General features: G+C 44.2%; 42 protein-coding genes, 2 tRNA genes and 1 rRNA gene. 19 read left to right on the top strand and 26 right to left on the bottom strand.

Annotated features, from left to right (window positions below; translation table 11 throughout):
- The first annotated feature begins 675 nt into the window (after positions 1-675).
- Together QL919_RS07150 and ybeY are read left to right on the top strand one after the other, a co-directional pair.
- The gene (locus QL919_RS07150; RefSeq protein WP_290188899.1) at positions 676-1,764 is read left to right on the top strand and encodes a PhoH family protein; all 1,089 of its coding nucleotides are present in this window, start codon (positions 676-678) and stop codon (positions 1,762-1,764) included.
- A gap of 192 nt (positions 1,765-1,956) precedes the next feature.
- A complete protein-coding gene (gene ybeY / locus QL919_RS07145) occupies positions 1,957-2,601 on the top strand; it encodes an rRNA maturation RNase YbeY (RefSeq protein WP_290188868.1) in 645 nt (214 codons plus the stop codon).
- A 206-nt stretch (positions 2,602-2,807) separates the two neighbouring features.
- Here the strand turns inward: ybeY and QL919_RS07140 are convergent, their stop codons facing one another.
- Both QL919_RS07140 and QL919_RS07135 read right to left on the bottom strand, forming a co-directional pair.
- Complete coding sequence (locus tag QL919_RS07140; protein ID WP_290188867.1) at positions 2,808-3,683, bottom strand: mechanosensitive ion channel domain-containing protein; 876 nt, start codon at positions 3,681-3,683, stop codon at positions 2,808-2,810.
- A gap of 169 nt (positions 3,684-3,852) precedes the next feature.
- Positions 3,853-4,740 carry an energy transducer TonB gene (locus QL919_RS07135; protein WP_290188866.1) on the bottom strand — a complete coding sequence of 296 codons (888 nt, stop codon included), beginning with the start codon at positions 4,738-4,740 and terminating at the stop codon, positions 3,853-3,855.
- Positions 4,741-5,384: 644 nt separating this feature from the next.
- Here QL919_RS07135 and QL919_RS07130 point away from each other — a divergent pair.
- On the top strand, positions 5,385-6,164 hold the full coding sequence (locus QL919_RS07130) for a hypothetical protein (RefSeq protein ID WP_290188865.1): 780 nt from the start codon (positions 5,385-5,387) through the stop codon (positions 6,162-6,164).
- A 131-nt stretch (positions 6,165-6,295) separates the two neighbouring features.
- Here the strand turns inward: QL919_RS07130 and QL919_RS07125 are convergent, their stop codons facing one another.
- The 14 genes from QL919_RS07125 to ndhC form a co-directional block, all read right to left on the bottom strand.
- A complete protein-coding gene (locus QL919_RS07125) occupies positions 6,296-7,138 on the bottom strand; it encodes a ferredoxin--NADP reductase (RefSeq protein ID WP_290188864.1) in 843 nt (280 codons plus the stop codon).
- Positions 7,139-7,359: 221 nt separating this feature from the next.
- Positions 7,360-8,838, bottom strand: coding sequence for an NADH-quinone oxidoreductase subunit N (locus QL919_RS07120; protein WP_290188863.1), 1,479 nt, complete (start codon positions 8,836-8,838; stop codon positions 7,360-7,362).
- Between the two features lie 3 nt (positions 8,839-8,841).
- The gene (nuoM, locus tag QL919_RS07115) at positions 8,842-10,467 is read right to left on the bottom strand and encodes an NADH-quinone oxidoreductase subunit M (protein WP_101206258.1); all 1,626 of its coding nucleotides are present in this window, start codon (positions 10,465-10,467) and stop codon (positions 8,842-8,844) included.
- Between the two features lies 1 nt (position 10,468).
- Entirely contained in the window at positions 10,469-12,343 is a 1,875-nt protein-coding gene (nuoL, locus tag QL919_RS07110) for an NADH-quinone oxidoreductase subunit L (protein ID WP_290188862.1), read from the bottom strand.
- A gap of 4 nt (positions 12,344-12,347) precedes the next feature.
- A complete protein-coding gene (gene nuoK / locus QL919_RS07105; RefSeq protein ID WP_075101564.1) occupies positions 12,348-12,656 on the bottom strand; it encodes an NADH-quinone oxidoreductase subunit NuoK in 309 nt (102 codons plus the stop codon).
- Positions 12,657-12,754: 98 nt separating this feature from the next.
- Positions 12,755-13,483 carry an NADH-quinone oxidoreductase subunit J gene (gene nuoJ, locus QL919_RS07100; RefSeq protein ID WP_290188861.1) on the bottom strand — a complete coding sequence of 243 codons (729 nt, stop codon included), beginning with the start codon at positions 13,481-13,483 and terminating at the stop codon, positions 12,755-12,757.
- Positions 13,480-14,028 (bottom strand): NADH-quinone oxidoreductase subunit NuoI, encoded by a 549-nt coding sequence (gene nuoI / locus QL919_RS07095; protein ID WP_290188860.1) that lies wholly within the window; start codon positions 14,026-14,028, stop codon positions 13,480-13,482. Before nuoI ends, nuoJ begins: the two co-directional genes overlap by 4 nt.
- 55 nt (positions 14,029-14,083) lie before the next feature.
- The gene (gene nuoH, locus QL919_RS07090; protein WP_290188898.1) at positions 14,084-15,076 is read right to left on the bottom strand and encodes an NADH-quinone oxidoreductase subunit NuoH; all 993 of its coding nucleotides are present in this window, start codon (positions 15,074-15,076) and stop codon (positions 14,084-14,086) included.
- A 52-nt stretch (positions 15,077-15,128) separates the two neighbouring features.
- Positions 15,129-18,206, bottom strand: coding sequence for an NADH-quinone oxidoreductase subunit NuoG (gene nuoG / locus QL919_RS07085; protein WP_290188859.1), 3,078 nt, complete (start codon positions 18,204-18,206; stop codon positions 15,129-15,131).
- A 10-nt stretch (positions 18,207-18,216) separates the two neighbouring features.
- A complete protein-coding gene (gene nuoF / locus QL919_RS07080; protein ID WP_290188858.1) occupies positions 18,217-19,641 on the bottom strand; it encodes an NADH-quinone oxidoreductase subunit NuoF in 1,425 nt (474 codons plus the stop codon).
- Positions 19,638-20,147: an NADH-quinone oxidoreductase subunit NuoE gene (gene nuoE, locus QL919_RS07075; protein ID WP_290188857.1), complete on the bottom strand. Its 510-nt coding sequence runs from the start codon at positions 20,145-20,147 to the stop codon at positions 19,638-19,640. The genes nuoF and nuoE overlap by 4 nt, the downstream gene beginning before the upstream one ends.
- A 182-nt stretch (positions 20,148-20,329) precedes the next feature.
- Positions 20,330-22,105, bottom strand: coding sequence for an NADH-quinone oxidoreductase subunit C/D (gene nuoC / locus QL919_RS07070; protein ID WP_290188856.1), 1,776 nt, complete (start codon positions 22,103-22,105; stop codon positions 20,330-20,332).
- Positions 22,106-22,296: 191 nt separating this feature from the next.
- Positions 22,297-22,965 carry an NADH-quinone oxidoreductase subunit B gene (locus tag QL919_RS07065; RefSeq protein WP_290188855.1) on the bottom strand — a complete coding sequence of 223 codons (669 nt, stop codon included), beginning with the start codon at positions 22,963-22,965 and terminating at the stop codon, positions 22,297-22,299.
- A 120-nt stretch (positions 22,966-23,085) separates the two neighbouring features.
- Positions 23,086-23,709, bottom strand: a complete 624-nt coding sequence (ndhC, locus tag QL919_RS07060) for an NADH-quinone oxidoreductase subunit A (protein ID WP_290188854.1) — start codon at positions 23,707-23,709, stop codon at positions 23,086-23,088.
- 781 nt (positions 23,710-24,490) lie between these two features.
- Between ndhC and QL919_RS07055 the strand changes: the two genes are divergently transcribed.
- Both QL919_RS07055 and mgtE read left to right on the top strand, forming a co-directional pair.
- Positions 24,491-26,524, top strand: coding sequence for a UvrD-helicase domain-containing protein (locus QL919_RS07055; RefSeq protein ID WP_290188853.1), 2,034 nt, complete (start codon positions 24,491-24,493; stop codon positions 26,522-26,524).
- Between the two features lie 129 nt (positions 26,525-26,653).
- Positions 26,654-28,057 carry a magnesium transporter gene (gene mgtE / locus QL919_RS07050; protein WP_290188852.1) on the top strand — a complete coding sequence of 468 codons (1,404 nt, stop codon included), beginning with the start codon at positions 26,654-26,656 and terminating at the stop codon, positions 28,055-28,057.
- Positions 28,058-28,158: 101 nt separating this feature from the next.
- On the opposite strand, the gene tnpB (QL919_RS07045) is transcribed toward mgtE, so the two are convergent.
- Entirely contained in the window at positions 28,159-29,310 is a 1,152-nt protein-coding gene (tnpB, locus tag QL919_RS07045; protein WP_290188851.1) for an IS200/IS605 family element RNA-guided endonuclease TnpB, read from the bottom strand.
- A 252-nt stretch (positions 29,311-29,562) separates the two neighbouring features.
- Here tnpB (QL919_RS07045) and dut point away from each other — a divergent pair, with 252 nt between their 5' ends.
- The 3 genes from dut to argB all read left to right on the top strand — a co-directional run bounded on the left by dut (position 29,563) and on the right by argB (position 32,993).
- On the top strand, positions 29,563-30,027 hold the full coding sequence (dut, locus tag QL919_RS07040) for a dUTP diphosphatase (RefSeq protein WP_290188850.1): 465 nt from the start codon (positions 29,563-29,565) through the stop codon (positions 30,025-30,027).
- A 122-nt stretch (positions 30,028-30,149) separates the two neighbouring features.
- Entirely contained in the window at positions 30,150-31,997 is a 1,848-nt protein-coding gene (locus QL919_RS07035) for a phosphomannomutase (protein ID WP_290188849.1), read from the top strand.
- An 84-nt stretch (positions 31,998-32,081) separates the two neighbouring features.
- A complete protein-coding gene (argB, locus tag QL919_RS07030) occupies positions 32,082-32,993 on the top strand; it encodes an acetylglutamate kinase (RefSeq protein ID WP_290188848.1) in 912 nt (303 codons plus the stop codon).
- Between the two features lie 124 nt (positions 32,994-33,117).
- Here the strand turns inward: argB and QL919_RS07025 are convergent, their stop codons facing one another.
- Positions 33,118-33,477: a hypothetical protein gene (locus QL919_RS07025; RefSeq protein ID WP_290188847.1), complete on the bottom strand. Its 360-nt coding sequence runs from the start codon at positions 33,475-33,477 to the stop codon at positions 33,118-33,120.
- A 108-nt stretch (positions 33,478-33,585) separates the two neighbouring features.
- Positions 33,586-33,951: a Spx/MgsR family RNA polymerase-binding regulatory protein gene (locus tag QL919_RS07020; RefSeq protein WP_290188846.1), complete on the bottom strand. Its 366-nt coding sequence runs from the start codon at positions 33,949-33,951 to the stop codon at positions 33,586-33,588.
- Positions 33,952-34,196: 245 nt separating this feature from the next.
- Here QL919_RS07020 and leuS point away from each other — a divergent pair, with 245 nt between their 5' ends.
- The 5 genes from leuS to QL919_RS06995 all read left to right on the top strand — a co-directional run bounded on the left by leuS (position 34,197) and on the right by QL919_RS06995 (position 42,702).
- The gene (gene leuS, locus QL919_RS07015; protein ID WP_290188845.1) at positions 34,197-36,914 is read left to right on the top strand and encodes a leucine--tRNA ligase; all 2,718 of its coding nucleotides are present in this window, start codon (positions 34,197-34,199) and stop codon (positions 36,912-36,914) included.
- A 60-nt stretch (positions 36,915-36,974) separates the two neighbouring features.
- Positions 36,975-37,694: a hypothetical protein gene (locus QL919_RS07010; protein ID WP_290188844.1), complete on the top strand. Its 720-nt coding sequence runs from the start codon at positions 36,975-36,977 to the stop codon at positions 37,692-37,694.
- Positions 37,695-37,765: 71 nt separating this feature from the next.
- Positions 37,766-38,839 (top strand): DNA polymerase III subunit delta, encoded by a 1,074-nt coding sequence (locus QL919_RS07005; RefSeq protein WP_290188843.1) that lies wholly within the window; start codon positions 37,766-37,768, stop codon positions 38,837-38,839.
- Between the two features lie 246 nt (positions 38,840-39,085).
- Complete coding sequence (locus QL919_RS07000; RefSeq protein ID WP_290188842.1) at positions 39,086-40,411, top strand: efflux RND transporter periplasmic adaptor subunit; 1,326 nt, start codon at positions 39,086-39,088, stop codon at positions 40,409-40,411.
- A gap of 341 nt (positions 40,412-40,752) precedes the next feature.
- Positions 40,753-42,702 carry a MacB family efflux pump subunit gene (locus QL919_RS06995; RefSeq protein WP_290188897.1) on the top strand — a complete coding sequence of 650 codons (1,950 nt, stop codon included), beginning with the start codon at positions 40,753-40,755 and terminating at the stop codon, positions 42,700-42,702.
- A 146-nt stretch (positions 42,703-42,848) separates the two neighbouring features.
- On the opposite strand, the gene tnpB (QL919_RS06990) is transcribed toward QL919_RS06995, so the two are convergent.
- Positions 42,849-44,000, bottom strand: a complete 1,152-nt coding sequence (gene tnpB, locus QL919_RS06990; RefSeq protein WP_290188841.1) for an IS200/IS605 family element RNA-guided endonuclease TnpB — start codon at positions 43,998-44,000, stop codon at positions 42,849-42,851.
- A 328-nt stretch (positions 44,001-44,328) separates the two neighbouring features.
- Here tnpB (QL919_RS06990) and QL919_RS06985 point away from each other — a divergent pair.
- Together QL919_RS06985 and QL919_RS06980 are read left to right on the top strand one after the other, a co-directional pair.
- Positions 44,329-44,404 (top strand) — tRNA-Lys (locus QL919_RS06985).
- Between the two features lie 223 nt (positions 44,405-44,627).
- Positions 44,628-44,703, top strand: a tRNA-Lys gene (locus QL919_RS06980).
- 88 nt (positions 44,704-44,791) lie between these two features.
- Here QL919_RS06980 and QL919_RS06975 read toward each other — a convergent pair.
- Both QL919_RS06975 and QL919_RS06970 read right to left on the bottom strand, forming a co-directional pair.
- Entirely contained in the window at positions 44,792-45,559 is a 768-nt protein-coding gene (locus QL919_RS06975) for an MBL fold metallo-hydrolase (RefSeq protein WP_290188840.1), read from the bottom strand.
- Positions 45,560-45,840: 281 nt separating this feature from the next.
- The gene (locus tag QL919_RS06970) at positions 45,841-47,928 is read right to left on the bottom strand and encodes a catalase (RefSeq protein ID WP_290188839.1); all 2,088 of its coding nucleotides are present in this window, start codon (positions 47,926-47,928) and stop codon (positions 45,841-45,843) included.
- A gap of 407 nt (positions 47,929-48,335) precedes the next feature.
- Here QL919_RS06970 and QL919_RS06965 point away from each other — a divergent pair, with 407 nt between their 5' ends.
- Positions 48,336-49,163 carry a dienelactone hydrolase family protein gene (locus tag QL919_RS06965; protein WP_290188838.1) on the top strand — a complete coding sequence of 276 codons (828 nt, stop codon included), beginning with the start codon at positions 48,336-48,338 and terminating at the stop codon, positions 49,161-49,163.
- 73 nt (positions 49,164-49,236) lie between these two features.
- Complete coding sequence (gene ppc, locus QL919_RS06960; RefSeq protein ID WP_290188837.1) at positions 49,237-52,005, top strand: phosphoenolpyruvate carboxylase; 2,769 nt, start codon at positions 49,237-49,239, stop codon at positions 52,003-52,005.
- Positions 52,006-52,244: 239 nt separating this feature from the next.
- Here ppc and QL919_RS06955 read toward each other — a convergent pair whose 3' ends face one another.
- Genes QL919_RS06955 through QL919_RS06945 form a run of 3 tightly spaced genes read right to left on the bottom strand, consistent with a single transcriptional unit; the run spans position 52,245 to position 53,749 of the window.
- On the bottom strand, positions 52,245-52,868 hold the full coding sequence (locus tag QL919_RS06955) for a DUF938 domain-containing protein (protein ID WP_290188836.1): 624 nt from the start codon (positions 52,866-52,868) through the stop codon (positions 52,245-52,247).
- Between the two features lies 1 nt (position 52,869).
- A complete protein-coding gene (locus QL919_RS06950; protein WP_290188835.1) occupies positions 52,870-53,334 on the bottom strand; it encodes a flavodoxin family protein in 465 nt (154 codons plus the stop codon).
- A gap of 1 nt (position 53,335) precedes the next feature.
- Positions 53,336-53,749: an OsmC family protein gene (locus tag QL919_RS06945; protein WP_290188834.1), complete on the bottom strand. Its 414-nt coding sequence runs from the start codon at positions 53,747-53,749 to the stop codon at positions 53,336-53,338.
- A gap of 236 nt (positions 53,750-53,985) precedes the next feature.
- On the opposite strand from QL919_RS06945, the gene QL919_RS06940 reads away from it, so the two are divergent.
- The gene (locus QL919_RS06940; protein ID WP_290188833.1) at positions 53,986-55,731 is read left to right on the top strand and encodes a hypothetical protein; all 1,746 of its coding nucleotides are present in this window, start codon (positions 53,986-53,988) and stop codon (positions 55,729-55,731) included.
- Positions 55,732-56,171: 440 nt separating this feature from the next.
- Positions 56,172-57,323, top strand: coding sequence for a catalase family protein (locus QL919_RS06935; RefSeq protein WP_290188832.1), 1,152 nt, complete (start codon positions 56,172-56,174; stop codon positions 57,321-57,323).
- Between the two features lie 250 nt (positions 57,324-57,573).
- On the opposite strand, the gene rrf is transcribed toward QL919_RS06935, so the two are convergent.
- Positions 57,574-57,671: ribosomal RNA gene (gene rrf / locus QL919_RS06930) — 5S ribosomal RNA — on the bottom strand; the annotation flags it as partial.

Raw genomic sequence — 57,671 nt, 5'->3', positions numbered from 1 at the left:
ATTTGCTTCAGTATTTTGCATGGTTATTATTCCTAATATGATCCTTTTAACACGCGTTTAGACGTGATGAACACGCACTCAAAAATGTTATTTTTTTAGAAGATTTATCGTTTTTTGACACTTTTCAGCTTGGCTTTTATAGCTGTCTTATCTAAGCAATAGATTACCACAAATTACCGCGCATGCCGTGCTCTTGACAGTATCCTCAGCGAGTGTATAGGATTTCTGATTTTCACCTATTATCTAAAAACGGCTTGTATCTTAGAAAGCTCAAACCTACAAAACACTCGCTTTTAAAATGACTCAACATTGAGAACAGCAAAATATAGGTAGTAGTTGCAATCGCCATACAAAAACAAAGCACTACCTCCCTTATATCGCTTGAATTTTCAAATCTATCTACCATAATGAAGGCAGGAGAGTTACTTATTACCAGTCATTTTACGAATAACCATTTTTATCAGCCATTTACCGTCATTTTAATTTCTATCAGCCAAATAACCGTTATAAAAGCAACAAACGTTATAAAAATCATTTAAAAGCAATAACACACAATTAATTATTTTATCTCTGAAGCCCGTTAATCTATCGCCATTTATTAACCAAACCATAATAGAAGATTGGCCATAATAGCCGCGGGCAACCAAATACAAGGATAATCGCTTGACTGATTCCATGAGCCGCCGTATAAAGTTCGAATCATTAACGCCAGCACAGCTCAAAACCGTGCTCGGCGAATATAATAATCACATGAAATATATCCAAGATCGCCTCGACATCAAAATCATGCAGCGCCACGGTGACTTCTGTCTGAGCGGTGATGTGACGGCTGTCGAACGCGGCGAACGCATTATCTACAAGATGGTAGATGAAGCACAAAATACCAAAGACATCAGCGCAGAAGAGTTACATCTGATTATTCAATCGAGTATCTCTCGTGATGAAGATATAGCAGCCGATGAACAGCTCGCTGACGAGGAAGATGCCGATAACTTGGATGCAGCCGATGAGTTTACGCCCATTAGCTTGCGTACTCGCAATGGTAGAATTACGCCACGTGGCGGTAATCAACAACGTTACGTAAAAAACGTACTAAGCTCTGATGTGTCATTCGGTATTGGTCCTGCCGGTACTGGTAAGACCTACCTAGCAGTCGCTTGTGCAGTTGATATGTTAGAGCGCAATGAGATTGAGCGTATATTACTGGTGCGTCCAGCGGTAGAAGCTGGCGAAAAGTTAGGCTTCTTACCGGGTGATTTAACGCAAAAAATCGATCCCTATCTACGTCCGTTATACGATGCACTCTATGAGATGCTAGGTTTTGAAAAAGTTGGTAAATTGATTGAGCGTCAAATCATTGAGATTGCACCGCTTGCTTACATGCGCGGTCGTACATTAAACAACTCATTTGTCATCCTAGATGAAGCGCAAAATACCACACCTGAACAGATGAAAATGTTTTTGACACGTCTGGGCTTTGGCTCACGAGCGGTCATTACTGGTGACATCACTCAGGTTGATTTGCCGCGTGGACACAAATCAGGTTTGGCACAGGCAATGGAAATCCTCAGTAACATTGAAGAGATTCATATCACCAAGTTTGACTCAAAAGACGTGGTACGCCATCAACTGGTACAAAAAATCGTCGAAGCTTATGATGTGTTCGATGAAGAACAAGTCGCACTACAAGAAAAACGTAAGTTTGAGCGCATGAAAGAACAAGAGCGCAAACAAGCCGTTGCTGATGCGGCGGCGAAGCTATAATTGCAGCGGTTAACTTTCGCATTCTAAAGCATCAAACCGGATTACTGATTGTAGTCCGGTTTTTTACTGCTAAGTGTTGCGCAAACTTAGGGTGGATGTGGTTCGCGCTGCTACCATAGCCTGAATGAAACGACTAAAATATATGAGATGATGAGGCGTAAGCAGCCCACTATTTCTGAATAGGATAAAGCAATGACTCCCTCTAATAATAAAGTAATCGCTGATGTACAGGATGGCAGCATGAACAATAGCGTCGATATTAATACAAATAATTATGATGCCAGTTTCGCAGCCCTTGATATTAGCGCGACTGATAGCATCGACGACGCTACGCTTGATACGTTTTATCATCGCGAAAACTTACTAAAGGTCATGATGGCGACTTTGGATTATATCTCTGAGCGGGTTAAAAATGGTCTGACGCTGCCCTACTTTGACGATATCAATCCTGAATTGTGGCAAGAGAAATCCAAAGCATTAGACATCTATATTACTGATAGCGTTGAAGGGCGAGAGTTAAATCTGGAGGCGCGTGGTAAGGATTATGCGACCAACATTTTATCTTACCCAAGCGATCTGCCTGCCGCCATCATTGAGCTGATGCCAACGCTGCCCCTTGGTGAGCTTATTATTTGTCATGAGGTGATGGTGCGTGAAGCTGCAGAACAAGATAAAACGGTAGCGCAGCATATTAGCCATTTACTGGTACATGGCATGTTGCATCTACTGGGGTTCGATCATGAGCTTGGACAGGCTGAGCAGGATGAGATGGAAGGCTTTGAGATTGAGATTTTGGCAGATTTACATCTACCAAACCCTTATCTTCCCAATGCTTAATACCAAACCCAAAAAGTGCAATTAACGTTGTCAAACTTGCTCAGCCTACTAGGTGTAGTACTTGCGCAAGTTTTCCGCGTTACTCTAATTTTTGGAAATGGTATAAGTTTGAGGTGGTCATTTTTACCTAGCCAATCATTTAAGATAGCCAGCTTTTTTAAGATGGCTAGTTTTTTTGAGGTGATTCGTCTTTGGTCATTCTTTGGTTAATCTTTGGTCATAGGCAGTTTTTGTGATTGACCCATCTGATTAATCATCTGATCCAGCCCTTTAACATGGACGCTACGCTGCGGGAATGGAATCTCAATCTTCTCGTCATCCAGCGCATGTTTAAACTGCTCTAGCAAGTCGCACTGCATTGACCACCAATCATCGTTCGTTGTCCAAACGTTTAAGGTCAAATCTACCGAGTTATCACCCAGATTGGTCACACGTACCACAGGCTCAGGGTCGGTAAATGCCATCGGGTTATTTTTAGCCAAGCTCAGCATGACGTTTTTAGCAGTCTTAATATCAGCATCATAGCCAATACCAACGGTGATATCGACGCGGCGATTTGGCAGCGCCGTGTAGTTAGTCACCGCTGAGGTGGTGATATCACTATTAGGAATGATGATGTCGTGATTGTTAATCGTCGTCAGGTGGGTATTGATTAAAGTAATCTCGGTTACCGTGCCTGTGTAGCTACTGATTTGTACATAATCACCGCGTACAAACGGACGGAAAGTCACAATCATAATACCAGCGGCGAAGTTCGACAGCTGATCTTTTAATGACAGACCAATCGCTACCGCTGCACCACCCAATATGGCAACGACTGAGGTCGTTTGCACGCCAACCTTACTCAACGCCGCTAGAGCAACCACCACTAATAACACGCCATATAACAAGCGACCTAAAAAATTAGCAACAGTATCATCCAAATGGCTACGCAACATAATACCGTGAGCAAATGTGACTGCCTTTTTAGCAAGCCAACGCCCTACCACGAATATGATTATGGCTAACGCAATCTTAATGGCTAAGCTCAATGCGTTGCTAGTAAGGGATGCAATATCTACTGTAAAACCTAAAAATTCCATACTGACTCTTTATACTATAAAAATGTATTGGTAAATGTATTCTGTAAGAATATGCTAATAGTAATATTCTGATAAATTGTACTTAGCGACGTTAATGCTGCTCTTCTGAATGGCAGGCATCTTGAACGCTGTTTATTTGCTTAACCATATCGACAACCACCATTACCCATCAATAAGTGACATCTACTTTGTCACTGTAACGGTAGGTACGTATCAAGCGCAGCTCGACGATATCGCTCATGTCTTTGGTAAATTTACCGAAAGGCGCAGCTTGGCGAACGGACTGTTTTGCAGCTTCGTCCAATATCGTTGAGCCTGAGCTTTCTAACAGACGAATGGCTTTGATATTACCATCACTACTGATAATCACCATGAGGCGCACGTCACCGGTGATACCTTGTGCGCGCGCTTGTGCTGGATATTGTAAGTTACCAACCCGCTCGACATGTTCACGAAACGTATTGATATAGTCAGCAGCAGCCCCTTTCGTCGTCGAGTTACTATCAACTGTCACCACTTTTGATTTGGTGGCATAGACTTGCTGACGCTGAGACAACTGCGCCTCCAAGGTAGCGATTTGCTTACGCAGGCGCTCTTCTTGCGCCATGATATCGTCTTGTGGCTGCTTGCTGTCGTTGTCAGACTCTACACTTGCCTGACGCCAGCTTAAGGTGGTGCGCAGATAGCTCTCTTGATAACGCTGCTGGCGAACTTGGCGCTGCAAGGTAATCACATCCTGCGTCTCACTCATTTGCTCTGCTGATAGTGGACTGGTTTGGTCCGTCTCTTGCCTTAATTGCTCATGTACCGTGCCGCCACCCACTTGAGAGGCATTGGCAATAAACTGGGCATCTTCATTTGGCTGCATATTATCGGTCAATGCTTTTGCCACATCCTGCATCATCGCAGCAGGGTCTTGTCCCATAGAAAAACTGATACCAAATATAATCAGGGCATGTACGCCTACTGCAATAATGACGGCAACAGGCAAGCTTACGTCACGCTTGGGCGCTTGCGCTGAAAAATGGTAGCTTTGTGAGTCTTTGATATAGGTCACAGTAGGTCTCAAATTAGGGGTACAAGCTTATCATTAACGACAGTTATGTATCGTCGCCTTCGCTTTATGAATTTTTCTGATTTATATGGGATTGACTATATATGCAATGCCGGCGCTATCATAACATGACGTAGAATTGCGTCGCTAGCATAATCACTATTGCCGAGCGTCCACCTATCGTTCATCAATGGATGCCACTCAAGTAGACGATGCAACCTTTGGTCACTTTATCGACAAGGCAAGACACTAAAAATGCTATAAACCGGTGTGGTATATCACAGCTAACCAATAATTTAGCCATCGTCAAACAAATTATCAGCGCGAACAGTAGTAACTCATTTGCTACAAAACGCGTATGTGCATTTTGAAGGCATCATATTTGTTATATACTGTTTGATAAGTTTCACATTATTAAAGGGCTGGTTTTAGCCTATCCAGTCCAAAACATAACCACCCTATTGATGGTAAAATTCAAATAAATACAGCCATATATAGTGTTTTATGGTGGTGGTCCATGAGCGGACATTGGTTGAATCAAGTGCTTTATTGGCACTATGACCATATATTTCCATTCATTGCCTTTAAATCAGTAGCTTTATATTATCGATGCAGTAGCGACCCCTATAATTATAAGGATAATCAGTTTGAGTGATTTTGATAACGTGGATAGTTCAGACAGTTTTGATGAGTTTTTTGAAAATATCGGCTACCGTTTTGATGAGTCATTTAGCGGTGGTTGGGAGCGCCTGACCCAGTCTATCAAAAAAATGTACACCAAAACGACGGATAAGTTCGAGGATGAACTGTCGTTACCCGTCGCACAAAAATACGTCAATGACGCGCTGCAAAAGTTTGTGACGGACAATGTAAAAGCCATCTTAGAGCTGCGTGTTGAGATGCATGATGACTGGTTTCGCTTGTACTGTACCATCGATATTTCGGGGATTTATGTTGAAATCGCCAGTAACTTTAGTTTGATTCACGTTCAGCTTGATCGTAATGTACAGCGTTTTGTCTTTGGTCAGCAAACTTATACCGATGTCCTAAACCTACGCTGCGAGTCTTTTTTAAAGCGCCAAGGCATCAAACTCTTTATTTGGTTCTATCACAGCATCCTAAAAAAGGATCCATTGGGCTTTATACTGTCTTATATCAATATTGCGCGTGCAAAAGACGAAGTCATCTATCTTGATATCAATCGCTGGCTAAAAAAGAACAAAAAAATCATGAGTACTTTGCATAAGGTGCAAGTCAATTATGGCGAGCTTGAAGAAGAACAGATGATTTTAAAGACGCAGATTAATTATCGTGACTTGTTGGCGGCCAGCAGCAACGAAGACATCATCGGTGCTGATGACAAGCCCGAACTGATGCAAGGACCTATCAATCCGATCGATGATGCTACCGAACCAAGTCAGGTTTAATATCCAAGTATATGGGCTATCAATCGTCCGTAATAGCCCATCAAAACGCCGCTACTTTACTTCAGTAAAGTAGCGGCGTTTTTTTGTGGCCGTTTATATATGAGCGCTTATATAGAGTGGTTAGACTTGGTCTACCAGTAGTTCTCTACTGCGATATTGCCTTCACCGCGACGATTCATCACTAGACCTAAGGTCTTTAATGCTTCTTTGGTATCGTCGACCATCTCTGGGTTGCCACATAGCATGACGTGTGTAGTATCGATATCGAGCGCAATCCCTGCCCGCTCTTGCAATGTACCGTCCAATAGCAGTTTCGGTAGACGCTCTGTCAAGGCACCTTCGACAGGCTCACGAGTAACGATGGGTATAAAAATTAATTTGGCAGGATTATCAACCAACGAGCCAAAGTCTTCTTGTAAGCGCTCAATCAGTTCGATATAAGCCAACTCCTCTGTCGAGCGCGCGCTGTAGGCCAAGACGATATGCTCGTAGTCTTGCCATGTTTGCATATCTTGTAGCATAGACAAGAAGGGTGCCAATCCAGTACCTGTCGCTAGTAGCCATAAGTCTTTTGGCAATGGCTTTTGGTAACGTGCCAATGTCAAAAAGCCAAACGGCATGCTATTGAGCAGCAGCTCATCACCCACTTCTAGGTGTTGCAGCTGTGAGGTAAACGCACCTTCAGGAATGACAATAGAGAAAAACTCTAATATCTCATCAAAGGGTGAAGAGACAATTGAATAGGCACGATAGATATCTTCGTTAACTGCCTCATTCATCTCTTCACTAGCGGCATCATTACCTGCTGCACTTTGCTGCTGATAGTATTTTAATTGACTGGGATTGACACCTAAGCGTACAAATTGCCCTGCGGTAAATTTAAAGCTGTCTGGACGGCTGACCGTAAAACTAAATAGATTGGGCGTCCAAGTGGTCTTACTGAGTACCGTTACTTTTTGAATATTGTCACTCATAATAGTTAATCACTCTCGTTTTTATTAGTCGTTTTCTTTTAATACTTCTATTGATGGTTGTGTTTATTTGTTTTTAAAGGGGTCAAACCAAAAGATGCGCCAAGCTTATCATAAAGCTGGCGCATCTTGGCTTTCTAACCGTAGTCGCAGATAAGCCGTGGAATAAAAATGCAGCGACTTATCTTATGCTAATACTTACTTAATCCATATCTGTAACAGCATTACCAGATACGTGCCAAGCTTGCCCATTCAATCATACTGTTTGGCAAGATACCAAAGAACAGGATAATCGCTGTGACGGCGATGACCATAATACCACCGGTACGAATGCCCCACTGCCCAGCCACATCAAACTCGATGAATTGCTTAGGACGTTTGAACAATGTGAGCAACACACGTAAGTAATAGAACAGACCAATCGCACTACCTAGGATAATCATCGCAGCTAGGAACCAGTTGGTACCTTGTACCGCTGCCAATATCGCAAATAGCTTGGTGATAAAGCCGGCCGTCAGTGGAATACCTGCCAGTGACAACATCATAATGGTCATGACAGCAGTCAGTACTGGACGACGCCAGAACAATCCTTGGTAATGGGTCAGCTCATCGGCTTCACCAGCCAAACGATAAGGGCTCGACATCAACGTCACCACACCAAAGGCACCGATAGACGTAAAGGCATAAACCGCCATATACATACTAGAGATACTGTCCGCTGCCGTACCGATACTCACGATTACAATCAGCACATAACCCATATGAGCAATGGATGAATAACCCAATAGACGTTTGAGACTGGTCTGACGCACCGCCAGTAAGTTACCAACTAAAATAGACAAGGTTGCCATCACCATCAATAACATTTGTACCGATGGTAGTGCCAATAGCGCGGTATCGATTAAGAAACGAACGGCCAATGCCATCATCGCAACTTTTGATACCGATGCTAGGAAAGTCGCAATAGGTGCTGGTGCGCCTTCGTAAACGTCTGGTGTCCACATGTGAAAAGGAGCAGCCGACAGTTTAAAGGCAATACCAAACATCATCAGCGCCGCGCCAAGTATCAATAGTGGTGACTCAAACAGATTGCCTAATACCATGCTGATTGGTTTAAAGGCCAAGGAGCCTACTTCAGCGTAGATAAAGGCCATACCCATCAACAAGGTAGCCGATGCCGTCGCTGACAACACTAAGTACTTGAGTCCCGACTCTAGTGAACGGTTGCGCATATAGGTATAAGACAATAGACCATAGAGCGGCACTGAAAGCATCTCTAAGCTCATAAAGAACGACGCCATATGCTGAGCACTGACCATCAGTAGCGCACCAACCGTCGATAGCAACATGAGCAGATACAGCTCATCTTTATTGTCTTTTAGGTCAGCTAGGTACGCATAAGATAACGTACAGCAAGCCAAGGCACAGATTAAAATCACCACCATATTGAACTGAGCAAAGTTATCAATAATAAATAACTGCTCAGCGTTTGGTACCATCGTACCGCTTTCGATGACACCAGTCATCTGACCGATTAAGGTAAACAGGCCAATATTTAAACCGATTACCGTGACAGTACCGGTAACCATATGCGAGCGTTTAACGGTGATGGCAATCATTACCAGCAACACCGTAATCACCACGGCAATGATTGGTGCGTAAGGTAGCAATCCCATCAAATCATTTATCGTAATATCATTCATGACTTAACGTGCCTCCATTGCATCAAGCAGTTGCGACGCATCTACCTGTGTTACTTGACTGTATATATAAGCATTATTAATCCACTGCATCGCATGACTTGAGGTATCAAGGAACGGCTGTGGATATAATCCGAGCCATACCAAACCAGCAGCCAACATCAATAATAGCGACAGCTCACGTTTGCCCAAATCTTTTAGCTTACGGGGTGGTAAACCATGTGACTTGGTCTCATGCGCAGCCAATGCTTCGATGTTGTTTTTACCAAACAATGCACGATGAATTAAAATGAGCGAGTATAGGCCTGCGAGTACCAAGCTGAAAGTGGCAAATACCACAAACACTGGATACTGAGCAAATGAGCCAAATAAAATCATAAACTCGCCAATGAAGTTACCGGTCCCTGGAATACCAAGTAAAGCGGCACAAAAGAACATTAATATCGGCGCATAGTAGCGGAACTGACCCCACATACCGCCCATCAGCGTCAAATCACGCGTGTGCAGACGCTCATATAATTGCCCTGCCATGATGAACAATGCCGCTGAGCTAAGCCCGTGCGCGAGCATCTGAATCATCAACCCTTGCAAGCTGAGTAATGTTCCAGCATAAATGGCCAATACCACAAAGCCCATGTGCGAGATACTGGTATAAGCCAATAGACGCTTCATGTCGGTTTGCATAAAGGCTAGCCACGCACCATAGAAGATACCAATGGTACCCAAAGTCATGGCGATCGGCGCAAACTCTTGTGAGGCGGCTGGAAACAATGGCAAGACAAAACGAATCAAACCATAAGCAGCTGTTTTAATTAGAACACCGGCCAAATCCACCGAACCTGCGGTAGGTGCCTGTGCGTGCGCATCTGGCAACCAGCCATGGAAAGGAATGATTGGTAGCTTCACCGCAAAGCCAATAAAGAAGCACAGCATGATGGGATATTCCCAACCACCAAGTGAGGTGCCGAGTAAGTCATTATAATTAAAGCTCACCACCCCTTTTTGGGCATAGCTGATAATGACCAACACCAAGATACCGATGAGCATGATAAGCCCAGACGCTTGGGTATAAATAAAGAACTTGGTTGCTGCATACTCTTTGGTTTTGCCAACGACATCATGACCCCAGATAGCGATCAAGAAGTAGATAGGAACCAGCATCATCTCCCAAAAGAAGAAGAATAAGAACAGATCAATCGCTAAGAAAACACCGATGACACCGCCCAAACTCCACAGCAGGTTTAGATGGAAGAAACCAACACGACGCTGAATCTCATTCCACGAACAGGCAACCGCAGCTATACCGAGCAGTCCTGTCAATCCCACCATCAATAAAGACAAACCATCTAATGCCAAGTGAAAGCTGATACCGAAGCTTGGTATCCATGGCACACTGAACTCAGCGACCCATGGCACGTTTGCATCCGGCGCAATCACTTGCTTACTCATGCCGCTATAGTCGCCGTATTGCCACAGCACTAGTGACAATGCAAAGGTCAACGTCATACCAATTAAGGCAATCCAGCGCGGCAGACGTTTATTAAACCGCTCTACCAACCAACACAGCAACCCTGCAATAAAAGGAATTGCGATTAATGCTGGTAGCATCCACGTTTGTTGTAACTCAATCATCTTATACCACCGTCATCATTACCAGCACTAGCAATACAGCAACACCCAAGCCAAAGCTTGCGGCGTAGCCTCGAAGTGACCCTGTTTGCGTCGCAGACAATACTTTATTACCCGCTGAAGCCAGCTTAGGTAACAACAGCCACGTTTTATCGATAGGGTCGGCTTTAAATAAGCGGCCGATGAACAAAAAGGGTTTTACAAAAATTATATCGTATAGCGCATCGAAGCCTAGGCCATGGTAGCACCAGTGATACAACGCGCCGCCGATACGGGTACGCTTAAAGCTCGTTAGCAAACGACCTTTATTCACCACATATAATAATGCAGCCAATACCAAACCGGCGAGCATGGCGCCCATCGCTATGTATTCTGCTGTATGTTTCGCTTCTGCTTGACCGGCCACTTCTAATAGATGCCCAACACTCTCTGGCAACACACCTTGCAATGGCGGTGTAATCCACGCACCGACGGCAGTTGATAACACCAGTAGCACGGTAAGTGGTAGCCAATATGACACCCCTGATAGCTTGTGCGCAGGCGTTTTTTCTTCACCAAAGAAGATAATCCAAATCATACGGAAGGTATAAAGTGCGGTTAAGAAAGCGCCAAACACACCCATGTAGAACAATACCAGATGACCGGTGGCATAAGTCTCCCATAGAATCGCTTCTTTAGAGTAGAAACCAACGGTGACCCAAGGTATGGCAGCCAGTGCACCGCCACCAACGATATAACACCAAAATACCAAGGGTATCTTTTTACGTAAGCCGCCCATCTTAAAGATGTTTTGCTCATGGTGTACCGCTAGGATGACCGCACCTGATGATAAGAATAATAGTGCTTTAAAGAAAGCATGGGTCATCAAGTGGAAGATAGCCCCTTGCCATGCGCCAACGCCCAATGCTAAGAACATATAGCCAATCTGGCTCATGGTCGAATAAGCAAGGATACGCTTGATATCGGTTTGTGCGAGCGCACAGAATCCAGCAACGACCAGCGTCAGCGCCCCGACGCCACCAACCCAATACAATAAAATACCTGGGGTCAGCTCAAACAATGGATGCAGACGGGCGATTAAATAAACCCCTGCCGTGACCATCGTTGCGGCGTGAATCAATGCCGATACTGGCGTTGGGCCTGCCATTGCATCAGCAAGCCACGTATGTAATGGTAGCTGAGCTGATTTACCCATGGCACCGCCAACGAGCATCATGGTGGTCAGCATCATCGTTGGATTGTTGATATCAAAGACTTCTGGCGCGCGAGTGATAATCTCTTGAATATTCAGTGTACCGAACTCACGGAACAATAAGAACAAACCAAAGGCTAAGAACACATCACCCACGCGAGTCACGGTAAAGGCTTTCATTGCCGCAAGACCGTTGGCTCTGTCATGATAGTAATAACCAATCAGCAAGTACGAACAGATACCCACGCCTTCCCAACCGAGATAAAGCAAAAACAAGTTATCTGCTAGCACTAGCAACAACATACTGGCGACGAACAAGTTCATATAGCTAAAGAAACGGGCAAAGCCAGTATCGCCTTTCATGTACCAAGCGGCAAACATATGAATCAAAAAGCCGATACCAGTAATAACACCTGTCATGGTCAATGCCAAGCCATCAAAGCTGAGACCGAAGCTCGGTGCAAAATCACCGACCTGAAACCAAGTCCATAGCGGAATCTCTACTACCGTTCCAGCTGGATTACTGGTCAAAAAAGTATAGCTTACGACGAGCGTACAGAGGGCTGATAGCAACATGCTACCGACACCGACTATCATCGCCACTTGCTCTGTTAATTTATCGCGCATAAAGGCTAAAATCAAAAAGCCAATGAGCGGGAATATAAAGGTTAATGGTAATAAACTCATGACATCATCCTTTCATCTCATTGGCGCTATCGACATCGAGATGCCCACGCTTATGATAAAACCGCAATAATATTGCCAGACCGATTGAGGCTTCAGCAGCTGCCAAAGTCAAAATAAAGATAAACATGATTTGTCCATCCGGATCGACCCAGCGACTGCCTGCTACCACAAATGCTAATGCTGTCGCGTTCATCATGATCTCAAGACTCATCAGCATAAATAGAAAATTACGTCGTACCATGACGCCGCACAGACCGATGGCAAATAAAATACCTGCCAAAATCAATCCGTGACTCATGGGAATCATGCCCAGTACCTGTTGCGCCTCAGCAGCTGGCTGTACAAAGCCTGCTACCTCATGGGCAAACGGCACGTTTGACACATCTTGTGCCACGCTTGCTGCTAGTACCATCAGTCTGACTCCTTGCGCGTGACTCGTTGTACACCTACCTGCTTACCGACATAGTCATGCGGGTCAACATCTTTATATTCGTATGGTTTCGCCATTTTTACCGCATCACTATCTGGATAGCTGCTGTCTGTGTGGCGGTTATCATATTGTACGATGCTGCCGACATCTGCCTGAATGTCTTGACTATCGTTGCCGATAATCTCATCATCCTTTGTTTCTTTACCCAAATGATAAGCCGCAACCAATGCAGCCAATAGCAGCAATGCAGCCACTTCAACCAACATGACATACTTAGTAAATAACACCGTACCGACCGTTTTGGCAGAGATGGTCGTGCCACCAATCATCGCCGCATCGTCATGATTAAGACCAATCATCGCATACAGCACAACGGCGATAATAATCGTCAGCCCTGTCGGTAGCGCCCACGTACCCGCATCCAACCAACGCTCTTCACGCTCATCATTACTCATGCCCAAATTGAGCATCATAATGACAAAGACGAACAGCACCATAATGGCACCAGCGTAGACAACGATTTCTAGCGCACCAGCGAAGGGCGCACCCAATACAAAGAATATGCCCGATATGGCCAATAACGACACAATCATCGATAAAATAGCATGCACTGGATTGGCCTGAGTCACCACTCGCAAGCTGGCAAATATAGCCACAGCAGCGAGTGAGTAAAACCCTGCCAATTCAGGACTGTTTAAAATACTCATCATGGCAGCAAGCTCCTTAGATCAATCGGTGCAGCTTCGTTTTGTGATGCGCCTTTTGGTTTGTCCGCTACCGCCATACCCGTCACACGATAATAGTTATAATCAGGATACTTACCTGGTCCTGAAATGAGCAGGTGCTCTTTTTCGTAGACCAAATCTTGGCGCTTATATTCACCCAACTCAAAATCTGGGGTCATTTGAATGGCTGTCGTCGGACAGGCTTCCTCACACAATCCGCAAAAGATACAGCGCGAAAAGTTAATACGGAAGAACTCTGGATACCAACGTCCGTCTTCACGTTCTGCTTTTTGCAATGAGATACAACCCACTGGACATGCCACCGCACATAAGTTACAGGCAACACAGCGCTCATCACCATCAGGGTCACGAGACAAGATAATGCGTCCACGAAAACGCGGCGGTACGGGTACCGGCTCTTCAGGATACAAAATAGTGTCGCGTGGCCTGAGCGCATGACTATTGACCATCCACATGCTGCGGACAATGGTAAATATACCAATGACGGTCTTTTTTATGGTAGTAAACATGGGATTATTATCCTTATCAGCTTTACCCTAGTTCATCAATGATGGCTAGTAATGATTACAACGTTGGGGAAAAGATCAAAATGACCGCAGCAGTAACAATTAAATTAATCAGCGTTACTGGCAGGCAGACTTTCCAGCCAAAGTTCATCACCTGATCATAGCGCGGACGCATGAGTGAGCCTCGAGCCAAAATAAACATGGTCATAAAGAACAGCGTCTTAATCATGAACCAAAAAGCTGGTGGAATAAATGGAATATCTAAATTAAAGGGCGCCAGCCAACCGCCGAAGAACAGACAGGTCATCAATGCAGAAATCAGGACGACGTTGACATATTCTCCGATGAAGAACATACCGAACTTCATGCCAGAATATTCAACATGATAGCCTTCGGCCAATTCTTGCTCTGCCTCTGGCTGATCGAATGGGTGCCTATGAGTAACCGCAACACCAGCGACAACAAAGGTCAAAAAGCCAAAAAACTGCGGAATGATATACCAGCCGTCAATCTGTGACTCAACGATTTCGCGCAAGTTAAATGAGCCAGTCAATGCGACTACGCCCATTAATGATAAGCCTAAGAACACTTCGTAACTGATGGTTTGTGCTGCAGAACGAAGACCACCCAATAGTGAGAATTTGTTCGCAGACGCCCAACCGCCGAACATCACTGCATAGACTGCAATACCTGCCATGGCAAAAAAGAACAAAATACCGATATCCCAATCAGCCACCCCAAGGGTTGGCGAGATAGGAATAATGGCAAATGAGGCCAATGCGGTAAACATGGCGACCGCAGGTGCCAAAGTAAACATAAACTTATCGGTAAAGTTTGGCGTCCAATCTTCTTTAAAGAAGATTTTTAGCATATCAGCAACCAGTTGTAATGAACCAAATGGCCCGACACGGTTTGGACCATAGCGGTCTTGCCACAAGGCCAACATGCGGCGCTCATAGACAATCATCATCGCGGCAACCATGACCACCACTAAGAAAATAACCAGTGATTGCCCTACCATAAATAAAATGGACCAAGTATCAAAGCTCATACTGCCGGCCAAAAAGCTTGGCACATCAGGGATAATACGGGTAACTTGCATATTACACCTCCTGTGTGGTGGTCGGCGCGCTATTTACGGGCGCTGTATCGTTAGTATTCGCAGTTAAATCGCTGTCATTAGCCATGCTGCCCATCATCGTTACTGGTGCATCAATTTTGCGGACTGATGCTGGCATTGAGGGGTGAATGATACTCACCTGTCCAACGGGATAGCCGATACAGCCTTCCGCTAAATAGCCGACGAGCTGAACGGGCAAGGTAATTTGTTGCTTATCAATCTCGATGGCTAAGTAATCACCAGCCGCAATGTTCCAGTCTTTGGCATCGTCCATACCGATATGCCATGCCGCAACAGGCAGTTGCTCGGCAACAATTGGGCTACGTGATGCCATCATTGAGCTGGCATAAATATTATAGATAGGCACAAGCTTTGCTTGTCCCTGCTGCAAGTCAGTCGTGGTTGCAGACATGGCTTCTGGTGCCACATATTGACGCGTGGCCAGACGCTCTAGTTGATCGAACAAGCGCACGCCTGGGTCACCGTTTTTCAGACTGCCGCCGACTTTGTCTTGATACTTATTCCATGCTTGCGGTGAGTTCCAACCTGCCGCATTGGCAAAAGGAATCATCGAGCTTGGCGTTTGTTTACCACTATAGCCTTCCATTGAGAAAGTTAAGCCCGTATCCAAATCTTTTGGCTGCATCGGCTCATGTACTGAGATTGGAGCACGCATGGCGGTACGACCTGAATAGCGGCGCGGCTGACGAGCAATTTTTAGACCCGTGATACGGTAATCAGCATCAGGCGCAGCGCCTTTGATACCAGCAAGTTTAGGGTGTGTGGCAATCAACGCATTGATAACATCATCAAGCTGTGTCCAGTCAACATCACGACCTTCAATGCTGCTATGTACGGCATGTAACCAGCGCCAGCCTTCTTTGATGCTGCTCATCGGATGGTAGTATTCGTTATCATAAACTTGGAAGAAGCGCTGAGCACGACCTTCAGCAGAGATAAGCGTACCATCTGCTTCAGCGAAACTGGCGGCAGGTAAGACGATGTCGACGTCTTTGTGCCAATCAAGCAGTTGATGATCCAGTGCAATGACGGTCTTGTCTGCCAATAGTTGTGTTAGCTTATTGGCGTCGATGGCATCAGTCAGCTGATTTTCAGCGACGATAACCACATCAAAGTCAGTGGCTAATACTTCTTCAACTGACTGACCACCAAGCATACAGACACCCATGCTGTTGGCATCAGGCACCGTTAAGTAAATACCTGCTTGTGCATGATATTTTTTATTGACTTCTTTTAGCTCAAGTTTTTTCGCAGGCTCGCGCTCGACGTCATCTTGTGCTTCTGTATTCACGCCCGTTTCAGGTTTGTTTGGCTTAGCAGATAAGTCTTGGTCTTCTTCAGGCTGGTCATTAGCCGCTTTTGCTTGGGCTGCCTGTACTTTGGCATTATGTGCCTCAACCTGCTGTTGCTCAGTCGCTTTAATTGCTGTGCGTTTTTGCGTGAGTACCTGAGTGATTTGCGCGGCTGCTTCTATTAAAGCAGTCGATGACAAGCTGCTACCCGAGATGACTAGCGGCTTATCTGCTTGAACCAAGTCATAAGCAATTTGCTGAGCGAGTGCCTGCATCGCATCAGTATCGACACCTTGTTCAGTCGATTGTGGATCTGCTATTTCTGCCAAGTCATCAGCAAAGTTAGCAATCTCATCAGCCACTTTAAAACCCAGTTTAATGATATCTTCAGGTGTGGCAACCACGCTGACTTTACTGATGTCTTCTAGCTTGGTTTGGGTCACATCGATGACATAGACTGGACTTAACGCATCTTGCGCGATACGCTTAACCGGTTCAGCAAGCCAATGCTGCGTCTGTAATGCCGCCGCCATTTTTAGGCCTTCGTTCTTTGCCGCTTGGCGTACTGATAGCGCTACTCGTGATGAGGTTTGCGTGATATCTTCACCCAATACCAACACCGCATCATGACTTTCAATATCCGTCATACCTGGGTTATAAATACCCTCGGTGCTGAGTACTTCGATACATTTATTGACCAGTGCTTGCTGCTGATGATTAAGACCGGTTGAGAAACTATCAAAACCAACCAAATTCTTAAGGGCAAAGTTGGTCTCAAGGCTGGCGCGCGGCGAGCCAATGCCGATGACTTTTTTATCTTTGATGCGTTTGATGGTTTCATCCAATGCATAATCGATATTGATTTTGACATGCTTATCGTTGATACGCTCAAGCGCTTGAGTTGGACGATCGTCACGATTGACATAGCCGTAACCAAAACGGCCACGGTCACATAAGAAGTAACGGTTTACTTCGCCGTTATAGCGGTTTTCGATACGGCGCAATTCGCCATAACGCTCACCTGGAGAGATGTTACAACCTGCTGAGCAGCCATGACAGATACTTGGCGCATACTGCATGTCCCATTTACGGTTATAACGCTCAGAATGCGTTTTGTCAGTAAACACACCGGTTGGGCAAACTTCCGTTAAGTTGCCTGAAAATTCGCTTTCAAACTGACCATCTTTATCACGACCAAAATAAACGCGATTGTTTGAGCCATAAACACCCAAATCTTCGCCGCCTGCATAGTCCTTATAAAAACGTACACAGCGATAGCAAGCGATACAGCGGTTCATCTCATGCGCGATAAACGGACCAAGCTCTTGGTTATGATGGGTACGTTTGGTAAAGCGATAACGACGACGGCTATGACCTGACATATACGTCATGTCCTGCAAATGACAATGTCCACCCTCTTCACAGGTTGGACAGTCATGCGGATGGTTGGTCATCAGTAGCTCAACCATCGACTTGCGGAATGCTTTGGCTTCATCGTCAGTGACCGAGATATACATGTCGTCGCCAGGGGCAACCATACATGACATCACGAGGCGACCACGACCGGCTTCCATATCTTCTTTATTTTGGAATTGCTTGACCGCGCACTGACGGCAAGAACCGACTGAGCCAAGGGCTGGATGATAACAAAAATACGGCACATCAATGCCGAGTGATAAGCAGGCTTGTAGCAAGTTATCTGCGCTATCTACTTCGACAGTGGTCCCATCAATATGTATGACTGCCATGCCGCTCTCCTTATTTCACTTCTGGCTGTTGATTGGCTGCAGCATCAATGACATCTACACCAACCGCCTGCGCGATTTTTTGATCAAACTCTGGACGGAAATATTTAATCGCACTCATCAGTGGTTCCATCGCACCCGGAGCATGCGCACAGAATGTTTTACCAATCCATAAGTCACGCGTCAGACCTTCTAGTTTTTCCACATCGCCGACTTGCCCTTCACCATCATTGATGGCGGTAAGCAGTTTAACGCCCCAAGGCAATCCATCACGGCACGGGGTACAGAATCCGCAAGATTCGCGTTGAAAGAAAATCTCAAGGTTGCGCAGCAGTGGCACCATGTCCTGTGCTTCGTCAACGACCATAATCAACCCAGTACCCATACGGCTACCGGCTTCTTGAATGGTGTCGAAATCCATGACCACATCTAAGTGATTGGCAGTCAAAAAGTCAGTCGATGCACCGCCTGGTAGCCATGCTTTTAACGTCTTACCTTCTTTCATGCCGCCAGCCAACTCTTCGATAATCTCGCGAGCCGTATAACCAAATGGCAATTCCCACAGACCTGGGTCATTGACTAATCCTGAGCAACCAAACAGTTTGGTGCCTGGCGTTTTACTTTTACCTTTAATCTCGGATAGTGATTGATACCACTCTACGCCGTGATTCAAGATGGCTGGCATATTGCATAAGGTCTCAACGTTATTGACAACCGTTGGTCTGCCCCATGCACCAGAGATTTGCGGGAAAGGGGGTTTGGTACGTGGGTTAGCACGGCGACCTTCTAAGCAGTTAATCAATGCGGTTTCTTCACCGCAGATATAACGCCCAGCGCCAGTATGCACATGCAGATTGAAGCTAAAGTCTGAGCCAAGAATATTGTCGCCCATTAGATTATTGGCCAGACATTCTTCAATAGCCGCAACCAAACGCTCAGCAGCCAATATATATTCACCGCGGATAAAGATATAGCCGTCAGTCGCGCCGATAGCGTGCGCAGTAATGAGCATGCCTTCAATCAACTGAAACGGCAGACGCTCCATCAATAGACGGTCTTTAAAGGTACCCGGCTCCATTTCATCAGCATTACAGATGAGGTAGCGTGGCAAGCCGTCTGGTGGTGACATAAATGACCATTTAAGACCGGCGTTAAAACCTGCACCGCCACGACCTCTGACGTTGGCTGCTTTAATCATATTGCCGACGTCTTTAGGCGACTGAGACAATGCTTCTTTTAGGCCCGTAAAACCTTTTAGAGATTCATAAGTGGCTAAATCGAGTACAGCATCATGATGTGCCAAACGCCATGTCAGCGGTTTGGTTTCGCTAGTGGCTGTGGCCTTATCACCATAAATTGGAACACGCTGTGCGTTTAGCTGACTTGGCGCTTGGCCTTGACCGCGACGAGCAATCTGCTCTGAAATCGTTAAACTCATGCGTATAGCTCCAATAATTGCGCAACCTCTTCAGGCTGGACAGGACCATAAGTGTCTTCGTCTATCAGCACGGCAGGACCTTTGTCACAGTTACCCAAGCAGCAAATCGGTAATAGCGTAAAACGACCATCAGCAGTCGTCTGTCCATACTCGATACCCAACTGCGATCTAATCTCAGCCGATAGCGTCTCATAACCTGTTAGATAACACGCCACTGAATCACAAATAAGAATCACATGGCGACCAACAGGCTGACGATAGATACGGTTAAAGAACGTGGCAACACCGTCCATATCTGACATCGGAACATCTAAGATATTGGCAATGGCATTCACTTGCGCATCATCGACCCAACCGTTGCGCTTTTGCACGATTTTTAGCGCGTCTAGCGAGGCGGCGCGCGCCTGTGGGTAATGATGCATAAACTCGTGAATGGCAGCAATTTCCTCAGCAGTGAGGATACTTGCCACATCTACTTTTGGCATTTTGTCGGAAACAATTTTCATAATCTTCTATCTTTCCTCACTCATCACGCTTTATCACAATACCATAACTGTCTAAATACTGACTGTCATTGCACTGAAAAATTACAGCATTTTGGTGTGCCATCTGGCAGTAATATATTGATTAACTTATCTTTTTTCAAAACCATCATTTCTGATTAAAGCGCTACTCTCAAACCAAAGCACTAACGATCACAATCGGCCATCACAATATCAATCGATGCCAGATACATAATGGCATCAGATACCAAGGATCCATTAATCACTGATGGCATCTGCTGCAAATGCGCAAATGTTGGCGTACGAATACGAGTACGATAGCTCATCGTCGCTTTATCTGAGGTGATGTAATAACTGTTCAGACCTTTGGTCGCTTCCACAATCGTGGCGCACTCACCGGCTGGCATCACAGGACCCCAAGACACAGAGATAAAGTGGTTAATCAACGTCTCAATATCATTTAAGGTACGATCTTTTGGCGGCGGTACTGCTAGCGGATGATCAGCCTTGTATGGACCTTGTGGCATATTATCCATACATTGGCGGATGATGCGCAATGACTGACGCATCTCTTCAACTTTCACCATACAGCGGTCATAAGCATCACCGTTATAGCCAACCGGTACTTCAAAGTCGTAGTTCTCATAGCCCATGTACGGACGCGCTTTACGTAAATCAAAATCCAAACCTGTTGCACGTAAGCCTGCGCCTGTCACACCCCAAGCCAATGCTTGCTTGGTGTTATATTGTGCAACACCTTGAGTACGACCTTTTAGCACACTGTTTTGCAATGCCGCTTTGACGTATTCGTCCAAGCGTTTTGGCATCCACTCTAAGAACTCACGAACCAAACGCTGCCAGCCACGCGGCAGGTCAGCAGCAGTACCGCCGATACGGAACCACGCTGGGTGCATACGATAGCCAGTGACGGCTTCGATGACATCATAGGCTTTTTGGCGATCGGTAAACATATAGAATACCGGCGTCATACCACCCGCATCCTGAATAAAGGTACCGACGAACAGCAAGTTATTGGTGATACGGAAAAACTCACTCATCATCACGCGAATGGTTTCAGCGCGCGGAGGGATAGTAATACCGGCAAGCTTTTCAACCGACATGATGTACGGCAGCTCGTTCATTACGCCGCCAAGATAGTCGATACGGTCGGTATAAGGAATAAATGAGTGCCACGTTTGACGCTCCGCCATTTTTTCGGCGCCGCGATGGTGATAGCCAATATCAGGGATACAATCAACAACTTCTTCACCGTCAAGCTGCAACACCAAACGAAAAGCACCATGAGCCGATGGATGGTTAGGACCAATGTTCAAGAACATAAAGTCTTCATCGCGACCTGAGCGCTTCATGCCCCACTCTTCTGGGACAAAACGCAGGTTTTCTTGCTCGTATTGTTGTTTGGCGGTATTCAAGAAGTAAGGGGTAAATTCAGTCGCACGCGCATGATACTCTTTACGCAGTGGATGACCTTCCCAGTATTTTGGTAATAAAATGCGAGTCAAATGCGGATGCCCACTAAAGACAATACCAAACATGTCCCACACTTCACGCTCGTACCAGTTGGCATTTGGCCAAATTTGGGTGGCACTCGGTACATTGAGATCATCTTCGTCTAGCGCGACTTTGATACGGACATCACTATTACGCTCAAGCGACATCAAATGATAAAACACCGTAAAGTCACTGTCAGGCAAACCTTGGCGATGTTGACGCAAACGCTCATCTATCGCTGACAAGTCAAACAGCATGACATAAGGTTTTGGCAACTTACGCAGGAATAAGAGAACGTCTAACAAATCAGCACGCGCCACCCAAACCGTTGGAATCTCATCAACAGTGTGCTGCACCACAAATTTGCCGGCATATTTATGCTCCAGCTCTTTGATAACTGCTGGGACAGGCTTAATCTTAGGATCTATGTTTTCGACTACCGTGACCATGAATGATGTATTCCTTCATTAATCATAACTGAACTATGTTAGTCATAACCGAACTATGTCAACCATAACTGAGCTATGTCAACCATAACTGAGCTATGTTAATCATAACCGAACTATGATAAGCGCATAAAATTTTGAGTTTTTTTGCTGTGAATCTAAATACTGTCTAGAACTTAAATGCTTTCTGTAACTTAAATACCATCTGGGCTACGTAAGTTTTTGACAGCGATACGATCTGCTTGCTTACGGTCACGTTCAGGCGTCATTTGTGGCTGGTAGATGCCCTGCTCATTGACATGAATACCTAACGGACGACGCTCTTTGGTAATAGACTCTTGCAGCAGCATCAAACCCTGAATCAAGGCTTCTGGACGCGGTGGACAACCAGGTACATAAACATCGACAGGTATGATTTTGTCTACACCTTGTACCACTGAGTAGATGTCATACATACCGCCCGAGTTGGCACAGGCACCCATTGAGATGACCCATTTCGGCTCAAGCATTTGCTCATAAAGACGCTGAATAACAGGCGCCATTTTCACAAAACAAGTACCAGCAACGATCATCACATCCGCCTGACGTGGCGACGCACGAATGACTTCCGCACCAAAGCGTGACAAGTCATGAACGGCTGTTAAGGTGGTGGCATATTCGACATAACAGCAAGAAGTACCAAAGTTAAATGGCCATAGTGAGTGCTTGCGCCCCCAGTTTGCTGTTGAATGAACAAGGTCTTCAAGACGACCCATAAAGACATTTTTATTGACTTCGTCTTCGAGCGGGTCATTGACTGTTTGACTCGTCTGTGCAGGATAGGTATCTGCATCAGGGTTGGCTTTAGTTAATGTGTATTTCATAACATACAACCTTTATATTTGGCGCAGCGTGGCAATCGTCTTGCCATTATTGTCGCCTTAACTTCTATTATTAATAGATGACCATTTTGCAATGAAGTGCCGCAAGGCTGTCAAAGGTGATTAGCGTTTGACAGTATCCTGTTGCGCAGACGTCGCAAAATCCACAGAGGTAATATTACCTGTGGTATTAATGTGATCAATATTTTGTAGATGACGGCGATTGGTCTCAATGTTATTTGAGACATTAATCTGTCCTGACGACTGTGCCGGTATTTTACCCGTTGGGTCAACCATCAGCTCATCGACACCATCAAACTTGGTGATGTCTGCCAAATTAAAGCCTGCAGGCGCTGCATGTAGACGGGCTTTTTTGCGGCGTTTGTCGGCCGGTGCCCAGTTCATCGCACCCAAGCTCAGCTCGTAAATCAAACCGATGATAAGAATGGTAATAAAGGTAGCGGCGGCAGCAAAACCAAGCCAGCCCGCTTCACGAACAGAGACGGCATAAGCGTATAGGTATAACGCTTCTAGATCAAAAATCACAAAGAAAATCGCCACCAAATAGAATTTGGCAGACAAACGAATACGGGCGTTGCCAGCTCCGACAACACCCGCTTCAAATACTTCTTCTTTTTGTGAACCCTGAGAGCGACCGCCAAGCAAACGCGGCACGACCAGCATAAAGACAACCAGCCCAATGGCGGCTAGGATAAAAGCAATTGCTGACCAATTAAAAGCAGACATGATAATACGTGCTCCTCACCCAATCGAGTGTTAAGCGCAGCGCGAGTACTGACTTGTTAAAAGTCATCTAGCGACAGGCATAACGCAGACGAAAACACAAAGCGACCGTCACTGTACTTAAGTAACTGTCACTGTATTTAAGTAACTGTCATTGAGTCACATGTTAGGTATTTTGCTGGTAACAACCAATTATCAAGATTATCGACGACGATGTCAGACATGACCAACTGTATAGACTCCGGTATGCGCACGGACAAAAAAGGCTGGTCGCCTAACGCATCTTCTAACAACGTAAGATCAACGTATTAAATCAATATCATATTCGATGGTTTACTTAATTGATTTAATAGCTCATTACACGTGGTCAATAATGACGTGACAACTGGCATAAATTATTTACGTACTATACGCATATCAGTATCTAAAAGCTAGTTTTTAACTGTATTGAACGGTCACTTTATGTGCAAAAAAAATATGTTTTTTTTACCATAAATTATGATATATACGTTACCTTATATTAACCCCAAATTCAGTACTTTTAACATGAGCCAATATCTTCACTATATCTGCCAAGATGTTTCTACTTTGACACACCCATCTTAGTGCCCAACTCCTCACCCAAAGTCCTTGTTTTTGCTTTATAATAGCCCACCTGATTTTCATGGCGCCTTGACGCTATCTTCTACATTTTATTGCCGTTATTGCGCCGCTGCCTTGTCATTTTTGCGACGGCACATCTCAGCGCTACCCTCTTTTTTGCTTTTGTCTTACAGGTCACGTTATGAGTCAACTCAATCCCAAACAACAAGAAGCCATGCTCTACGTCTCAGGCCCCCTGCTTGTACTAGCTGGTGCTGGCTCCGGTAAGACATCAGTGATTACTCGTAAAATCGCTTACCTTATCGAAGAGTGTGACATGCCAGCTGAGCGCATCACGGCAGTGACGTTTACCAATAAAGCCGCCCGTGAGATGAAAGCCCGTGTCAGTAAACTGCTGCCCAGTGAAAAAATGCGCGGCCTGACCGTCTCAACCTTTCACCAATTTGGCCTACAGTTCTTGCGCTACGAGCTCATTCATACCCCGCTAAAGGGCAACTTCTCTATCATGGACAGCGATGACAGTAAGCGCCTGCTGATGGAGCTGATGATGCGCGACAACCTAAGTGGTGCAGAAAGTCGTGAGCTGGTGGGTAAAGCCATTAAAATGATTTCTGACTGGAAAAACGATCTGATTGAACCTGATAAGGCGATGGAAACCTTAGAAGATCCAGAAGATATGATTTTTGCCACCTTATATGCGCTTTACGAGCGTAACTTGCGTGCTTATAACGCGGTTGATTTTGATGACTTGATTGTATTGCCGACCAAAATACTGCGTGAAAATAGAGAGCTGCGTGATAAATGGCAAAACCGAATTCGCTATCTATTGGTCGATGAATATCAAGATACCAACACAGCCCAGTATGAAATGATTAAGTATTTGGTCGGACCGCAAGGGCGCTTTACGGTCGTTGGTGATGATGACCAATCTATCTATGCCTGGCGTGGTGCTAAGCCTGAAAACATGGGACTCCTCAAAGAAGATTTCCCAAAATTAAAAATCGTCATGCTTGAGCAAAACTACCGCTCTACCACGCGTATCTTAACTTCGGCCAACGCCGTTATTACCAATAATGAGCATTTATTTGAAAAGAAGCTGTGGTCTGATAAAGGTCAAGGCGAGAAAATCCGCATTATAAACTGCCGTAATGACGATGATGAATCTGAGCGCGTGGCAAAAGAGATTGTCACGCACAAACTGCGCTTTGGTAATGAGTGGGAGCAGTATGCGGTTCTCTATCGCAGTAACTTTCAGGCGCGCATGCTAGAGGCGCAGTTGCGTCAGTTGCAAGTGCCTTATAAATTGTCTGGCGGTCAGTCATTCTTTGCACGCAGTGAAATCAAAGACATCATGGGCTATCTGCGCCTGATTTTGAACCCTGAAGATGACAGCGCGTTCTTGCGTATTATTAATACGCCCAAGCGCGGTATGGGACCTGCGACGCTTGAGAAACTCGGCTTGTTTGCCCAAGAGCACAGCATCTCGTTATTGGCGTCTTGTACGCACGCCGGTTTGACCCATGTGTTGCCATCAAAGGCCTATGGCACGATTAAAGAGTTTGGGGATTTTATTGAGCACTATACGCGTGAGTTAGACCAACATCCTGACCCAGTCCCTATCGTCCGTCAAATGATTGATGAAACGGGTTATATTGATTTTGTCCGTAGCGACTCTAAAACCCCGCAACAAGAAAAAAACCGCATCGATAATATCGATATGCTCTATACCAGTATTCAGTCTTTGATTAACCGTGCTGAAGAAGATGAAGACCGCACCATTGATACCATCATTCGTAAGCTGGTGTTGCTTGATATGCTTGAACAGCAGCAAGAAGAAGAGAATACCAATAAAGTGAACCTCATGACCTTACATGCGGCAAAAGGCTTGGAGTTTGACTTTGTGTATATCATGGGACTTGAGGAGGAGATGCTACCGCATCGCAACTCTATCCTGAGTGAGACCATCGAAGAAGAACGTCGTCTGATGTACGTGGGTATCACTCGTGCTCGTCGTGAGCTGACATTGACGCTCGCCACCCAGCGCCGCGCCGGTGGTCAAATGCGCGTAACATCGGAATCAAGATTTTTAGATGAGCTGCCGGAGGATCATATCGACTGGCCTGCCAAAGCCAAAAAGAAAAAAGCCAGCAAAGACCCTGAAAAAGTCGCTGATGAATATTTGGCCAATATTCGTGCGTTACTGGGTAATCGCTAAGCTCAATAACAGTGCTTAATAAAAACGATTACCAAAACACGCCTTAAACGGTGCTGAAAAGCATTGTTTTGAAAGTATCATTTTGGTTGTTGCCTTTATCTTTACACCTTTAACAACATTGGAATCTTTATGCCTACCCCTATGCCTGATCAAGAAAGACCGTCTACGCTACAGGGTGACTATAATCCAGCAGAATACAGTGCCGAATATAAGCTGCTGTATCTGCAGGGGTTGGTTGCGGATAAAGCCTATGAGGCCATTACTGAGTTTTTAGAAAAGCAGTCAGAATATGAGATTGCCAACCTACTAGAGTCTTTTCCGCCGTCAACGCGTCTGTTGATTTGGGCACAAGTTCCAGAAAATATTAAAGGGGAAGTACTCGCTGAGCTAGAAGTTGATACCCGCCAACCACTCATGGAAAATATCTCCTCAAAAGAGATCTCCCTCTTTACCCAAGACCTCGATGCGCAGGACATCTCTGAGATTTTGGATACCGTAACCGAGAGTGTACGTACCTCGGTGATGGCGACGTTGGATGAGGATATTCGTGTTCAGGTCAACAAGCTTGACACCTATGCCGACTGGGAAGTCGGTAGCTACATGGATCCTGACCTTATTCAGGTAAAAGACAACATCACGTTGGCTGAAGTACAAAATTGGCTCCGAGAAAATGATGATTTGCTCGATGATGAGAGTCAAGAGCTGCTGGTGGTCGATCAAAGCCAGCAGTTACTTGGGCTGCTGAGTTTGGTCGATTTGATTAAACATGACCAAAGCATGCTAGTTGCAGAGCTGATTGATGCGGCAGTTACGATTAATGATCGGCTCGACATTCAAGATGCAGCCGCTATTTTCCGCTCAGAGGACATCCGCTTTGCGCCGGTGATTAACAGCTATGGCGAGCTGGTTGGTCAACTAAATGGCGAGGACATCATGGAGATTATCCAAGATGATGTCGATAGCACCATGAAAAACCTAGCCGGTGTCAGTCAAGACGAGGAGCTGTTTGCGCCTATCTTGACCAGTGCCAAAAGCCGTAGTATTTGGCTCGGCATTAACTTGTGCACAGCACTACTAGCAGCCGCTGTCATCGGTCAGTTCGAAGCGGTATTGGCAAAAGTCGTGGCGCTAGCGATACTCATGCCGGTGGTTGCCAGTATGGGCGGTATTGCAGGGTCGCAGACGCTGACTGTTGTGATTCGTGGTATGGCAATGGGTCAAATCGGTGGTTCTAACCGCTTATGGCTACTCAATAAAGAGCTGTGGGTTGGCGCGATAAACGGTATCATATGGGCGATAATCATGGCGTTTATTGCCCAATTGTGGTTTCATGATATTAAGATTAGTGCGGTGATTGGTTTTGCAATTGCAATTAACATGACCGCCGCTAACGTTTCAGGCATCAGTATTCCGCTGCTGCTCAAACGCATGAATATCGACCCTGCGCTATCAGCTTCAGTGATTTTAACGACCGTGACTGATATCGTCGGCTTTATGTCGTTCTTAGGCTTGGCGAGCGTGCTGATTCTTTAGTAAATCAGTTAATGAACTACCGACCACCTAAAGAGGTGGCGGTTTCTTAGGTAATACCCATACTTGATACGATGTTTTGTATCAGCTGTTAGGCAAATGGACTAAGCTAACCCCGTCGCACCGACGGTTTTGATTGTTGCCAACTTCAATCCTTCGTTGAGGATGTTGATACTGGCGTTTATGTCTCTATCGTTGGATTGCAAGCAGCTGGGGCAATTCCATGATCTCACCTGTAATGGTAGCTCAGCCTTAGTCAGTAAGTGACCACAGCCTGAGCAGGTCTTAGACGATGGATACCATCGGTCTATTTTGACTAGCTTTTTACCGTACCATTCAGCCTTGTAGTTCAGCATGGTGGTGAAGGTTGACCATGAGCTGTCTGATATGGCTTTAGCAAGCTTTTTGTTCTTAACCATGCCTTTGACGTTTAAGTCCTCAATCGCAATCACATCGTGGTTTTTGATGAGATTGAATGAGAGTTTGTGTAGAAAGTCTTTTCGGCAATTCGTGATACGCTCGTAGACTTTGGCGACTTTAATTTTTTGCTTTTGATAGTTGCGGCTGTCACTGAGTTTGCGCTGATCCGCTTTGGCCACTGCTCTACGCTTGGCCAGTATTTTCTGTTCTCGCGCAAGCTTATGTTGCAGCTTCGATAAAAAGGTAGGATTGGCAACTTTTGTACCGTCCGATAAGACGATAAAGTCGGTCAGTCCTAAATCAATGCCGATGTTAGAGTGTGTTTTTGGTAATTCATTAACGATGGTTTCAACCAATAGACTGACATAGTACTTGCCTGATGGGGTGCGGCTGATGGTCGCTGATTTTATTAGGCCGTTTATTTTACTTGGGAGTCTAGCCTTGATGTGACCTATTTTAGGCAGTTTGACGGTGTTGTTTGTGACCGCTACTGTGCCTTTTTGATTGTTGGTCGTATAACTATCCTTAATTCCTTTTTTCTTGAATTTTGGGAAGCCTGCGCCTTGCTTGAAAAACTTGTTATAGGCAGCTCTTAGGTTCTGCTGCACATTCGCCAGTGCCAGGCTATCGACTTCTTTGAGCCACTCAAACTCTTTCTTATAGTGAGCAGGAGTATTTTTAAGCTCGGTCTTATGCTCGTTGTAATACTCAATCTTGTCACTAAGCATCCTATTCCAGATAAAGCGTGTACAGCCGAATGATTTGGCAAAGAATATTTGCTGACCCTCATTAGGGTATAATCTTACTTTATGGGCTTTTAGGATTTGTTTTGGCATGAAGCTATTGTACCATATCAAAAGTCTGACGCATTCATCCCTCTACTTTAGAAGCAGGGGAATTCTGCGCTGAAAATGTTAAAAACCAGAAGTTAAAAATGTGATTCATTCTATAGTTGATTCCATTTAAAAAGGTACAAGGCAACTGAGTGCAGATGTATATGTAATACGTCAAGCGAGGTTAACGATGTAACTTTTTCATAGTGAATTGACCCTATTTATAAAACCATTAAATCGTTAAGTGAGTGCGTTATGCAAGCTGTACAAGTTAAAGTATTAAACCCTAAAATCACTGAAGACCAAGCCTTCTCTTTACCAACGCGTGCCACTGATGGCAGCGCAGGTATCGACTTGCGTGCTTGTATTGATGAGCCTTTAACGATTAAAGCCGGTGCGACGCATTTGATTGGTACTGGTCTCGCTGTTTATATCCAAGACCCTAATTATGCTGGGATGATTTTACCGCGCTCAGGTCTTGGCCATAAACATGGTATTGTTTTAGGTAACTTGGTCGGCTTGATTGACGCGGATTATCAAGGTGAGCTGATGGTCAGCATTTGGAATCGTAGCAATGAAGACTTTGTCTTAAACCCTGCCGAGCGTATGGCCCAATATGTCGTTGTGCCAGTTGCCCGTCCAGAGTTTGAAGTGGTAGCAGAATTTAGTGATGAAAGCGCGCGCGGTGCGGGCGGATTTGGCCATTCAGGTCGTCAATAGTCATTATCATTTGCTCTAAACTATATAGTCTAAATCGCATAACCTAATTTGTATCAAAAACTCTAAGCGATTTATTCATCACCCCATTACCATATCTATCACGATAATAAGGAGAGTAAGCGATGCCGTCTTTTGCTGCGCAGCAATCCTTATTTCGTGCTTATGATATTCGCGGGCCGCGCCAGCATTTCACCGATGACTTTATTCACGCATTAGGCCATGCTTTTGCTCATCTTTATCAAGCTCAGCAAAACATTGCCAGTGACATTAATAGTCAACACAATAGTCAAAGCAACACCCAACCTATTAACAAAAAAAATATTTTCAAAAGCATTGTCGTCATTGGCCATGATGTGCGCTGCAGCAGTGACACTATCGCTCGTATGCTCGCCACTATATTGACTGAGCAAGGGTTACAAGTTATTCAGCTCGGTTTGGTAACCACCCCTATGATGGCGTTTTGGGCTGAGCAATATCATGGTCACGGCATTATTGTGACCGCCAGTCATTCTGCCAAAGATATCTTAGGCGTCAAGTGGTTGGTGGCTCACCTCTCTCCTAGCAGCGCCGATATTCAAGCGCTTTATCAGCAACTATCGAGCCAAGAAGAAAACAAAATTGATAGTCAAAGCAATATTGACACGGATCGATTCAGTCACTCAATTAATCCCCCATCTACCAAACAGGTCGCTATTGCCTATATCGAGGCAATTAGCCAAGTATTTACTCGACTGTCTCAGCGAAATCAGCGCAGCCATCAAACACCGCTAGATGCTTTGTTAATAGCGCCCAGCTTAACACCGCCCAAACTTGATTTGGTCGTGGTGATAGATTGTATGCATGGGGCAACCAGCAACATCGCTCAGCCTTTATTTGAGCATTTTTGCCAACGCATCATCATGATTAATGATACTCCAGATGGATATTTCCCCTTGGGTAATCCCGACCCTACCGAGCCCAATCGACTGAGACAGTTGCAGCAAGCTGTCACTGAGAATAAGGCGGATATAGGATTGGCGTTCGATGGTGATGGCGATAGACTGATGGTGGTCAATGAGATTGGCAAGGTAGTCATGCCAGACCACCTGTTATACTTATTAGCAAATGCTGCACTGAGCGACACAGCCCGTTTGTCAAACCATTCAATATCAGCGAAAGCACCTGTCTCTCAGGTGTTATTTGATATTAAGTGCTCTCACCATTTACCAAAACTATTGACCGAGCTTGGTGCTATGCCAATCATTAGCAAAACGGGCAGTAGTCTTATGCGTCAACAGATGCAGCACTCTGATAGTCCAATCGTCTTTGCTGGCGAGCTGTCAGGACACTTTATTTTCAATGACAACCGCTTTATCATTTATGACGATGCCATGTATGCCGCCCTGAGATTGCTACACTGGTTGGCGGCTGTTGGCAATCATCGTAGTAAAAAATCATTAACGGCCATTACCCAAAGCTTGCCGGCACTGGTCAGTACCGCTGACCACTATTTACCGATTCCGCAAACCATAGCTACAGACTGCTCAATCGTCAAACAGCTTACCAAGTTTTGTCAGTATCTACAGCAACTGGTTGATGCCTCATGTCATACAGCAGTGGCCAACGACTCTTTGAGCAATGTTGCTAAAGAGCAAAATGAAACTAACTGCTCAAAGTCTGCTAATCAACAACCGATCCCTTGTGAATCATCGCGCTGTACTTGCCATGCCAGCAGAGAGCTTATTACGGCAGAGCAAGCGCGCCATCTGTTACCCGTTGGCACCAGATTAAGCTGTATCGATGGTGTGCGCTTAGATTTTGCCCATGGCTTTGGCGTCATACGTCAATCCAATACCAGCAATAATCTGACAGCACGCTTTGCCGGTGATAGCATTGAAGACTTAAAAGACATTCAAAAAAAGTTTGCCGCCTTATGCCGTCCGTTTGATAAAAATCTGGCAGAGCAGATTGCTGCTATTCCTGCTGAGTAATACTCGTCTTATTCACCAATCCACTTTTTCATTATGATGGCGAGCACAATTTTGTATTTTAAAACCGTACCTTAGGAGTTTGTAATGACGCTTAACCTAGATGAAGCTAAAATTACCGCAGAAGTATTAACCACAGCGCTGCCTTATATTCAACGCTTTGTTGATAAATTAATTGTGGTTAAATACGGCGGCAATGCCATGACCGACCCTGCGCTTGAAAGCTCCTTTGCCCGTGATATCGTCTTACTAAAAACCGTTGGCATGCATCCCGTGGTCGTACATGGCGGCGGTCCACAAGTGGATAGCCTGCTCAAAGAGCTGGGGCGTCAATCTGACCGTATCGATGGCATGCGTGTCACTGACAAAAGCACCATGGATATCGTCGAGATGGTACTCGGCGGTAGCGTCAATAAATCTATTGTTAGCTTAATCAATAAGCATGGCGGACGCGCCATTGGGTTGACTGGTAAAGATGCCAACTTAATCCAAGCGAAAAAACTGATGATGGAAAAAGTCGGCACAGATGGTGTTGCGGTACCTGTGGATTTAGGATTTGTCGGTGACGTGGTTAGCGTCAATAAAGACGTCATTAACATGCTTATCGCTTCTGACTTCATTCCTGTCATCGCCCCACTTGGCGTCGACGAAGAAGGCAATACTTACAATATCAACGCTGACCTAGTCGCGGGTAAAGTCGCGGAATTTTTACAAGCAGAAAAGCTCATGCTACTGACCAATATCAAAGGCGTATTAGGTCGTGACGGTGAAGTGGTCACCGGATTGACCCCACAGAAAGTCGATAGTTTAATTGAAGATGGTACGATATCGGGCGGCATGATTCCTAAGATTCAATGTGCGCTTGATGCCGTTCGTAGCGGTGTAAAAAGTGCGGTCATCGTTGATGGTCGTGTGCCCCATGCGACCTTGCTTGAAATCTTTACCAATGAAGGCGTTGGTACACTTATCAGTCGTGATATAGATTCAGCGATGAGTTGATAGATTGAGCTTTTGTAGGGTACGTTTTATTCACCGATTGTGATTTATCACCCTTAAATGATGCATAAAATGCACCCTACGCCTACTCTGTTTTTTATAGATAATCCTAGTACATACAGGCTTATTAATACGCACAGAACTCGACGGAGCTATGACTACTATTACCATAGACTTTCATCTTATGATTGCCTTTGCGCTCGGTAAAATACGAGGTCTCATTGTCGTAGCGATCCCCTGTCAAGCGACCGTTTGGCCCTGCCACATAAGCGACGTTAATCTGATCATCACCAACGTTACGGATGACTAAGTTTTGCTCTGGTAATAGCCATAAGCGAAACTCTTTACCATTTTTGATATTACCTGAAAAGCTACCGCAGTAGCTATCCTTGGCGAAGGTAATTTTAGTAGCGGTGTCTGCTGCTTGGGCAGTCATAGTCAGTAAGGGTGCCATAGTTAACGCCGCGATTAACAGTATTTTTTTCATAGCTAGATCCTTTTGAATAATGATAAGTTTGTAGTTAAATAAATTTTATTAGATGATATAACTTAGAATACACCAAATAAAATATAGATTGATGAAAAAATTGTGTGATTAATCAAATATTTTATTAAAAACAGCTTCGTCAAAGCCACAAAGCAATATTGGCTTATCTTTATAGATGCCCTCAATAATAGGTCGTTTAATCATACTGGTATTTTCTATGAGCAAATCAATGACACTCTCTACATCGGCATCAGCCGCTTGTTTTTGCTCATCGGTTAGCTTGCGCCATGTGGTCCCGCGCTTATTAAACACTTTATCAATACCTAGAGCGTCGACCCAACGCTGTACGCTTTGCTTATCGATACCTTGTTTTTTATAATCATGAAAATCATAACTAACGCCTAATTCATCAAGCTTAGTAAAAGCCTTTTTCATTGTGCTGCATGATTTAATACCGTAAACAGTGATGGTCATAGAAGCTCCTAGTCAATTATCATTATGGTATTTACTATACCTAACGCGCATTATTATACCTAAGCGCATCCCTATTTGGTTTATGGCGACAAAACAATCACAGCTGTACCAGTTTTTTCGAATTTGTCACCTTTATCGTGAGCAAACCACCCATCATATCATCGCAATTTTCGCCAAATTACGCTATGCTATGGCATTATTAAATTTCACTCAATTTATCTGTAACCACCAATTCCGAGCCAACTATGAGCAACGCCGTGACAGCAGAAACTGCTAATACTAACCATACCAATAACACTTTTATCGACAACGCCCAGTATCAGCCGCAACTCATTGAAGCACAGCAGCAAGCCAAATGGGCGAGCGACAAGCGCTTTGAAGTAAGCAATGAGCCAAGCGACAAGCCAAGCCGTTATATGCTGTCGATGTTCCCTTATCCAAGCGGCAAGCTGCATATGGGTCACGTGCGTAACTATACCATCTCTGATGTATTAAGCCGTTATTACCGTCTTAAAGGCTATGAAGTCATGCAACCAATGGGTTGGGATGGTTTTGGTCTGCCAGCTGAGAACGCCGCCATTGCCAATCAAACGCCGCCTGCTGAATGGACGTTTGCCAACATTGACAACATGCGCGCGCAGCTCAAACTGCTTGGTTTATCTATTGACTGGTCACGTGAGTTTGCCACTTGTAGCCCTGAGTATTATCAGTGGGAGCAGTGGTTGTTTTTACAGTTATACAAAAAAGGCTTGGTTTATAAAAAGCTTGCCACCGTTAACTGGGATCCGGTCGACAATACCGTCTTAGCCAATGAGCAAGTCATTGACGGTAAAGGCTGGCGTAGTGGCGCTGCGGTCGAAAAGCGCGATATCCCGATGTATTATTTTAACATCACCGATTATGCTGATGAGCTGCTTGATGATTTGGACCAATTAGAAGGTCACTGGCCATCTGAAGTGCTGACCATGCAGCGCAATTGGATTGGTCGTAGTGCCGGTATGGAAGTACACTTTCCTTATGAGTTGGAAGGTGAAACCAACACCTTAGATGTCTTCACTACTCGCCCTGACACCTTGATGGGTGTGACTTATGTGGCAGTTGCGGCCGAGCATCCATTGGCACAATATGCCGCTGAAAAAGATGACGTCATCGCACAATTCAACGCGCTGTGTAAAAAAGGTTCAGTCGCAGAAGCGGACTTGGCCAAAGCTGAAAAAATCGGTATGGATACTGGTCTTACCGTGACGCACCCATTGACCGGTGAAGAAGTGCCCGTTTGGGTCGCCAACTATGTACTGATGAGCTATGGCTCAGGTGCGGTGATGGCGGTTCCTGCCCATGATGAGCGCGATTACGAGTTTGCGACCAAATACAATCTGCCTATCAAACAAGTTATCCAGTCTCCTGATGGTTATGCTGAGTCTGCTATCGCCGAAGCCCAAGCTGATGGTTCTGAGCCAAACCTTGCATATACTGAGCGCAACATCCTAGTCAATTCAGCTGAATTTGACGGCATGGATTTTGATCAAGCGTTTGAAGCCATGCTTGCTAAGCTTGAACCACAAGCACTGGCGAAGAAAAAAATCCAATATCGTCTACGTGACTGGGGTGTTTCTCGCCAGCGTTATTGGGGCTGCCCTATCCCGATGGTCAACTGTGAGCATTGCGGTACGGTACCGGTTGAAGAGCAGGATTTGCCAGTCATCCTACCGACTGATGTCGTACCTGATGGTCGCGGTAATCCGTTGAAAAACATGCCAGAGTTTGTCAATACCACTTGTCCTAAGTGTGGCAACCCTGCTGAGCGTGAGACGGATACCTTTGATACCTTCGTTGAGTCAAGCTGGTACTATGCACGCTTTGCTAGCCCGAACGATACGCAAAATATGGTCAACAAATCTGCTGCCAATAAATGGCTGCCGGTTGACCAATATATCGGCGGTGTAGAGCATGCGGTGATGCATCTACTTTATGCGCGCTTCTTCCATAAATTGATGCGCGATGAGTCTCTAGTATCAGGTGATGAGCCCTTTGCTAATTTAATGACCCAAGGTATGGTGCTTGCGGGTACTTTCTACCGCGTCAATGCCGATGGCAGTACGACATATTATTTCACTGAAGACGTCGATATTGACTATAACGAACGTGGTCAGCCGATTAAAGCGATTTTAAAATCTGATGGACAGCCAGTCACGATTGGTAAAATCGAAAAAATGTCTAAGTCAAAGAATAATGGTGTCGATCCACAAATCACCATTGATAAGTATGGCGCTGATACCGTTCGTCTCTATACGTTATTTACCGCTCCTGCCGATCAAACGCTAGAATGGTCAGATGACGCCCTAAAAGGCCCTTATAACTTTGTCAAAAAAGTATGGCGTATTGCGACCGAACACATGCAGGCAATTGCGGCAGCGAACTTAAGTCTCGAGTCGCTGAATAATGACGCACTCAACACTGACGGTCTGAGCAAAGAGGCGAAAAATTTACGCCGTAAAACGCATGAAACAATTGCTAAGATTGATAGTGACTTGGGAGATCGTCTGGCACTGAACACCCCTGTTTCAAGCTTAATGGAACTTGCCAACGAGCTTGCGAGCTTTAAAGCAACCAATGAGCAAGACCTGCAAGTACAGCATGAGGCACTGATTGACTTGCTGATTATGTTATCAGTCTATGCCCCGCACGTCGGTGAGTACCTGATTGAGCAGCTAGGACTTGATACAGTGACGCTAAATTATCCAGCGGTTGATGAAAGCGCACTGGTGCAAGACATGATTACGATGGTCGTGCAGGTCAATGGTAAAATGCGCGGTAAGATGGATGTCGCCCCTAACAGTGATCCTGAGCAGCTTAAAGCACAGGCGAAGGAAATTGAAGGTGTGGCAAAATTCTTAACGGGCGACATTAAAAAAGAAATTGTCGTCCCTAACAAGTTGGTTAATATTGTGGTTGTAGGCTAGCATTCTTAGGCTTAGTGATTCTATTGCCCTAAGCCTTCTTATCATTTGAGGATAGCGATTATGTCGTATAAGCATCGAGCTGGTCAGTCATATCAAGCCATACTAAATGAGCACAGCACTATCAAAACGTCGCGTAGACAGAAGCTCGCCACCGCGTTACTCGCCAGCTTGCCAATGTTTGCCGTACTCGGTGCTACCACAGCGCTTAGTGGCTGCGGTTTTCAATTGCGTGGCTATGATGCACCAATGTTACTTGATGTGGCCAAAACAGCAGTGATTGTCGAAGATAATCGCACCTCATTTCCGCTGAAACTACCATTGACACGGCGCCTAAAAACCTTAGGGGTTGATGTTATTGACAATATGACTGCGACCGATGTTATTAATAACAATCAACAATCGAGCGCTGAGCCTGTTGCTGCTATTAGCATCAGCAATGTTCGTTTTAAGCGCTATGAGCTGGTCGGTGTCCTCACAGAAATCCGTTTGGTACTATCAGCAGATGTCAGCTATCAAGTCATGGAAAACGGCAAACCTGTCACGCTCACCAATCCTATCCAAGTTGACCGTAGCTATCAATATAACGAAGCCTCTGTCAGTACCGATGACCAACAGGGTGATCAGATTCGTGACTGGTTATATGACAGCTTGGCACGCCGTATCACTGATCAATTCGTTGCTATCTCATTACCAAAAGTCAGTCTTGCTGGTATTAAAACACCCGTGCAGAAAATCGGCAAAGGCTCAGCCTCGACAGCAGTGGTCGTGCCAAATCCTTAACTGTTGACTATTACGTATAGATACCCATTAACTCCGATATTTACTCTCATTAACTGGCGTACCTCTAATCCATGCAAGATACCTTTATTCAAGCCTACCCAAAACTACTGCAGCCTTCCATTGCAGTAGCAGGCTTGTGGCTAGCGCACGGTGATGAGCCATTATTGAGTCAATGGCTTATCGATGCCATGCGCCCGCATTGGCGCGCGCAGAATTATGCCATCAAGCGTATTGAGCTGATATCCGTTAAAAGCTGGCAAGAGGTTTTGTCAGAGCTGGGTAGCCAGTCTTTGTTTGATGATGCAAGCGCGCTCATCGTGACTGGCAATCATAAACCTGACAAAGCCGTTATCGCTGAGCTAGAACGCTTCGCACAGGATGCGCAGACGGGTGCACACAGTCATAGCTTATTATGGTTAACGCCCAAACAAGACAAGCGTTCTCAAAGCAGTAAATGGTTTACACCGTTTGCTCAATACGGTCACGTCATCGATTGCAACTTGTATAACGAGCAACAACGTCAGCAGCTGCTGCAAATACAAGCTCAGCAGTTTGGTCTCAAGCTGTCGCAAGAGGCATGGCAACTGCTCATGTCGCACACCGAACATCATCTCTTAAGTGCGTATCAAACGTTATGGCGATTGTCTTATCTGTTTGCACCGCAATTGATGGCAAATAGCGATGATGCTAAAGAAAACAACCTCTCTACCAAGCCTGCTACCAACGTCGCCTTAGACGTCAAAGATTTACAAGCAGCCTTAGTCAGTGATGCCCAATTTAGCGTGTTTGATTTATCGGATGCGATGCTTGCAGGTAATAGCGCGCAAGTGGCGAAAATCATATTCCAGCTTAAGGCGACTGACGAGCCGACGACTTTAGTACTATGGGCAATCAGCAAAGACATGCGTCAGATTATGCAATTGATGGATGGACAAGACCCGCAAGCACTTGGCATATGGCGGAGCAAGCAAGGCTTATATCAGCAAGCTTGCCGCCGTCAGTCAAAGGCGCAAACTGCCGAATGGCCTGCCCTGCTTTATCGCTGTGACCAAGCCATCAAAGGTCTCGTTCGTCAGCCCGCTTGGGAGCTCTTACTACAGGCAGCATTAGAGTTATCTGGAAAGCGCTTGTTTACCGCTCGCTAACTCTCCATTATTTTTATTCTCTACGCTTTATAAACGCTATACTTCATTCAGTTATTCTAATAATCCATCCTATCCAACGTTGGCTTTTTCATCAGTGCCAGAATGAATTGTCTTCATCAACTTTGAAACTGAGCCTTCACCCATTGTAAAACCACCTTAACCTTTCTTAAACTAATTGCCATTCCCTTTTACTCATGAAGGCTCTACTATAGCTACACTTGATTTCATTGTGATTGGATAGTTGTCATGCGCAAAATAAGCAAAAAGTCTGCTATTAAATGGGCGGTTATCGCCTTAATTATCGTAGCATTAGGGGCTTTGGCCTATACTTTTTTAAAACCAGAAGAAACCACACCTAACTACCTAACTGCAACCGTTGAAGTCGGTGATATTGAAAACAATGTCATGGCATCCGGTAAAGTAAAAGCGTTAAATACGGTCGATGTAGGGGCACAGGTATCTGGTGAAGTCAAACGCCTGTACGTCGAAGTCGGTGACGAAGTGAAACAAGGCGATTTGATTGCGCAGATTGATCAAGTCACGCAAAAAAACAGTCTGAGCAATGAACAAGCCAGTCTTGAACAAAGCGAAGCCGCGCTACAAAGTGCGCAAGCAGAATCATTGAGCAAACAAGCCAGCCTAAAAAGTGCGTATGCTGACCTTGCCAGCCGTCAGTCTGAGCTCAAACAAGCACAGTCTGATTTTGCGCGTTTGCAAGACTTAGTCGCTATCGATGCTATCTCACAGCAAGAATACGACACACAAGCGACCAGTGTTGAGACGGCAAAAGCAGCCGTTGCCAATGCACAAGCGGCTATCGATACAGCAAAAGCCGCGATTGCGACCACCGAAGCCAATATCAATAGCCAGCAGGCGGCGTTACGCAAATCACGAACCAACGTCAGTACCGCTGAAGAAGATTTGAGCTATACCACCATCCGCGCCCCGATATCAGGTACTGTTGTGTCTATTACAACTGAGCAAGGTACCACCGTCAATGCCAACCAAACCGCGCCAACACTAGTGACGCTAGCGGATTTATCGACTGTACGTATCAACGCGCAAATCTCCGAAGCTGACGTTATCAATGTCAGTGCTGGTATGCCCGCCTATTTCAATATCATCGGTAATCCAGACCAGCAGTATGATGCGACACTGACTGCTATCGAGCCTGCTCCAGAGCAAATCAGTAGTACTAGCTCAACAGACGCTGCTATCTATTACGTCGGTTACGTAGAAGTGCCAAACCCTGACCGCTTGTTCCGCATTGATATGACCGCGCAGATTTATATCATTGTCAATGAAGCTAAAGACGCTCTATTAGTACCGTCAACAGTGATACAAGAAAAACGCTCTAAAGGTAAAGAAAAAGGCAAAGCAGCCACTGGTAAGTTTGTACGTGTATTAAAAGAGGATGGAACCGTAGAAGAGCGTACTGTAGAAGTCGGTATCGATAACCGAGTAAACGCGCAAATCTTAAGTGGTTTGAAAGAAGGGGAAGAAGTAATCATCAGTGAAGAAAGCGGTAAGAAATCAGGTAGCGGCCGTATCCCTGGTGGACCTCGAATGTAACTTGTTCTTTGACTATGTTGAATAAAAAAGGGTTTGTTAAATGTAGCAGCCCTTTCATAACAACACTATCACGCTTTTTAGCCTTTATTAAAGACACTGCTATGACTATACATCAACCTCCCAAACCGTCGACTGAAGATAGCTCTGGAAGTAGCACGGCTCAAAACTCAGGGTCACACACTTCTGATAATCATTCAAACAACCCAGATAACTTAGATAACTTAGATAGTTTAGATAGTTTAGATAGTTTAGATAGTTTAGATAGTTTAGATAGTTTAGATAGTTTAGATAACTCATTAAAAACCAATACCGCTAACCATCCTGTATCAGGCAAGCCCATTATGGAATTGTCTGGGATTATCAGAGAGTTCCCCGCTGGTGAGCAAACCATTCGTGTGTTACATGATATCAATCTGACGATTCACCAAGGTGAGATGGTCGCTATCATTGGACAATCAGGCTCTGGTAAGTCCACCTTGATGAATATCTTGGGCTGCTTAGATCAAGCCACTGCTGGCGATTATAAAATTTATGGTCAATCCGCCCGTAAGCTTGATGCCGATCAGCTGGCAGAACTGCGCCGTGAGCATTTTGGTTTTATTTTTCAGCGCTATCACTTGCTTGGCGATATCAGTGCCAAAGATAACGTCGCCGTCCCTGCAGTATATGCGGGCATGGATACCGAAGCTCGTACCAACCGTGCTGAGAAACTATTAACCGACCTCGGCCTTGGCAATAAGGTCAATAACCGTCCCAATCAGCTTTCAGGTGGACAGCAGCAGCGTGTTTCTGTTGCTCGTGCACTGATGAATGGTGGTGACGTGATCTTGGCCGATGAGCCAACGGGTGCCCTAGACAGTAAATCTGGCGAAGACGTCATGGCGATTTTGCATGACCTCAGTGTAAAAGGTCATACCATTATCATGGTCACTCATGATCCAAAATTAGCGGCACAAGCGGAGCGTGTGATTGAGCTAAAAGATGGCTATGTCATCGCTGACTATCAAACTGAACATTATAAGCATACAGACAAGAAACCAGAATCCATCCTTGGTGAGCATCGTAAAAGTGCCTTTGGTAGCTTTATAGATCGATTGCTTGAAGCGTTTAAAATGTCTTTACTTGCCATGCGTGCGCATAAGATGCGTACCCTACTCACTATGCTCGGCATTATCATCGGTATCGCTGCGGTCGTATCTATCGTAGGCCTTGGACAAGGCTCTCAGCAGCAAATCCTTGCCAATATTAGCTCGTTAGGTACCAATACCATCACCGTCAATGATGGCTACCCTAGAGGCGACCCTAGACGCCGCTATAACGATGACAACTTGACACCAGAAGACGCAGAAGCGGTCGGCAATCAGCCATATATTATCAGCGTCAGCCCTCAAGTAAATGCCAACTCTAGCGTGCGCTATCGTAGTATACAAGAGGATGCTACCGTCAACGGCGTTGGCGAAGACTACCTAACTGTCACTGGTGAGACGTTGGCATTGGGCCAAGGGTTTGATGCAAAAAGCATCACATTACGTAGTCAAGATATCATCATCGATGACAATGCCAAACAGACGTTTTTCTCAGATATTGATAATCCTATTGGTGAAGTGATACTGGTTGGTAGTGTGCCTGGACGCGTGATTGGCGTCCTCGAAGAGAGCGATGGTGGCTTTGGTCCTAGTGTGACGACGCCTACCATCTATATGCCTTATACGACGGTGATGTCGCGTGTCACTGGTAGCACCAATATCGATCGTTTTGTGGCGTTGTTAGATGACAGTATCTCTTCTAGTGCAGCAGAGACTGCCATCTCTGACTTGATAGAGAGTCGCCATGGTACAGATGACTTTGAGTTGCGTAATTCCGACTCTATCCGTCAAACCATTGAATCAACGACAGGCACGATGACGCTACTTATCTCATCGGTCGCAGTCATTTCGTTGATAGTTGGCGGTATTGGGGTCATGAACATTATGCTAGTCTCTGTCACCGAGCGCACCAACGAGATTGGTGTACGTATGGCAGTGGGCGCGCGTCAGAGCGATATCATGCAGCAGTTCCTCATCGAGGCCGTTCTAGTCTGTATCTTAGGGGGACTGATTGGTATTGGACTGGCATTTGCTATTGGCGAGCTAATAAACCGTGTCGGCGGTGACAGTTTCAAAGTTATCTACTCATCGACCTCTATTATCGCAGCATTTGTTTGCTCAACGCTCATTGGAGTAGTCTTTGGTTTCTTACCGGCGCGTAATGCTGCCAAACTTGATCCTGTTGAAGCACTGTCTAGAGACTAGTACTGCATTATTAGTAAAATGTATGAGGCAGAAAGGACTAAAAACAGATAAAACGGATGAACTACCCACCACCTAAAGAGGTAGGGGTTTCTTAGGTAATACCCATACTTGATACGATGTTTTGTATCAGCGGTTAGGCAAATGGACTAAGCTAACCCCGTCGCACCGACGGTTTTGAGTGTTGCCAACTTCAATCCTTCGTTTAGGATATTGATACTGGCATTTATGTCTCTATCGTTGGATTGCAAGCAGCTGGGGCAATTCCATGATCTCACCTGTAATGGTAGCTCAGCCTTAGTGAGTAAGTGACCACAGCCTGAGCAGGTCTTAGACGATGGATACCATCGGTCTATTTTGACAAGCGTTTTGCCGTACCATTCAGCCTTGTAGTTCAGCATGGTGGTGAAGGTTGACCATGAGCTATCTGATATGGCTTTAGATAACTTTCTATTCTTAACCATGCCTTTGATGTTTAAGTCCTCAATGGCAATCACATCGTGGTTTTTGATGAGATTGAATGAGAGTTTGTGTAGAAAGTCTTTTCGGCAATTCGTGATACGCTCGTAGACTTTGGCGACTTTAATTTTTTGCTTTTGATAGTTGCGGCTGTCACTGAGTTTGCGCTGATCCGCTTTGGCCACTGCTCTACGCTTGGCCAGTATTTTCTGTTCTCGCGCAAGCTTATGTTGCAGCTTCGATAAAAAGGTAGGATTGGCAACTTTTGTACCGTCCGATAAGACGATAAAGTCGGTCAGTCCTAAATCAATGCCGATGTTAGAGTGGGTTTTTAGCAACGGCTCTACGATAGTTTCAACCAATAGGCTGACGTAGTATTTGCCTGATGTGGTCTTGGATACTGTCGCTGACTTGATTAAGCCACTTACCTTACTTGGGAACTTAGCGGGGATATGACCAATTTTAGGCAGTTTGACAGTGCTGTCTGTGATCGCCACTGTGCCCTTTTGGTTATTGGTGGTGTAGCTGTCACGATGGCCTTTTTTCTTGAATTTTGGGAAGCCTGCGCCTTGCTTGAAAAACTTGTTATAGGCAGCTCTTAGGTTCTGCTGCACATTCGCCAGTGCTAGGCTATCGACTTCTTTAAGCCATTCAAATTCTTTTTTATAGTGAGCAGGAGTGTTTTTAAGCTCGGTCTTATGCTCGTTGTAATGCTCAATCTTGTCACTAAGCATCCTATTCCAGATAAAGCGTGTACAGCCGAATGATTTGGCAAAGAATATTTGCTGACCCTCATTAGGGTATAATCTTACTTTATAGGCTTTTAGGATTTGTTTTGGCATGAAGCTATTGTACCATACCAAAAGTCTGACGCATTCATCCCTCTACTTTAGAAGTAGAGGAATTCTGCGCTGAAATGTTAAAAACCGAAGAAATATGAATTTTTATGCCAGATTTGCACTTTTTTTAAAATGCGGGGTTGTAATTGTCATAATAATATATATAATGTGCTCTCACGTTTAGGGATACAAATTCTTTAAACGAGATAACAAACTTGATGTCTCTGTTGTACTGAAAAGTCGTTATATAGAGAAATTAAGTTTTAGAATTTACGAAAATGTAAGTTCGCTTGCGAAGTTAAAAAGCAGTGCTTTTTTTATAAGCTTCTCAGGACCGATAGCTCAGTTGGTAGAGCAGTTGACTTTTAATCAATTGGTCCCGCGTTCGAGTCGCGGTCGGTCCACCATATTTAGTTTAGTTCTTGTTATTCGTTCTGCCCTATCCGGTAGTTGTTTAATAAGTTTAAAAGACATCATTATGATGTTTAGTTTTTAGAATTTCCCCTTTAAGGAAAATTCTCTTGCATACAATCAGATACATTGATTATATGCATAAGTATTAGAAAATCCTATTTAAAGGATTTTCTCTTGCGAAGCTAAAAAAGCAGTGCTTTTTTTATACGCTTCTCAGGACCGATAGCTCAGTTGGTAGAGCAGTTGACTTTTAATCAATTGGTCCCGCGTTCGAGTCGCGGTCGGTCCACCATATTCCAAAAGCCCAGTCATTAACTATGATGACTGGGCTTTTTTATGGCTTAAATTTGGTTGGTTCATATAACAGCATTAACTTTCTTTTAATAATCCTTAAGTTTTCTTTTCCCTCCCATCAGCTTATGCTTAATGGTATCCGTTATAGTACGAGGCTCTTTTGGAGCTTGTGCTATAAGCATATCAAAAGTTGCTGCATCAATAGCCAACTCACAACCGTGTGCCATCATAACGTTCGACGGGTTTAAGTCTTTTATCTTTTTTAAAGAGGACTTATAGGCTTTTGGATAATGAACAGGGAATGGCGCCACAAATTTATGCTTGAGCTTAATGATTAAGTCAGCCGTATATACTTGCTGAGTAGACACATGCAATAGTGATAAATCTCTATCGGTATGACCGGGAGTTTCTAACACCTGCCAATCCTCAAACCCTATTATTTTATCACCGTCTTTTACGGTCATGTCAGGATATAAATAAGCGGAATACCATAACTTCTTACGCGGACGTCCTTTAAGGTGAGCAACATAATACGCCAGTCCAATATCTGTTAAAAGCATCGCTTTTCCAATAATACCTGCATACCACTGTTTCGGTTTATCAGCAGATACAATCATGCAGCCTGTCGCTTCTCTGAATTTATGCGCCCCACCGGCATGATCTGGATGCATATGAGTGACTACGACTACTTTTAGATCGGTTATTGGACGCTTCAAGTTTTTCTGAATATAGTCAAGAACCATAGAAACATCAGCACGGCAACAGCCGTCTAACAGCATCAATTTATCAGGATACACGGCTAAATAGATGCTCTGAATATATCCGTCTAGGCGTACAATTTCACATAAACTCATTTGTATTCCTTGCCTCATCAATCATTATTGTTATGAGGCTTCCTTTTATTTTTTAGAAGAGGCAACTTTAGTATAGCTCCCATGAATCTTAATTAAATAACTTTGAGTGAACGCTTGTGACTATAAATAGTTAGCCTTGTATAGTATTTGAACGAAAAACTTATAAACTTATTATCGAAAAAAGCAAAAACTCAGCACAGAGGCTGAGTTTAGGATAAAGCATTTGATTATTGAGATTGTAGTCAGGATTGTTTAAACAAAGCTGACCTTTGCTAGGTTAACTATGCGAGATCTCGAACCTTTGGCTCACGCTCCCACAGACGCGATTTGGCATTTTCAATAAAGGTATCTAACTCAACCAATGGCGTGACAAAGCTATCTTTTTCGATAGGTAACTTACTTAAGATAAATTCATCGGTGGCACCGCAATAAGCAATCGCTTTACAATGTCCATAAGCATCGTTAAACCAATCTAATGCTGAGCTGTCTTTGGCAAGCTTCTTAGCTTGATCAGGCATGATGATACTAACGACTGCATCAAACATCACTGAAGGCCCACCAGCAAGACGCTCATCTGCTTGTATGCGTGTATCGTCATCCAACACAACTTCTTTATTAGGTGCAACGATTTTTACACTAGCGCCCTGCTCTTTTGCCGCATCTTCAAACTTTTTGATTTCACTGTGTTTGGAGCCATCAGCGACCAAGATACCAATCAAACGCCCTTTTAAACTCTTAGGAGTCAGACCAATTGTTTGTACTGCATCGGAAGTCGCCATATCTTGTACTGGAGCGGCTGCGTCAGCGGGTTCTGGCAATTCCATACCAAGCGCTTTGGCCACACGATTTGCCAAGTCTTCATCGATATGTGGCAAATGACTTAGCATACGAGTACGTACATGTGCCGTATCCACTTTACCAAGCTCAAACGCGTAAGCAGAAGCAATATGTGCTTGCTCAGCCGGCGTTTGACTGCGATAGAACATACGCGGTTGACTATAATGATCCGCGAAGCTCTCTGCACGCACGCGCCCTTTCACGCCATCATCTAACTGCTCATGGAATGACTCAAAACCATGCTTAACACTTTCACGTGGTCTGGTTGGATCTAAGCTTTGCGGCTCATAAAGAGTACGTGTTTTAGGCACTTGCATCTGCATATGACCGTCTTGCTGATTGTTAGCAAACGGACACTTTGGTGCATTGATAGGAATTTGGGCAAAGTTTGGCGAGCCTAAACGTGACAGCTGCGTATCTAAATAACTAAATAAACGACCTTGTAATAATGGGTCATTACTAAAGTCGATACCAGGTGGCAAGTGTGATGGACAGAACGCGACTTGCTCCGTTTCCGCAAAGAAATTATCAGGATAACGATTGAGTACCATTTTACCGACTACTTTCACTGGTACCATTTCTTCTGGAATCAGTTTAGTAGCGTCTAAATGGTCAAATGGGAATTCATTGGCTTCTTCTTCGGTAAATAACTGGACGCCAAACTCCCATTCAGGATAGTCGCCGTTATTAATTGATTCAAACAAATCACGACGATGATAGTCAGGATCAGCGCCTGAGATTTTTACTGCCTCATCCCACGTAGTTGACTGTACGCCCAATACTGGCTTCCAATGGAAACGCACAAAGGTACTCTTACCATCTTTATTAATCAAACGATAGCTGTGAATGCCAAAACCTTCCATCATGCGTAAGCTACGTGGCAGAGCGCGATCACTCATCAGCCAGATTAGATTATGCATGGTCTCAGGACTTAACGACACAAAATCCCAGAACGTATCATGGGCAGATGCTGCTTGCGGGAAGCCGCGATCAGGCTCTGGTTTTACCGCATGGATAAGGTCTGGGAATTTCATCGCATCTTGAATAAAGAAGATTGGCATGTTGTTACCAACGATATCCCAGTTACCTTCTTCGGTATAGATCTTCACGGCAAAACCGCGTACATCACGTGGCGTATCTTTAGAGCCTTTATTACCAGCAACCGTAGAAAAGCGCGTAAACAATGGCGTCTGTTTACCAGTTTCGGTCAAAATTTTCGCCGTAGTATATTCTTCTAATGTCTCTGTCAGTTCAAAATACCCGTGCGCAGCACTACCACGCGCATGAACAATACGCTCAGGAATACGTTCATGGTCAAAATGATGAATCTTTTCACGCAGTACAAAATCTTCTAATAGAGTCGGCCCACGCGCACCTACTTTTAGAGAGTTTTGGTTATCAGAAATAGCGACGCCCTGCTGGGTCGTTAAAACTTTAGTGTCATCACCTGCGCGCTGATGAGTCTCGCCCCCGTTACCACGTTCAGTATTCATATTGTTAGCGGGGTCGGTATGATCTAGATTCTTATTCATAATATATCCTAGCTAATGAGTAAAATGGTCTCTTTTGAGACCATCAAAAAGCCATTACACAGTATTTTTATCCTTGGAGCTTCATAGTGACTTCAACTGTCAATTGCTTATCTGTGTATTAGCACTGTTTGATTTGAAAAACATGCTCATCAATTATATTACTTAAAAAAACCAATCAGTTATGTCACATATATCGTTAAGCGTGTTGATATTTGGTTAAATTCTATACACTTAACATCGAGTCTGTAGCCGTCTTTGAAATTGTAGGTATTAATAATGAGTTATTGTCATGCAGACATTCTTTCAGGTATGCTTTGATAAAGGCTTACACATCGATGATAAATAAATGGACAGTGTCTTTAGCCACATATTTATCTCTCTTCTATTAAATTATGAGGCTATCTATTATGTTACTTACATCGTTGACCACATCTAACTTATCATCCGATTCTTCATCCAACTCTTCACCTAAGCGAATCTGCTCATTAATGCTTGCAACCTCGATGGGTTTGATAGCACTGAGCGTTAGCCAAACGGCAGCCGCCATTATTACCAAAGATATTACCTATACGGTGGACGAGCAGCCTTACCAAGGCTATTATGCAAAAGCAGATAAAGCCAATGCGCCTTTTATCTTGCTCATTCATGATTGGGATGGGCTAACAGACTATGAGCGCAAACGTGCCGACATGTTGGCTAAGCAAGGCTACAACGTGTTCGCAGCAGATATGTTTGGCACTGGTGTTCGTCCCACTGAGTTGGCAGATAAGAAGCGCCTAACCGCAGCGCTATATGATGACCGCAGCAAAATGCGCCGTTTACTGCAAGGGGCATTAAATGCAGGGCAAGAGCAAGGTAATAACGTCCGTGAAGGCGTGACGATGGGCTATTGTTTTGGTGGTAGTGTGGCCTTAGAGCTTGCGCGTTCAGGATTTCCGCAAAAAGCGTTTGTGCCTTTTCATGGGGGGCTTGAGCTGCCAGCGGGTCAAACTTATGATAAAACGAAGGGCCAGATTTTAGTCTTTCATGGCAGTGCCGACGAAGCCGTGCCGTTAGAGGACTTTACCGCTCTTGGTAAGACGTTAGAAGCCAGTAAAGTACCTCATGAGATACTGACTTATAGCGGTGCAGTCCATGCCTTCACTGACTTCAATAATCCTGATAGATACGATGCTCGTGCCGATGAGCGCTCTTGGAGACGTTATACAGATTTTTTAGCTAATGCATATAAATAACTTTAGTTTGTACCCTATAAGAAGAGCGAACCTTATTTATTAACCAGTCTGTTAGAAGACAAGGAAGTCATTCATGTTACTAAAGAACGAATTATTACGTGAGCGCATTAGATTATTAGGATCATTCTTAGGTGAGGCAATTTCTCGCCAATCTGGAGAAGACACGCTAAATACCATTGAAACCTTGCGTAAAGGCTTTATTCAGGAGCGCCGTGAGCATAATGAAGCGCACAAACAGCAACTCATCGACCTCATCGCCTCGTTAGACAATCAAACGTTAAAAAACGTCATTCGTGCGTTCTCTATATACTTTTTCCTCGCAAATTTGACTGAAGAAAACTATCTACGTGAGCAGCGCCGTACCATGCGTGCCGAGTCTAACCAAAGCTGGGAAGGCTCCTTTCGCCGCACCTTATTAGAGTGCCGTGAACGTAATATTGAACCTAATCAAATAAAAGAGCTCATCGATCACCTTAAATTTATTCCCGTCTTTACGGCGCACCCTACCGAAGCTCGTAGACGCACCACCATGAATATCTTGCAAACGCTATATGAGCATACAGATGCCATGAGCGATTATCCCGAAGGCAGCGTAGCCTTTGAGCAAGCGAAGCAAAAAACCGCCGAAACCATCGACTTGCTTTGGTCGTCAGACGAAGTCCGTACTCGCAAACCATTGGTCTACGATGAAATAAACAATGGCTTACACTATTTCAATGCCAGCTTATTCACCGCCATTCCAAAGGTATATCGCAATACCAAAGCCGCCATTATCGATATTTATCCTGAACTCACTGACTATCCTCTACCCGCCTTTGTCAGCTTTGGCTCTTGGATTGGTGGTGATAGAGATGGTAATCCCTTCGTCACTCACGAAACTACCGAGATGGCAGTATTGATGCATGCCAACGCGGTGCTCCGCCATTACCAGGTCTTAGTCAGAAAACTGCGCCGCGAGCTTATCCATAGCGACACCATTGTTGACATTTCATCAGATATATACGCCCGCATCAAAGACTACAGCGAGCTTGATCAAAAAGTCTTTTACTATAATCCTGACGATTACAACAACGAGCCGTATAGAAGGTTACTATCCATCATTCTTGCCAAAATAAAGGCAACCAACCAGCATATACAGAGTCAAGGGACGGACGTAGAGGCTGCACAAGATGCTTATGTGGCGCCACAGGCCTTGTTAGATGACTTGCGCATCATCCGTAAAAGTGTCAATAAACATGATAAGGCACATGGAGAAGGCTTGCTGCTTGATACCATTCGCTTGGTAAAAACCTGCGGGTTTCATTTGGCGTCTCTCGATATCCGCCAAGATTCAGGGTATCACGGCGAAGTCATTGCTGACATTTTTGCCAGTGCTTCCAACTTACCAGACTATCAATCACTCAGCGAAACAGAGCGCCAACAGTGGCTGACGCGTTTATTGAAAAACCCTGGCACACCGCTTATTTATAACGATAATTTAAGCGAGCAGACGCGTGAACAGCTTAACTTGATGAACTCTGTGGCGAAACTGCGCAAACTGGTTGGTGAAGATACTTTTGGTAGCTATGTTATCTCCATGACCAATAACGCCAGTCAACTGTTAGAAGTGCTTCTACTGATGCGTTTTGCGGGCTTATCTGGCATCAATAATGAAGGTCATTTATTTGCTGCCTTACCTGTTGCCCCCTTATTTGAAACCATTGAAGATCTTAAAAATATTGACAAGATCATGCCAACGATTTTAGAAAACCCGCTATATCGTGAGCTACTCGAGCACTCAGGTAACCTGCAAGAAATCATGCTTGGCTACTCAGATTCTTCAAAAGATGGCGGCATTATTACCTCTGCTTGGCAGCTGTATAGCGCTCAGCAAACCATTACCAATATTGCCAATAAATATGGCATCAGTACAAGGCTGTTTCATGGCCGCGGTGGCTCTGTCAGTCGCGGGGGCGGCTCCACCCACCAAGCCATCGCCGCCCAACCTGCGGGCACCTTAAACGGTCAAATCAAGTTCACTGAGCAAGGCGAAGTGCTTTACGCTAAGTATGCCAATCCAGATACGGCGGTCTTTGAATTAACCATGGGAATCACTGGTGCGCTAAAAGCCAGCTCATCACGATTTGTGGCACAACCAACACAGCTTGATAGCTATGAAACCCTATTTGCTCGTTTGGCAGATGCTGGTGAACAGCAATACCGTGCCCTGACTGATAACACAGAAGGCTTCTATAAATTTTATTCTGAAGCCACACCTGTACAAGAAATCTCATTGCTGAATATTGGCTCACGCCCTGCCCATCGTAAAAAAGGACTGCCAAGTAAGTCTACCATTAGGGCGATACCTTGGGTATTTGGCTGGTCATTGGCTCGCTTTACCCTACCTGCTTGGTACGGAGTGGGCAGCGCTTTGGATAGTGTCAAACAAGATGAAAGCCTGATGAAGGAGATGAATAAAAACTGGCCATTTTTCAGTGCCTTTATCAGCAATATTGAAATGGCCTTTACCAAATCTGAGATGAGTATTGCCCGTGCATACAGCCAATTATGTGAGGATGAAACCTTACGCGAGCAAATAATGCAGGCAGTCATTGATGAGCATGAACTTACCAACGCAGGTCTTAACTCATTGCTAGATCAAGAGTCTTTACTTGCAAACCAACAAGACTTGGCCCATTCCTTGGAGTGGCGTAATGCCTACTTAGACCCGATTAATTATATTCAAATCGAGCTACTCAAACGCATGCGCCAAAAAGATACAACAGAGGATAAACTCGCTGTAGAAGACCCTTTAATTCGTAGTATCAACGCCTTAGCCGCAGGATTACGCAATACAGGCTAGGATTAAGAATAGCAATATCCTTAACGGTTTGAACCAGCTTCCTAACTGAGTTGATTCAGTTTAAAAATAGTACAGTACTGCTGGAATGAATTTTTTGAAGCCTCTGGAGTGCGAAGCGCACAGCAAGCGAAAAAAATTTATACCAGCAGCACGCTAATAAAGATATGTTTCTTTTATATCGAACTCACTCTATTGCAGTATGTCAACTCAGTTTTTTATTCATAGTTTGAAAATAACTTTTAATCTGATAATAACTTTTGAAAGACTAGTATTTGATTGTTTGCAGGCATCGCATATCTCTCATTTAATATTAAACGATGTTGTTCTGCTAATTCTATGATGTCTTCAAAATTGCGAATGCCACTGTTTACATCACGCTGCCGTAAGCTAATATCAAACTGCTGGTTACTCCCACTGGTATAGTGTCCGTTTTCGTTAAATGGCCCGTATACGATCAGCTTTCCGTGTGCAGGTAGTACGCCTCCAACCAAGTTAAATAATTGCTCAACCAAAGGCCAAGAGATTATATGCAGAGTATTGGCCATAAATACCGCATCATAAGGTGCAGCAACAGCCTTATTCACTGGCACGGGATCATGAGCTAAATTAAAAGCAAGCGGTGCATATAAGTTAGCGGCAGGATGAGCAGCATGCCACGCATTGATACTTGCATGATTATTGACAACATCACTAGTTTGCCATGTCAAATGCGCTATTCTGGGTGCAAAATAGACGCTATGTTGGCCAGTACCTGAGCCAATCTCTAACACATGCAGGGAGTCTTTTAGCTCTTTTTGCAAAACAGATAGGATTGGCTGCTTATTGTTCTCACAAGCTTGTGAAAAGGGTAAGTTAGCTGTCATATTAATAAATACCTGCTTCTAATCCAGCGGCAAGCGTCATGGCAAGCTCTTCCACTTGCTCAGTAAAGCTGTCTTGCCAATCACCTTGTAAGATCAATGCTTCTTGAATCCACTCCCAGCGCAGTCCAGTGGTAATGGTCTTCATAGCAAGTTTGGTACCTGTACCATCATGTCCTGCTCGAATATATAAGGCAAACGGCATACCCTGTTTCTCTTCCAATACAGGATAATAGCAACGATCAAAGAAATCCTTGGTTAGCCCCGCCATATAAGCCAAGTTTTCTGTCGTCCCTAGCAATAGCGCATCTGCTGCCAGTACATCTTCAGGCTGTGTGTCCTGTGGCGACTTTAGGATGACATTAATATCTATATCAGGATGATTAGCCCCGTCATAAGCCGCTTGTGCTAATTTTTTTGTATTAGGCGATGGTGCATGCGCTACAATAAGTAAAGTTTTGGTAGCCATATCAATTACCGCCCGTATGGTTAAGCGTCACGTTCTGTATGATGTCAGGATGTATGCTTTGAGCGACAGGGCACGTAAGCGCAGTGTTATAGAATATTTTTTGCGTTTTATCGTCTAGCTGTTGATTAAAAGTAATAGCGATATGTACTTCACTGACACGTCTGGGATCAGCTAGCATGACTTTAGTCACTTCAGCAGTAGTACCTGCGATATTAATCTTCATATCACGAGCTTTGATACCAACAATGGTCAGCATACAACTGGCTAAGCTCGTCGCCAATAAATCAGTCGGCGAAAAAGCTTCACCCTTTCCTTGATTGTCAGTTGGTGCATCGGTGATGATTTCATTGTTTGACTGTAAATGAATGGCGCTAGTGCGTAAGTCACCTTGATACGTTACTTTTGAAGTTGTCATATTATTACCCTACTTTTAAATTGACTTCTTTGTAATTAATTTAGTTGAAATTTTTGTATTCTTCACTATTCATACCTCGAACCATTTTAATAGATGTGCGATAAGTAATGATTATAGAGAAATATCACACTTATTTGTACGAATTCGAAAGTAATAACTTGATATCCTACATTTGCCCACTATAATTGTTGAATTAATATATTGTGATACAGCCAAACCTCGAAGGGGTAAATTTAATGAATATTCATGACCTATCTGAATATCAGTTATATAAACTGAAGTCTATAGATCCTACTCTCAGTTTAGACTGGTCTGAAGTTGTAAACAGCATCGTTCCAAAACTAAATCAGCAAGGTCAAGACACAGTTTATGAAAATATATTAAAACCACGAGGTATTTTTCTTAACTCTGAAAACAATCTAGTTCATAAAAGCCCTGATACATTGAGACAAACTTTAGAAAATTTTTATACAAACAATCAAGAACTAACTGCTATTTCACGGCATATGTTAAAAATTATCGACCCAAGCATTAACGCTTACAACGCTATCAAGCTGGCTGATGAAGTCGAAGCAGTTCTTAGCTATCTTGATAGTTTAGACATAAATAATATCATCTCTGATCAGAAATATAGGCAAAGAATACGGATAGCATTTCTGTATGATTTGGCTATATGGATAGATAGTATTGCTCTAGAAATTAAACCAGGTCTACGTAAACTGGATACTAATATCATCAAGTCCTACTTCAAAGAAGTTTTTATTAAACAACAAATACAAGGACGCGACTTTCGTAATTGGGACTCATCAGATCTTAGCTTTCAAGAGCTCACACATCTTCCCTCCTTTATCAAAAAAGAAGGGAAAGACAGAAAATTCTTTATTGTGGAAGGACAGGATTATTGGTTTTTAATTGGTAGTGCAAATAAAGTTGACAAAAATGCTTATTCTTTCCGTCGATTTCTTTACGAAGATGAAAGTGGTAATAACATCAAAAAGTATATCTACTTAACTCATATAGTTCTTAAAAAAAACCAAATGCATGATCATCAATATATGGAGCATGCTGCCTACTGTATGACAAGGCTATATACACTTGATGTAGGTGTCTCGGACACACTGCTGAGATCTGTGCATGAGATTCAACAGTTATATCAAAACTACCTACAACCTTTACTAAGAGCACCTCTTGAACAAGATGGCAGCAACCCAGAGATTGTAATTAGAGAGCGCTTGATCAAATTTGAAAAGCAGTTATCTATACTGATACTGCAAAAACTACCTGGAATGATCGAAGTAGCACTTCACGATGTAAATGATCAAGACTATTTATTTTATCATCTAGATCAGTTGATAAAAAAAATGAGTGAAAATGTTGAAGATTTTCGATTACAGCCTTTTTCTATGTACTCAACCAGTAGTGAAATAATGGCTGTAAAGTTAACCTCTATGGCACAATTATTAAATAAATCACGTAGCCTACTTTGCTCTCAAGAGAAAACAGTAGGTGATCATACCGAAACTATGAAAGCAACATTAGAAATCATAAAAGCAAATCTTGAAGAAACTGAGGATTCCATAGAAAACTTGAAATCTTTAAAGGATAGTATAGACGATTATAGATATATAAAAGAAAACGGTAGATTCTGGCAAAAACTGATATCTCGAAAAGCTCCTGAATACTCATTAGAAGATATATATGAAATGGAGCAAAGCTTGCAAGAAGATTTTTTTATGTCAACCGTTCGTTTGGCTAAAATACAAAATGAAAGTATGATTTACGTCGAATTTGAATGTAATCGCATCATTAATGAGCACTATAGGCATTATGCCATTGCAGACGGTAAGCTAGGAATAACTCGTTTGCCAAGGATACTGCGCTTGAATGAGGATAAAAGTAAATTCAATATAGAATCTATAAGAGATGTAATATATCAAGATCTTTTTAAATCTAACCAACAATGGAACCCGCATAACGCTTGATTAAGACCTTATACCCTCCACCCTCCCCTCCTTAAACCGAGGGGATTCCTACCGCTAGACGCTCAAGCCCAAGCATAAGCATAAGAGTATTTTTGGCCGCATTAACATCGCGTTCATGAGTGAAACCGTACTCGCAAAGCCATTCTCTTGTTCGCAAACCTGTTCTACCTCTTGGACTGTTTTGGCGTGAGTCTCAACAACAACAGGGCTGGGTGGTGGAGCTTTCATTCACTATAATATAGGTATTAAATTATAAAATACTTTCTAAGTCTGAAGCTACTCTAACATTAACGCTACAACGCTTCATTCTCAGTTTAATCATAAAGAGAACTCAACAACCCTTTACACATCACCAATATTTATAATAAATAACAGCGCCTAAAATTTTATAGAATAATTGAGATTTCAAATTTTAATTTATTAAAAGTAGGTAGCTGATTATGCTAAAAAAATTATTCAAACCCAAGTACGTTAAGTTCGATGACAAATATACCACGCTAAGTCCAGAAGATCAGCAGACGATGGAGATGATCACCGCTGACATACGCGAATATGTTGAAAAAAGTAAAGAAGCCAACGATCTTGACCACCATACCCGCGCTGTCCATGCCAAGAGCTATTGCGGACTCAAAGCAAAGTTTGAGATTTTGGATAATTTGCCCAAAGAGTACGCGCAAGGACTGTATGCAAAAGCAGGTATTCACGATGCGGTGATTCGGTTCTCTAACGCGGCGGCAGGTGTGGATGCGGATAGAAGGTTGGGCTTAGGACAAGGCTTAGCGATCAAAATATTCGATGTACCGGGCAAAAAGCTGACTCCTGGTGAAGAGGACTGTACCACCTTTGATTATGCGCTAGTGAATGGGCCTATCTTTTTTACCAACAGCCTAAAAGATTACGCCTATCTATCTAAACTGAACTTTGAGTTAAACAGCTATTTAGGCGATGGCTTGCTAGGTAAAGGTAAACTAGTCTTTGATTGGCTAACCAAATACGGCAAAGCGTTTCCCAATGTAGAAGCTGTAAGGACCTTAAATGCCTTTAGAAAGCTCGCTACCATTCCACCAAAGAACGCTTGGCTATATGATTACTTCTCACAAGGCGCGTGTCGTCATGGCGACTACATGGCAAAAATTAGAATAACCCCTACTAAAGCGTCCGCTGCCAAGATCAAACGTCGTGACATTCATTTATTCACAGAAGATGAGGCTATTCGTCCTGTTATTATTAAAGAGATTCAAGAACACGATTATCAGTTCAATGTACAAATTCAGTTATGTCGTAATCTTAAAAAGCAACCTATCGAGACACTGACTAAAGAATGGGACGAATCTGATGCACCTTTCGTCACAGTAGCGACCCTAACCGTACCTTGTCAGGAGGTGCCAGACGATCGCAATATAGAAGCGATAGAGAACCTGAGCTTTACGACCTTTAGATGCTTAGAAGAGAATCGCCCTATAGGAGTCATTCAAACCTCACGTCTGCAAGCCTATAAGACGTCTTCTGATACCCGTCATAAACTAAACGGTATAAGACGTAAAGAGCCTAGTAGTTTAAAAGAAGTGTTTGATAAATCAACTACTAAATAATACCATTCCCAAAAATTAGAGTAACGCAGAAAAATTGTGCAAGTACTACACCTAGTAGGCTTAGCAAATTTGACAACGTTAATTGCACTTTTTGGGTTTGGTATAACTATGCTGTTCATGGTAATAGTCTAAATCAAAACGACAAAAACCATCATTCTTACGAGTGATGGTTTTTTTATATACGAAAATGAAAGACAAAAGAAAACCCCCTTAGCAATTAAGCCAAGGGGGTTTTACTTTTAGAATAGAGAGCTGACGATGACCTACTCTCACATGGCCGGGGCCACACTACCATTGGCGCGATGATGTTTCACTTCTGAGTTCGGGAAGGGATCAGGTGGTGCCATC

Origin of the sequence: Psychrobacter sp. APC 3426 (assembly GCF_030408035.1) — a bacterium.
GTDB lineage: Bacteria > Pseudomonadota > Gammaproteobacteria > Pseudomonadales > Moraxellaceae > Psychrobacter.
The sequence above is the reverse complement of the archived record's forward strand: the minus strand, read 5'-3'. Positions and strand labels throughout refer to the sequence as shown.

What these genes read in the sequence shown, in the direction of transcription:
- nuoI (WP_290188860.1), bottom strand. Translation starts at nt 14,028, where the DNA reads ATGTTTACTACCATAAAAAAGACCGTCATTGGTATATTTACCATTGTC.
- QL919_RS06945 (WP_290188834.1), bottom strand. Translation starts at nt 53,749, where the DNA reads ATGACAACTTCAAAAGTAACGTATCAAGGTGACTTACGCACTAGCGCC.
- argB (WP_290188848.1), top strand. Translation starts at nt 32,082, where the DNA reads ATGACGCTTAACCTAGATGAAGCTAAAATTACCGCAGAAGTATTAACC.
- ppc (WP_290188837.1), top strand. Translation starts at nt 49,237, where the DNA reads ATGTTACTAAAGAACGAATTATTACGTGAGCGCATTAGATTATTAGGA.
- nuoM (WP_101206258.1), bottom strand. Translation starts at nt 10,467, where the DNA reads ATGATTGAGTTACAACAAACGTGGATGCTACCAGCATTAATCGCAATT.
- QL919_RS06935 (WP_290188832.1), top strand. Translation starts at nt 56,172, where the DNA reads ATGCTAAAAAAATTATTCAAACCCAAGTACGTTAAGTTCGATGACAAA.
- QL919_RS06965 (WP_290188838.1), top strand. Translation starts at nt 48,336, where the DNA reads ATGTTACTTACATCGTTGACCACATCTAACTTATCATCCGATTCTTCA.
- QL919_RS07140 (WP_290188867.1), bottom strand. Translation starts at nt 3,683, where the DNA reads ATGGAATTTTTAGGTTTTACAGTAGATATTGCATCCCTTACTAGCAAC.
- QL919_RS06955 (WP_290188836.1), bottom strand. Translation starts at nt 52,868, where the DNA reads ATGACAGCTAACTTACCCTTTTCACAAGCTTGTGAGAACAATAAGCAG.
- QL919_RS06950 (WP_290188835.1), bottom strand. Translation starts at nt 53,334, where the DNA reads ATGGCTACCAAAACTTTACTTATTGTAGCGCATGCACCATCGCCTAAT.
- QL919_RS06970 (WP_290188839.1), bottom strand. Translation starts at nt 47,928, where the DNA reads ATGAATAAGAATCTAGATCATACCGACCCCGCTAACAATATGAATACT.
- tnpB (WP_290188851.1), bottom strand. Translation starts at nt 29,310, where the DNA reads ATGCCAAAACAAATCCTAAAAGCCCATAAAGTAAGATTATACCCTAAT.
- QL919_RS07125 (WP_290188864.1), bottom strand. Translation starts at nt 7,138, where the DNA reads ATGAGTGACAATATTCAAAAAGTAACGGTACTCAGTAAGACCACTTGG.
- QL919_RS07000 (WP_290188842.1), top strand. Translation starts at nt 39,086, where the DNA reads ATGCGCAAAATAAGCAAAAAGTCTGCTATTAAATGGGCGGTTATCGCC.
- QL919_RS07055 (WP_290188853.1), top strand. Translation starts at nt 24,491, where the DNA reads ATGAGTCAACTCAATCCCAAACAACAAGAAGCCATGCTCTACGTCTCA.
- nuoL (WP_290188862.1), bottom strand. Translation starts at nt 12,343, where the DNA reads ATGAGTTTATTACCATTAACCTTTATATTCCCGCTCATTGGCTTTTTG.
- nuoE (WP_290188857.1), bottom strand. Translation starts at nt 20,147, where the DNA reads ATGAAAATTGTTTCCGACAAAATGCCAAAAGTAGATGTGGCAAGTATC.
- QL919_RS07020 (WP_290188846.1), bottom strand. Translation starts at nt 33,951, where the DNA reads ATGACCATCACTGTTTACGGTATTAAATCATGCAGCACAATGAAAAAG.
- nuoH (WP_290188898.1), bottom strand. Translation starts at nt 15,076, where the DNA reads ATGAGCTTTGATACTTGGTCCATTTTATTTATGGTAGGGCAATCACTG.
- ybeY (WP_290188868.1), top strand. Translation starts at nt 1,957, where the DNA reads ATGACTCCCTCTAATAATAAAGTAATCGCTGATGTACAGGATGGCAGC.
- QL919_RS07025 (WP_290188847.1), bottom strand. Translation starts at nt 33,477, where the DNA reads ATGAAAAAAATACTGTTAATCGCGGCGTTAACTATGGCACCCTTACTG.
- nuoG (WP_290188859.1), bottom strand. Translation starts at nt 18,206, where the DNA reads ATGGCAGTCATACATATTGATGGGACCACTGTCGAAGTAGATAGCGCA.
- nuoC (WP_290188856.1), bottom strand. Translation starts at nt 22,105, where the DNA reads ATGGTCACGGTAGTCGAAAACATAGATCCTAAGATTAAGCCTGTCCCA.
- QL919_RS07010 (WP_290188844.1), top strand. Translation starts at nt 36,975, where the DNA reads ATGTCGTATAAGCATCGAGCTGGTCAGTCATATCAAGCCATACTAAAT.
- QL919_RS07120 (WP_290188863.1), bottom strand. Translation starts at nt 8,838, where the DNA reads ATGAATGATATTACGATAAATGATTTGATGGGATTGCTACCTTACGCA.
- nuoJ (WP_290188861.1), bottom strand. Translation starts at nt 13,483, where the DNA reads ATGATGAGTATTTTAAACAGTCCTGAATTGGCAGGGTTTTACTCACTC.
- QL919_RS06975 (WP_290188840.1), bottom strand. Translation starts at nt 45,559, where the DNA reads ATGAGTTTATGTGAAATTGTACGCCTAGACGGATATATTCAGAGCATC.
- QL919_RS06940 (WP_290188833.1), top strand. Translation starts at nt 53,986, where the DNA reads ATGAATATTCATGACCTATCTGAATATCAGTTATATAAACTGAAGTCT.
- leuS (WP_290188845.1), top strand. Translation starts at nt 34,197, where the DNA reads ATGAGCAACGCCGTGACAGCAGAAACTGCTAATACTAACCATACCAAT.
- ndhC (WP_290188854.1), bottom strand. Translation starts at nt 23,709, where the DNA reads ATGTCTGCTTTTAATTGGTCAGCAATTGCTTTTATCCTAGCCGCCATT.
- QL919_RS07005 (WP_290188843.1), top strand. Translation starts at nt 37,766, where the DNA reads ATGCAAGATACCTTTATTCAAGCCTACCCAAAACTACTGCAGCCTTCC.
- mgtE (WP_290188852.1), top strand. Translation starts at nt 26,654, where the DNA reads ATGCCTACCCCTATGCCTGATCAAGAAAGACCGTCTACGCTACAGGGT.
- nuoF (WP_290188858.1), bottom strand. Translation starts at nt 19,641, where the DNA reads ATGAGTTTAACGATTTCAGAGCAGATTGCTCGTCGCGGTCAAGGCCAA.
- tnpB (WP_290188841.1), bottom strand. Translation starts at nt 44,000, where the DNA reads ATGCCAAAACAAATCCTAAAAGCCTATAAAGTAAGATTATACCCTAAT.
- QL919_RS06995 (WP_290188897.1), top strand. Translation starts at nt 40,753, where the DNA reads ATGGAATTGTCTGGGATTATCAGAGAGTTCCCCGCTGGTGAGCAAACC.
- QL919_RS07065 (WP_290188855.1), bottom strand. Translation starts at nt 22,965, where the DNA reads ATGAAATACACATTAACTAAAGCCAACCCTGATGCAGATACCTATCCT.
- dut (WP_290188850.1), top strand. Translation starts at nt 29,563, where the DNA reads ATGCAAGCTGTACAAGTTAAAGTATTAAACCCTAAAATCACTGAAGAC.
- QL919_RS07150 (WP_290188899.1), top strand. Translation starts at nt 676, where the DNA reads ATGAGCCGCCGTATAAAGTTCGAATCATTAACGCCAGCACAGCTCAAA.
- QL919_RS07035 (WP_290188849.1), top strand. Translation starts at nt 30,150, where the DNA reads ATGCCGTCTTTTGCTGCGCAGCAATCCTTATTTCGTGCTTATGATATT.